Below are 57,671 nucleotides of genomic sequence, written 5' to 3'. Positions count from 1 at the left end.
GTGGTCAAAAACTTCAAGGCCTTGCAGGTGCCCTTGCCGAAACCTATGGATTGTAATCCTATGGACATTAGAGAGAGGGATCAGTCCGTGAGAGCCCCTCGCGCTTTCTTTGTGACGACCGATCCTCCAACGGCCTACTGGCATTGGAACTGGAAGAAGGTAAGGATTATCGATGGAAAGTCTCATGTGACTTACGAACGTCAGAAAACATTCTCTCAACCGAATGAAGACCTGAGTGGGGTTGTTGAAGAGAGTGGGCATACTAATGTTCCACTTTTCCAGAAGAGCCGAACGGGAGGTCCTTACGGAAATGGAGAGTATGAATATGGGCGATATGCTTTTGTGGCCGGAAAAGGTTTCAATGGTGAATGGACGGCCTACTATCCCGATGGAAAGGTGTCTCCGGTGAATGGGTTTGACCTCCATGATGGTACGCATAGTGTGGAACTCACCGATGCCTGCGGTAAGGTCTATAACTTCACCTACCAAACCGAACCCGACATGTGGATTGACCATGCCACGATAGATTGGACTGAAGATGCACAGTGCGATGGTAGTGTGAGGATGACACCCGGCACTACCGTTACCTATCAAGAGCATAAGTACAAAGCACCCTATACCGTGACGACCACGAAGACTGTCCCCATCAAACGATGGTCGCAACGAAACCAGTGGTGGAATGAAACGTATTACACTCCGGGAGAGAGCATAGACTATCCAAGTGGCTACAACTGGAATAATCCCCACTATGGGGGAGGCTATGATCCCGGCTGGAATTATAACAACCATGGAGGTTATCTTGGTCCCGACAGTTTGTACCATCCTTACTATCCCGAGACAACGGTCTACTTCGACTTCAACGACGGAGAAAAGACGTGCGAAAAGTCGCTCCGTGTGGAAGGCTTCTATCGTCGAGCCGGATGGCCCACACTCTTCTCCATCGACGACTACAACACCACTTCCTTCTTCTGTGATCAAGATAAGAAGGGCTACGCCTATGTCTTTGTGCGTGGCGGCATGGCGCCTTATACCGTGTCGATGAATGGGCAGACGCAGACCGCGACGGATAACACGCCCGCCAGCTTTGTCATCACCCCGGCTAATGAAGGGCAGACGCTCGACTATACCGTCACGGACAAGTGTGGGCAGTACACCCTGCGAGGCACACTCACCCTCTACTCCTTTGCCGAAATGGGGCGCAAAATCAAAGCGAAACAGGAAATCTGTGAAGGAGAGACGGTGAAACTCTCCGTGCCGTACTACCACAACGGCACCTACAAGTGGCGGCGACCGAATGGGACCTACGCCAACACTCGTGAGATTGATGTCTTTGGCAATGCTGCCGGAGCCGGTAAGTATCAAATCACCATCACCATCCCTCCGTGTGGCGGACAGCTCTATCGCGAGATTATGGTGTCGCTCTCCAAGGTGAATGAAACCACCGTGCACAAGGAAATCACCCTTTGTGCCGGCGAACGGGCCAAAATCGACCTGCCTGCTGCCACGGTGACCTCGGGTGGAACGACCACAACGCCGCGCTACAGTTGGGAGTACTCCTACGACAAAACCAACTGGCAGACGATAGCGTCGGCCAACGGCGAAGACCTCGACTATGTGCCGACCAATGCTGGAACCCTCTACATCCGCCGCAAGTCGTCCTCCGACCGTTGCGCCGGCTACAGCGCCATCTCTACGCTCAACGTGACGCCTGGATTTGTGCAAAACATCAGTACCGACGAACTCACACTCACAATCAAGGGCAAGAATCCTTACACCGTGACGGCCGGTGTGCTGACGGGCAGCGGGACGCGCACCTACAAGTGGTATCGCAGCACGGACAAAAACACGTGGACCGAGGTGGGCAACGAGGCCACCTATCGCGAGACCAACCGCCCGAAGGGCAAACGCGTGCTCTACTACTACCGCACCGTCGATGGCGGGGGCTGCCACGTGGAAAGCCCCATCATCACCGTCTACCTGAAAGGTGGACATGCCGCCCGTGTCAATCCGCACCTGCGTCTGCGTGTCTCTCAATAGTCGCTTCCATCGGAGGGCTGCCCAGCGCATCACGGCTCTTGGGCTGCTCCTGCCGAGGGAAACTCATTTCACTCCATCTCTCATCATCCTCTCAAATCTCTCATCACAACAATGAAACGTTATCTATTCGGCCTCTTGACCGGCCTGCTTCTCCCTCTGACTGCTTTGGCGCAAACCGAACGTGTCGGTGTCAACACCCGAACGCCCACCGAAGACATGGACGTGAAGGGAAGTCTACGCATCCAAACCCTCCCCAAGAAGGGCGAGGGCATCACCACCAACTCCTCCGGCAACTATGATTCCGGGAAGGGAAACCTCTATGCTCCCGACCGTGTGCTCGTGGCCAACCAGCACGGGGTGGTGGGTATGATGAACGCTGTCTGGCCGCTCTTCTTCTACATGCCCAGCATCGTTCTGCCCACCGACACGAGCGACCCGGCCTATCTGGGCACGGCCTTCGAAATCGACTTGTATCAGAAGTACTATGACCAATTCACTCCTTCTCCCATTCCATCCGCCTATACGGCTCGGAATCCTAGTGCTACAACTCCTTTACCCGTTGTTGCAAGAGGGGATTTGGACTACTTCGTGACCTACTATGACAATGCTGTCTTCAGCAATGTTCAGGTGGACGACACGGGCAGACTGCGCTACTCTTTGGTCAATCCCTCTTCGCCGGATGTGACGGAAAAGACATTTATGAACGTTGTGTTCCGCCGTAAATAAGTCGGAAATTAGGAAATCCGATCTTTCAGTCATGGCTGTTGCTGACGTATTGATGCTGTCGTCTGAGAAGCGACATTAGTGTGAGAGGCATCAAGAGCGTGGCCGGCCATGGCTTTTTGTGGGGAATAAATGGAGCCACCCTCACAGCGGTAAAGCTGTGAGGGTGGTCTCTTGTTATAGAATGACTCGTTCTGAAAACTTTCACAAATGCAGACGAATTAAATCCGTAGAGTCAACCGGCAAGTGCAAAATTAAGCTATTCTTTTGAAGAACTCTGCTTTTGGTGTCTCAAACTTTAATTTTTTCCTGGGTCTGCTGTTGATTTTCTTTTGTATGCTCGCAATCTTTTTATCTGTAACTTCATCGAAGTTGGTGTGCTTTGGAATATACTGTCTGATGAGTTTATTTGTATTTTCTATCGCCCCCTTTTGCCATGAGGCATAAGGATCGGCGAAATAGACGCCCGCTCCCAAATATTTCGTAATCAGCTTGTGTGCCGCAAATTCAGGACCATTGTCAGTGGTAATGGTCTTGATGTGTTTCTTGTAGGGCAGAAGCAGACGTCTGACCTCCTTGGCCAATGGCTCTGCTTTCTTCTCATGAGCAAGTTTGGTCATGAAGAGCATGTTTGTGGAACGCTCCACGATCGTGAGTATGGCGTGGTTGTCTCCATCCACAATCAAATCCATCTCAAAATCCCCAAAGCGTTTTCCGTCCGCCTGCTCGGGACGCGAGTGAATGCTCGTTCTATCAGCTATGGAGAAAGGCTTGCGTTTGGGGCGGCGCCTATATTTGAGCTTGTGACGGGTGTGGCGCGTCAATTCTCCGCTTGCATCAGCATGAATCATGTTGTAGATGCTTTGATGTGATACTTCCTAATGCCACCTACACTAACTCCCTCTCTTGTTAAATGAGAGAAAGAGCGCAGATATGCCAATGGATATTTCTTTCCGAAATGAGAGGCAACCATTTGTATGCATGCTGGACCACAGTCCATCTGATCAAATTGTCGGGAAAACTTCATTATTGTTTCTTCTTGGGCATAATGTGAAAGCGATATTGCATCCCGAGCATCACGTAGTGAGGCAGGGCGTTAATCCACGTTTCGGTGCGGCCTTGGCCATTGATGCTGTATTGCAGGTTGCTGATTTGCGAGAGCATATCAATGGCGGTGAGCTTGACTACCAAGTTGCCACGCATCAATAGTTTGGAGAGCGAGGCGTTCCACACCCAGTGGGTCGTGTTGAGCGTAGCATCATTGTAGCCACGACGAGCGTAGAAGTTCATATCGGTGCCAACCTCCCAATCGTGAGGCAAACGGACGAGGGCGTTGGTCTTGACGCTGTAGTCGATGGCATCAGTGGATGGGAAGTTGCGCAGTTCCGAGCGGCTGCGCAGCCAAGCGACGCGGCCTTCCAGTCCTACGCGGTTTTTGCCAAACTGGTAAGTCAAGCCTAAATGCTGCGAGAGGGTGAGGTTGCGCACCACAGAGCGTTCCATAGTCTCTGTATCCGTAGAGAAGTCTGCAGAATTGAGGTAGTAGGCTGCACTCGTGCCTTGCAGCTGGAAGGCCTCCTTCTTGCCCAAAGGCGTGGAGTACTGCAGCGAGGCATTGGCATTCCAGTTTCCATCAATGTTCTGCGGCGTCCACTTGGTTATGCCCGTGTTGCGTTGGTATTGACGTGCGTAGGCAATGGCGCGATCCGTGCGTCCGTATCCCGTGCTGAAAGAGATATTGCTGTGCGTGCTGTGGTGTTGATAGGAGTAATATCCATTGACGCTGTGCGATAGTGAGCGGCGCAGGTTGGGATTGTTGGCGTAGATGTTGGTCGGGTCGCTATCGTTCACTGTCGGCAGCAGATAGTAGATGCTAGGGATGCCCTCGGAGAAAGCATAACTTACCTTGGCTTCCTTCGTACTAATATCAGTCTTGTAGCTATATCGGAGCGAGAGCGCAGGAGAGAACTCATGTGCCCATCGAATGAGAGTGGTGTCTAACTGGTGCTTCAGATAGTGCAATGACTCACGACGTACATTGCTCGCCAATTTGAGATTGACATCGTATCGTCTTTCTACGTTGATGTCGGGCTGATACACATAATCCATTTCCACTCCTGGGGAATAGGTGTCTCGTGTATAAACGGAATGTACACTATTATTCAAATCTTGTTGCAATACCTCAGGACGAATGGCAGAAGGAGGTAAGAGCGCGGTCATCGCTCCATTGGCAAGTTGTTCGCGTAACTTCCAATAGTTGTCGTCTTGCTTATTGTATTGGCGACCATAAGTGGCACGGAATTGTACGATTCCATAGTGTCCATTTTGAGGATTATAAGGCATAAAAGAGAGAGAGTATGCAGCTCCTCCATTGATGTTGTAGGAGGTGGATGCCCCATCCTGACGTTGGCTGAGACGATCGCCCGTGCCATTGGCATGCGTCTGAAAGTCAGAAAAACGATGCGTTGCCATGAGTGGTCGGTCTGTGTTGTGTCTGTACTCTCCGTTCACTCCAACCTCGAGGTTATCACCCCAGTCGGGGAACGAAATAGTAGCCCCACCATTCAGCCTTCCAATGAACCATCCTGAGCGACCTTCTTTCTCTTGATTAGTACTATTGAGCAGATGTTGTGCCAGTGAAGAGCGTAGGCCAAGGGGAGAGTAGAGGGAGTCAAGGGATGCCAATCGGTAGTTTTCATGGATATTAGCCTTGAAGCTTGCTGTGCGCAAGAGAGAAGTGTAGTCATTGCGCAGATAGTCAATGGAGGGAGCAAGCTGAAGATACATCTGTTCTCCAAAGTGTTGCAGCGTGTGCGAAGAAATCAAGTGAAATTTCTTGTCAGTCTGCTGTGAGAGTGTACGTCCAAACACGTTGCCACTGGTATAGTAGTTCACACTACTTGTATGTTTTTCGGTGTGCACATCTTCGTGGGTGAGCATCACGTTGCCAAACATCTTGGTCTTCCTCACCTTATAGAGATAGTCAAGACCACCCATCTTGAGGTTGAGCAAACCGTCTTGAGGCCATCCTCCTCCCCATTGTCCAGAGGCATTGCCAGCCTGCGTATCTTTGATATTATTGATGTTGACAAAAGCCGCCAGCCGCAGGCGGTCGGAGTATCCCAAACCGAAAGCCTTGCCCAAATAGCGATCGGAGGGTACACCATAGTGAGCTTCAGCATTGCCCATCCAGCCTGTGGAGAAGGCTTTCTTGAGTTGAACGTCCATCACCATATGTTCGTCTTCGTTCGGTAGCTTCTTTCCACTTGTTGCGCGACGGCGAAGGTAGGCATCATTGGCTGCGCGGTCGTAGACCTTGATATTCTTCACGGTGTAAGCAGGTAGATTTTCCAAAGCTACCTTTGGTGTACCAGCGAAGAAGTCCTCTCCATTGATCATTAGGCTCTCAATATGCTTGCCGTTCACTTTGATTTGTCCGTTTTTGAGTTCTGCACCAGGGAGCTGTGCCACCAGCGCATCAAGCATCGAACCATTGGCCAACTCAAAAGCCGCAGCGTCGTAGACCAATGTATCGCCACGCATCACCATTTTAATGTGCGTAGCTTTCACTAGAGCCTCTCCCAGCTTGTAATCTTTGGCTTTGCTCATGTGGATTGTACCGATGCCCAAAGCTGAATAGCGGCGTGTGCGCACCAGAAATTGTTTCTCTGTATTTTGAAAGCCCTCTTTACTTATTCGCAGTGTATACCGCCCTGGTTTATATTCAAACTCCAAAGAGTGCACACCGCTATTGGCTTCGTGAATAGCAAACTCTTGAAATGGCACCGCAATGCTGTCTTGGAAGAAAAGCGCGAACTTGGGTTGCATAATCACTTCCTCTGTTACCACCTGTCTGAGTTCAAAAGTAACGAGTGCTTTCTGCTGTGCATAACTGCTGCTAACGATGAGCCACATCAACAAAAGAATGATGGGAGCTGCAAAAAGTCTTTTATGTTCCATTGTTTATGATTGTATTATTAAGGTTGTAAGAGGAATTACACTTCTTGATCGATGTTTTCAATTTAAGGAGTTTGAGATTGCACTTATCTTTGGTCAAGTTCATTGAAAAATTCCCTACCAATCAGGTTCCGCGCACTAACAATGCTATAGAGTCTCTCAATTCTGTATTGAAGATGAGATTGCGTATTCATCGTGGACTTTCGATAGAAAAGAGAGAACTGCTTATCGGAAACATATTAGGGGCTTTCAACCCCGATAAACACTAAGGATTTGAGCTATTCTAGGAGTACATTTGACCATTAAATGAAAAAGAGAGCATTTATGACCTCTTTCAGGAGTACATTTGACCATTAAGCCAAGTTTTCAGAATGGGTTATTCTATACAAAACCTTACCCTCACAGCAAGTAAGGCTGTGAGGGTGGAGGGCTTGATCATATGAGTTTTTAGCGCATGTGCACATCAACTTGCGGGAAGGGGATTTCGACGTCATGCTGGTTCAGCGTATTGTAGATAATCTCACGAGCACGAGCGAGGAAGGCTGCACGTTGCTCAACGAGCACCCAGCATACAACGATAAGGTCGACGCTGCTGGCACCAAAATCGGAGAAGGAAACACCGATAGAGGTACCCGGTTTGAAGAGGGTACGACCATCGGGCAGAATTTCGTTGAGCGGAGTGAGAGCGTTGATCACCAAGGAGCGGACTTGCTGCACATCGCTACCGTAGCCTACGCCAAGAGGAATCTTTGCCAACTCATAGGCATTGTCACGAGTGAGGTTTTTGAAGTTTTTGTTGAAGAGTTGAGTGTTGAGGAAGGCAATGACGGAACCATCAAAGGTGCTGATTTGGGTGCTTTGATAGGAAATGCTTTCCACGCGACCACGGATGCCGTCGCACTCGATAAAGTCACCCACGCGCACACGACCTGCCATCAGAGAAATACCATAGAAGAAGTTTTCCAAAAGATCCTTCATCGCAAAACCCATACCCGTGGCCAATCCTGCCGTAACGACTCCGATGCCCGATTTCGGCACTTGCAGCAGAAAGAGTGCGTAGAGGATGTAGGCGCCCCAAACGAGGATGGCAATGACGTTGTTGGCAAGGGTAAAGTTGTATTGATAGGAAGGGAGTTTACCCCGCATCCGCGTGACGTGCTGATAGAAAGAACGAAGGGCGTAGTTGAGATAAGAGAATACGAACCAGAAAGCAATGACAAAACTGATTTTATGGAGGGAGAGCTGTAGGACTCCGGGCTGGTCGATGAAGTTGTAGGAGAAGGACATACGCACCACATCGGTCATTTCAAACACTCCTGCGGCATACCATACGCTGAGGAAAACCGAGCCTACAGCGAGAACAGGAATAATGGTACGATTGACAAAATCATAGGCCCAGGTGCGGGTGATGTAGCCGCCTTGTTTAGCCCATTGCAGGAGGGAGGCTTCGTCCATTCCTTCACGTTCTTCGGGGGTCAGGGATTGGAGGAGCTTGGGCAGTACTTTCGAATGTTCGTAGCGGGAAAGGAGATGGTAGAGGGCGTTGATGGTTTGCAGGGCGGCGAGTTGGAACATCCACCACACCATGAGTTGGACGGCCATAAGAACAAAGCCGACCCATGCCATCACAGTGGCTGCACACATGGCCAACATTGAGGCCGAGGCATAGAGAATATCGCTTGTGGGTACACTGCCTTTGGGCAACCGCAGGGTGCGCACCTGCCAAAAGGCGAAGAGCAGGAGGAGAGGTGGGTAGATGAGGTTGATGACCACATTGGGGATGAACAGTACACGAAAGGCCACCACGATGAAGGCCATCAGCACAAAGGGCAGATAGAGATGCAACCCCTTTCCGATTTGTGCCCCATTGAGGCGTACCAACAACGAAGCCACGATGGCCAAAGCCAGCCAAGCGATGTTGGTCATCAAGGTCATGGCCATCAGTGTGAAACCTTGGTCGGTGAAAAGGCGTACCACAAAGATGGAGAGGGCAAAGAAGAGGAGACCGAGGGCGGTGAAATAGGTGCGTCGTTTGTCGGTAAAATCGTGTGGCAACCACCGCCGTGGTGCAAAGCGAAGCAGGGCCGCGGCCAGTCCGATGGAGAGAAGCACGTAGGCCAGAACAAAGAGGAGCATAAACACCACCACAGGGCCGCGCCATTCGCTGTAAGTCGAGGGTAGATGATCGAGGGCGGAGTACTTTTGTTTGAGATCGGCACGGGCGATGGAAACCACCTCGGGCAGGTTGCGCAAGATGTTCAGATAGTTGTCGCCGCCGTTGAGGAAAATGTTGTGCTGAAGGTTGCGATAGCGCGCCATGGCATAGGCGTTGAGGGATTCGACTTTCGCTTTGACAGCCAAATAATAGACACGGTCGCTTTTAAGGCTGCTCTGTACACGCGCCAAACTGGTATGTAGGTCGCGCACCAACCGCAGACAAACTGCACGATCGCGCTGTTGTTCCGGTGTGAGGGTGTAGGCTTCGGAGAGGGCATTGATGTCGCGTTTGAGACGGCGTGTTTGTGCCGCAGTCAAGCTGAGACTGTCTACCGCCTCCTTTACTGTCTCGGCCGATTGAGTTGCCTGACGTCGGTTGAGCGTCGGGGGTAGTTCCTCAAGCGAACGAATGAGCTGTGCATATCGTTGGGTTTCGGTGGTGAGTTGCGCCTGCACCTGGTCGAAAGGTAAAAGATTATCGTTGAGCAGTCGATAGAGGTCGGTGGCCTGCCGGCAGGCGTAGGAGAGGTCGAAAGTGTGGTCGTCCTTTTGCGAATAGAGCATCAAGGCGATTTGTTCGGAGCGCTGCATATAGCCGACTAGTGCTTTGTGCTGGGAGCGGCTTTGTGCTTTGAGGCGCGCTACATAGGCTTTCTTTTCGGGATAGTTCTGTTCGAGCTCGGCACGAAGCACACCAAGGGTGCGTGCCAAATCGCGCTCACGGAGCACAGCCGATGTGGGCAGAGCAAACAAGAGGACGAGTAGGAGAGAAAGGAGTTTACGTGGGGACATATCAATACCAATTACCGGCTTCTTGAGTAAATCAAGGTGAGATTCGAGAAAAGTTTTATGCGAATTTGTCGTATTCTGTGTGATGATGAGTGCTTTGTTTTAGTCCTCGCCTTGAAGGGGCATTACCATCAAGTTAATTGCCCTAAGAGTTACGAAAATTTACCTCAGAGGTAAAAAAAATTATCTCTGAGGTAGAAAATTTTATCTCTGAGGTAGAAATTTCTATCTCAGAGATAAATTTTCGGGCTTCAAGTCTACTTATACCGCATCCATTTCAGCATCTCTTTGAGGGTGGGCTTTTTGCCGTACATCAAGATGCCGACGCGGTAGATCTTTGCGGCTGCCCAAACCATACCGAGGGAGGTAGCATAGAGTAAAACAAGGCTCAACACTTCCTGCCAAAGCGGTACGGAGAAGGGGATGCGCACCATCATGACGATGGGGGAGGTGAGAGGGAAGAGGGAGGCCCAGAAAGCCAGCGGCCCGTTGGTGTTCTCAACGCTGCCCATAGCGGCATAGAGACCGAACATCATGAGGAGTATTACGGGCAGAGTGAATTGCGAAGAATCTTCTTGAGCATTGACCGAAGCTCCAACAGCGGCGAAGAAAGAGGCAAAGAGAAGATAGCCTCCGATGAAATAGAGGACGAACATCACCCCGAGTTCAAGCAGAGGGAGGTTCATCAGCGCTGTGAACATTTCGTTGTTGTCTCCGGAGGCTGCTTGTGCCAGCGCTTGTGGGTCGGCACCGGTTATTGCGGTGAGTTCGGCACCGGGGGCTGCTCCCATACCAGTATCGGCTCCAAGTAAACTACCCACTACGGTGGTGATGATGCCTATCATGATGCCCCAAATGAGGAGTTGGGTGAAGCCGACGAGGGCAACTCCGATGATTTTTCCCATCATCAGTTGGAAGGGTTTTACACTCGACACCATAATTTCCATGATACGGTTGGTCTTTTCTTCCATCACGCTTTGCATCACCATACCGCCGTAGGTGAGTACGAAGATGTAGATGAGCATTGTGAAAACGAAACCTGCACCGATGGCCAAGTCGGAGGAGGAGAACGTTTCCTCACCGTCTTTGCCCCACTTGACCGTGGTGACGGAAAACTCCTGCTGGACATCGTCGATAATGTTGTCGAGCTGTGGGATGTTGTAGGCTTTGAGTTTTTCCTTGCGTAGTTGTGTGGTGAGGACATCTTCGATGGTGCGCTGCAAGTCGGTTTGGATTTCGCGCTTCCCATAGATAGTCACCGCTTTGGGATTGCGGCTGACAAGGTCGCTGATTAGCACCACGGCCTCCACATCGGTGGTGTCGCTCTTGAACTCGGGACGTAGGGCTTTTTCGGCAGAAAAGAGGTAGTGTTCGTCGGAATGAAAGAGAGGGAAATACTGCCCAGTCTTGTCGATGATGACCACTTTCTGTTGCTCGTCGCTTTTGATTTTTCCTAAGAGAAACGGTACGGTGGCGATGGCGGCAAAAAGGAAGGGCATGAGGAGGGTGAGCAGAATGAACGACTTTTTGCTCACGCGCGTGGTGTATTCGCGCAAAATGATGATGAGGGTCTTATTCATGGTTGGCTTCGCTTACGGTTTGAACAAAAATATCGTGCATGCTGGGCATGGTCTCTGAGAAACTGCGGATGGCTGCATCGCCCGCCACCTGTGCCATAAGTTGTGAGGCGTTCACATCAGTGGCTGCCCGAAGTTGGTAGGTGGTGAGGCCGCGGAGGGTGTTCACGCTTTCGATGGTGTAGAGTTCGGGGCGTTCTTGCACAGCACCGTTTTCCACCACGACTTGGAAGGTGCCGTTGCGGAAGCGGTTGCGCACCTCGTCCACACCGCCGCTCAGCACCACTTGCGAACGGTTGATCAGCGCGATGTCGTCGCAGATTTCTTCAACACTGCTCATGTTGTGGGTGGAGAAGATGATGGTGTGCCCTTTGTCACGGAGTTCGAGGATTTCTCGCTTCAACAGATCGGCGTTCAAGGGGTCGAAGCCAGAGAACGGTTCGTCGAAAATGAGAAGTTCGGGAGCGTGGAGGACAGTGATGATAAACTGCACTTTCTGCGCCATACCCTTAGAGAGTTCCTCAAGTTTCTTGTTCCACCAAGGCATGATGTCGAGGCGTTCGAACCATTCGGTAAGGCGCAGTTTGGCCTCTTTGCGCGACAAACCTTTGAGCTGTGCCAGATAGATGGCCTGTTCTCCTACTTTCATCTTTTTGTAGAGACCGCGCTCTTCGGGTAGATAACCGATGTTGAACACGTCGTTGGGGGCAAGTGGATGACCACAGAACATCACCTCTCCACTATCGGGAGCGGTGATGCGGTTGATGATGCGGATGAGGGTCGTTTTTCCGGCACCATTGGGCCCGAGCAGACCGAAAATCTTTCCACGCTCTACGTTGATGGAAACGTCGTTGAGAGCGGTGTGTTGTGCGAAGCGTTTGCAAACGTGGCTCGCAGTGAGGAGGTATTCTTTCATAAAATGAGGTTGTCTTAGGAGGTTTAGCAACAAGTCTTGTCGGCACACTCGGTTCCGGCTTCTTCGATTTCGAAGGTGGTGTGCCCGATGTGGTGATGGGCAAGGGCGTGTTTCAACTCTGCTTTTTGAAAGTCGTGAAGCGCCATGCCTTCTTTCAGCACCAAGTGGACGGTGAGCGCATTTTGTGCGCTGCTCAACGCCCACACATGGAGATGGTGCACCGAGGCTACGCCGGGGAAGGTGCGGATGAGGGTTTCAATCTCCTCTTTATGGATTTGCTTGGGGACACCATCGAGAAGCAACTTGGTGCTTTCGGAGAGCAGCGACCAAGTGGACAGTAGAATGACACCTGCAATGACAAGGCTGATGATGGGGTCGGTGAGCGTCCAGCCCGTAAGGGCGATGATACCGCCGGAGACCACTACTCCTACTGAAACGAGTGCGTCGACCAAGAGATGAAGAAAGGCTCCTCGAACGTTGATGTCGTCCTTCTGCCCCTGATGGAAAAGATAGGCCGAAAGTCCGTTGATGACAATGCCGATACCGGCTGTAATCATAATGACACCGCCAGGCAATTCCGGAGCGGAGATAAGGCGTTCGATACTTTCGATGACAATTTTGATGACAATGCTCACCAAAAGTACGGCATTGATGAGAGAGGCAAAGATGGAGGCTTTTTTGTAGCCATAGGTGTAGAGGGCAGTTGCTGCCCGTTGTGCCAATTTCAGTCCGATGAGTGAAATTACCAAACTGGCCACATCGCTTAGGTTGTGGCTGGCATCGGAAATCAGCGCCAAAGAGTCGGTGTGAAACCCCACTCCATATTCCAGCACGGTGTAGAGTAGATTCACCCCAATGCCGATGTAGAAGGCGCGGTTTAAGCTGCTGAGGTTGTCCACCGAATGATGGTGATGATGGTGGTCGTGATGGTGATGTTCGTGTGCCATGGTTTCTTGTGGGTTTAAGGTTCGGTTTCTCCTTCGATATATTCCTCCAAGAAAAGGTGTTCGCCATCGAACACAGCATAAGTGAAAAGCGTGATCCAATCGCCGAGAATAATGACGCGTGCCGTGCGGGAAAGCATGAGGTCATAGTCGATGTGGCGGTGTCCGAAGAGGAAGAAATTGATGTCGGGATGGTCTTTTAGGTATTCCTTGGCAAAGACGATGAGCGGCTCTTTGTCTTCACCCTTAAAAGGTTCTTCCCGTCCGTCTTCTCGCTTGAGACGGCTGTGCTTTGCCCATTCTAAACCGAAATCCATGGCCCAACGTGGGTGGATGGCGGCAAATAGTTTTTGGGCAAAACGATTGTGGAAGAGCGCACGGAGGAAACGGAAGCCTCGGTCCTGCACGCCCACGCCGTCTCCGTGGGCCAGGTAGAACATTTTGCCGTAGAGCTCCACGGTGCAGGCGGTCTCCTTGTGGAGCACAACGCCGCATTCCTCCACGAGATAGTCGGTCATCCACAGGTCGTGGTTGCCCGTGAAGTAGTGTACTTCTACACCGAGGTCGGTGAGCTCGGAGATCTTGCCCAAAAAGCGGGTGAAGCCACGGGGTACCACGGTCTTGTACTCGTGCCAGAAGTCGAACATATCGCCCAGCATATATATGGCACCGGCTTTATGCTTGATGCTGTCGAGGAAGCGCACCAAACGGCGCTCTTGCATACGGCGGCTTTCGATGGCACGGCTGCCGAGATGGGCGTCCGATAGGAAGTAGATGGGTTTCATAATCTAATCAAGTTGTTCTCTGAAATGTCAAAGAGGGGGGGCAGCCGATGGAGGATTACGGCTTGTGATATTTCCGCACCACGTGGTTTTGCGCATCGGCTGTGGCATCGGAGAGATGCAGATCGTCGGGCGAAAGCCGCCCCACATGATAGCGTCCGGCAGCGCAAAGCGCCAGCAGACTCACCCGCAGGTGGGGGACCGGACGGAGGGTTTGCAGCAGACTGAGCAGGGTGGCGCCCACCGTGATGACATCGTCGATGACGACAATGTGTCGGCCGGCGAGGGCGTCTGCATCGACCACAGCAAAGATGTCCCTGACGTTGTCTCGGCGCTGCGAAGGGTCGAGGGTGGTCTGCGAGGGATTGTCGACCACACGAGCGATGGCGGTCGTGAGGAGAGGCAACCCCGTCGCCTGCGCCACACCCTTGGCCAGGTGCTCGCTCTGATTGTAGCCGCGCTTGCGTAAACGTTGTGCCGAGAGGGGGACGGGCACCAAGGCGTTCACTCCCTCAAAGAAATCGCTGTCCAGCAGTTCGCGCCCCATCGCCTCGCCCATGAGTTGTGCCAAATCCTTGCGCCCGTAGTATTTGAACTCGTGCACCACCTTGGAGATGGCGTATTCGGGTTTGTACCAAGCATAGGCGCTGACACGCTGCACCATCGGTTCGCTCCAGAATAGCCGTTCCAGCATATTGCCCGAAGCTCCACGCAGATGGGTGTAGGGGATGTTGAACCAGCAGCTTGGGCAGATTTCGCCTTTGAACTCCGACCGGCCACACATGGGACAGCGCTCGTCAATCAGTACGCTCAGTGCTGCACGGAGGGCGGTGAGTAGCGAGGGCCACCAGCGATGAAGGAAAGAGGGGAGGGGCATAGAAGAGTAGAGAGAGCCGTGGAGCGAAGAGGGTTTAGAGAAAACCGAGGTCGAGTTTGGCCTCTTCGCTCATCATGTCGCGATCCCATTCGGGTTCAAACACGAGGTTGAGGCGCACGTCTTTCACGCCTTCCACACCTTCGGTTTTCATGCGCACATCTTCCATGATGAAGTCGGCCGCCGGGCAGTTGGGGGCGGTGAGGGTCATGTCGATTTCGAGCAGACCATCATCGGCCAGGTCGATGTTGTAAATCAGTCCGAGGTTGTATATGTCTACGGGAATTTCAGGGTCATAGACGGTTTTGAGCACTTCGACAATGCGCTCTTCGATTTGTAGTTTTTCGTTGGGAGTCATGTGGTTGTTGTCTTAAAGGGGTTATAACTTTCCTGCATCGGCGTAACTGTAATAGTCGCCATCGATGAGGACAATGTGGTCAATCAATTTGAGTTGCATCGTGCGGCACGCCTGTGCCAATCGTTGGGTCAGTTCGTCATCGGCATGCGAGGGCTTCTTGTTGCCCGAGGGGTGGTTGTGGCAGAGGGCGACATGGACGGCATCGCACACCAAGGCTTCGCGCAGCACCACGCGCAAATCGCAGAGCGAAGCATCAATGCCGCCGCGAGAAATCATCACGCTGCGGATGAAGCCCAACTGCTGATTGAGAAAGAGAGCGTGTACCTCCTCGGTGGAACGTCCGCGCAGTCGTGGATAGAAGTGGTGGTAGATGTCTTCGGAGGAGCGAAATAATTGTGGGCGAAACTCCTCTCGCTCATGCCGTACGCCCAGTTCGCACGCGGCCAAAATGGTGATGGCTTTGGCCGGACCGATGCCGTTGTAAGCACAGAGTTCCTCGATGGACTTTCGTCCGAGGAGGCGCAAACTGCCGTTGCAGTCGTTGAGCACGCGGCGCATTAGGGCAACGGCATCTTCCTTCGCCGAACCGCTGCCCACCAATATGGCCAACAGTTCGGCCGGCGACAAGTCATCACGCCCACCGGCCATGAAACGTTCGCGTGGGCGTTCGTCCACTGCCCAATGCTTGATGGGCTCTTTTTGCGGATGGGCGATGGGAGTGGAGGGTTCGAGCAGCTTCATAAAGGAGAAGTTACTTGTAGAAGTTTTTCTTGAACGCCTCAAACTCACCGCGTTTCAGAATCAAGCGTTCCCACACCGCCCGCAGAAAGCCTGTGCCGTAGCCCATGAGCTGAACGAAAGCAGCAGGGACAGCCAAGATGCCCACGATGAAAGAACGAGAAGAAAGGGTGGCCGAAAGCAAAATGAGCACAATGTAGACACCCAGCGGAGCGAGAAACAGGCCGGGCAGGTCGTGCACAAAATCCTTGCCCCCGACCATGGCATAGGCCACAGCTGACACCAAAGCGCCCAGCACGCAAAAGAGGACACCGAGGGTGAATACGGCCGGCAACAGATGCACCAACTTCAACGTGCCGGGATGACGTTTGGTCAGGTTGATGCGCGCAATACCGCTGTTGTGCACTTGCTTGAAAAACTTCCGTAAGTCGGTGCGGCGCTTGTGGAACACCCATGCTTCTGGAAACAGACGGCAGCGGTAGCCTCCTTTGAATATGCGTGTTGAGAAGTCGATGTCTTCGCCAAACCGCATGGCCGAAAAGCCGCCTAAGGCTTCGTAGACCTCACGCTTCACCCCCATATTAAAAGAGCGTGGGTAGAACTTATCCATTTTGGCCTTACCACCGCGAATGCCGCCCGTGGTGAAAAAGGAGGTCATCGCAAAGTTGATGGCCTTCTGCATCGGAGTGAAGGACGCATGCGCGCGGTCGGGGCCACCAAACGCATCGCAAGGTTCAGCAGCAAGTTCGGCATCAATGGCTGCCAGATAGCCCTCCGGCACCAGGACGTCGCTGTCGAGAATCAGCACATAGTCGCCCACAGCACGTGCCACACCATAGTTGCGTGTTTGTCCCGGCCCGCTGTTGGGCTTGTTGAAATAGCGTACGTTGAGCCGTGAGGCATAGCGCTCCACGATTTCACCACAGGGCACCGAACTGCCATCTTCTACAATGATGACTTCAAAATCTTTGACCGTCTGATTGAGCAAACTCTCCAGTAGTTCATCGCATTCCTCCGGACGGTTGTACACGGGGACGATAATAGAATATCTCATAAACTGAAAAATAAAGCTGAAAAGGGAGAAAATCTCCAGTGCAAATATACGATTTTGTGTGCAAGTTGCCAAGAAAACAAGTGGGAATGAATATCACCTTCTTCTTTTTAGGGAGGCTAAATTTCCTTTTGCTGGATATCAATAAAAATCCGCAATGCTTAACAGAAGACATTGCGGATTTTTTTTGAGTTGGTTGTTAATCCATTAGGACAGCGTAAAATCCATTTTTTAAGTAGGCATTCAAAATTAATTGATAATAGAGAAGTAGAAAACTACCTACGACTAAAATAGCTACGATTAATTTTGAAGACCTACTTATCCACATTGTTCCCAGAACGCGATTAGCTCCACTACTATAAGTCCAATCTGCACCCTCGGCCTACCATTTATAATGAAATGCAACAGACATGGTTGTTAGGATGAATATGGTTTACTTTTCTTTGATTAGGAAGACTGCGCCTGCTCCAACGAAGAGGAAGAGGCCGGCAAGCACCAGCATATTGACTTCAGGCGCTAAATGGCCGGGCGTAGTGAAGAGGTGGAGGATAAGTCCGCCCAACGATGCGGCCACAATCTGTGGCAGGCAGATGGTGCCGTTGAACAACCCGAGGTAAGTGCCCATGTGCCCACCCTTCAAGGAGTTGGTGAGGATGGTGAAAGGCAGTGCCAACATTGCCGCCCAAGCACAACCGATGAGGGCGAAGCTCACAAAGAGGAGGTACTGGTCGTGGATGAAGAAGGTGGACACAAAACCGATGCCGCCCAAGACGAGGCTGAGGGCGTAGATGAAGCGGCGGTTTTTGAACTGGGGAATGACCACGGCCCACAGCACAGAACCGACCGCTTGAACGGCAAAGAGAATGCCCACCCAGTTGCCGGCGTTGTTGTACTGCTCGCTGGTAGTGTCGAGCACAACCGCCGTCCCTTTTAGGAGGGTGGGAGCGTCGAAAGCATTGGCAGCAACCGTTCCATTGGTGTAGGTCCACATGAACATAAACGCTGCCCAGCAGAAGAACTGTACCAAGCCTACCGTCCAAAACGTCGTGGGAGCTTTGCGTAGGAGCGTGATGATGTCGGCCTTCTCCGGCTTTTGGGTCGGTTGTGCTTCTGCCACGCCATGATATTCGTTGTAGAGGGAAGGTGGATATTCTTTGACCTTGATGGTCGTGTAGAGCACACACAAAATCAAGATGGCTGCACCGCCGTAGAAAGAGTAAATCACAGTGTCGGGCACTTGCCCTTTCTTGGCTGTGTTGCTAACTTCAAGCCAAGCGAGTACAAACGGGAAGAGGAACCCCACAAGGCTGCCGGCATTACAGAGGAACGACTGGATGGAGTAGGCTTTGGTCTTCTGCTCTTCGTTGACCATGTCGCCCACCATCATCTTGAAAGGTTGCATGGCGATGTTGATGCTCGTGTCGAGAAACATCAGCGCGATGAGGCCAAACATCATGGCGGTGCTCACTGCCATACCGAAACTACCGGCGTTTGGCAGAAGCACCATAACTGCAACGGCAATGAGTGCTCCGACGAATAGGTAGGGGATGCGACGGCCGAATCGTGTCCATGTTTTGTCGGAAAGCACACCGATGATGGGCTGTACAATGATGCCCATCAAGGGAGGGAGAATCCAGAAGTAGGACAGGCTGTGCGGGTCGGCACCGAGGGTGGAGAAGATGCGCGAGATGTTGGCACTTTGGAGGGCATAAGCGATTTGCACTCCGAAGAATCCAAAACTCAGATTCCAAAGACTCCAAAAGGATTGATTGGGGATTTGTTTCATGGCAGGAGGAAAGAAAAGGGAAACCATGTGGGGGGGACGCCCTTAGGCGCGCCCACTTTGTTCGACAAGTTGTGTGATGCGGCTGTTGAACGCTGCTTGTTTCATCAGGCTTTCGAGACTGATGTGCATGCGGTAGCGCCAATAGTGCTGCGCATTGGCCGGTACATTGATGCGCTCGGCATCTGCATTGGGCAGGCGCAACTGTTCGTCGATGGCGAGCCAATCCTGCAAGGCCAGTATGCAGAGCAAGGAGGGGCTTTCGAGGTGACGCCGCACGATCTCTTCACAAATCCAGCCGAGGGCTTCGGCCGGCACATCGCCTCCACGACCCAGTACGTTATAATAGTAGCGTGCCGTGACTTGACTGTCCTCCTTCCACCAGCCGCGCATCGTGGCCATATCGTGCGTGCCGATGGTGCAAACCGAGCGGAAGGGATATTCGGAAAGTTGGCCGAACTCGTGGTGTGGGTTCTTGGGCATGCGTTCAATCTCCAAGGAGAGGACTTGGAGTTCGTTCATCACCCAAGGCACACAGTCGGGCACCATTCCGAGGTCTTCTCCACAGGGCAGCATAGAGGTGGCCGCACAGATTTCGGGGAGTTTCTGCATCGCGCAGTCATACCAGAAGTGGGTGTGCCGCTCGTAGAAGTAGTGGTTGTAAAGGCGGTTGAAAGCCTCCTTCTCGTGCCCTTGCAGCCGCTCGAAGAGGAGCGTTTGCTGGGCAGCGATGCGCGGATGATAAAGGCCGCGTTGCTTGCTGTCCTCCACAAACAAAACATTGTTGATGAGCGCAAAGAGGCCATCGCGCAGATGAGCTGCATTGTGGATGCGGTCGCCTTCTTTGTGGAAGTAGGCCTCTACGGCACGCTGAGTGGCAAACTCGGGGCGCAGGCACCAAACATCGTAGTGCGAGTGGGTGAGGAAAGTGCGCTTCACCCACTCCTCCTGTTCGCCGAAGATGCGCCGCAGGATGTCGTCACAAATGAAAGGCTGCGTCATGAAGTCGCGCTGGAAGCGCAAACCAAAGCCGTTGATCTCGTCTTCGCTCATGGGCAAAGCCGGAGAGAATTGCCCCAACAAGCCCTGCACACTGTGGGTGGGGATTTCCCAAATGCGGAAGAAACCGAGAATGTGGTCGATGCGGTAGGCCGTGAAGTACTGCGCCATGTTGGAGAAACGACGCTTCCACCACAGATAGCCATCTTGGCGCATGGCCTCCCAGTTGTAGGTGGGGAAGCCCCAGTTTTGCCCATTGGCCGAGAAGGCATCGGGTGGCGCACCGGCCTGTCCGTTCAGATTGAAATAGAAAGGTTCTACCCATGCTTCCACCGAGTTGCGAGAAATGCCGATGGGGATGTCGCCCTTCAAGATGACGCTGTGCTCGCGGGCATAGCGACTCACAGCTAAGAACTGTACATGGAGGAGATATTGGACATAGAAATAGTAGGCAATCTTCTCGTACTCCGGGCTTTCAGGACGGCAAAGAGCATCAATGGCCTGCGCATTGTAGACCGCGTGTTCGGGCCACTCACCGAAGTTGGCCGTCCCGAACTTGTCGCGCAAATAGGAGAAAGCGGCATAGGGGCGTAACCAATGGGCAGCGTGCGCCATAAAAGCCTTGAAGGACTCGCTCTTCAGCACTTCTTTTCCACTTTCGCGGAACACGAGTCGGAGGAAGTCGCGTTTGAGTTTGTTGACGCGCTCATAGTCTATCTCTGGCAGCGCATTGAGCTGGCGGAACTGCTTTGCAAACTCTGCCTGTTTGGCAGCCTCCTTGAGTTGCGGGACTTGCCTCAAGTCCACATACATCGGGTGGAGCGCATAGTTTGAAATGGGGTTGTAAGGATAAGAGTCCGTCCACGTTCCCGTGATGGTCGTGTCGTTGATGGGAAGCACTTGCAGCGCACGCTGATGCGTGAGCACTGCCCAGTCTACCATCTGCTTCAAGTCGCCAAAATCGCCTACGCCCTGGCTGTGCTCGCTTCGTAGAGCAAAGATAGGCACGGCCGTTCCGGCTACTTTCTGTGCCGTGGAGGGAAAATAAAGTTCCTGTTCGGGGAGCATATAGTGAACGCCCAAATCCAATTCGGGGACGTAGAGTCGGTGATTGTCGCCACCTTCCCACTCGGCCAAAGCGTGCGTTTGCGCATCGAGCGCTACAAATTTATACTCGCTGCAGCCGGTGAGTTGGAACACATCGAGCGTCAAATGCCAGACATTGGGCTTCACCTCTTCGAAACAAATGGCATTTTCCACCTTCCAGTTTCCCAACGCTTCGCCGGCGCCCACGATGGCCAATACTTGCCCCTTCTGGTGGAGGGTGGGGCAAAGCACACGCAGCGTGATGGATGACTTGGCGATGGAGGGTGTGGCATAATCGGCAGAGGGGAAGTCGCCGGAGAAAGCCGATGAGAAAAGATAGCCGGCCCAAGGCTGGTCGCGCCAATAGTCCGTCATCATGTAGAGGGCGTTGGTGGGACTCTCTAGGTGCATTGTATGCAGGCAGGTACCGCGTTCGCGGCGCACGCACACATCCTCGCGCCAAACGCTGTAGCGATAGGCCACCACTTCACCGGCATGATGTCCGGCACCGTCTAAACAGCCCTCCCACACTTCGCCATCGGTTGTGGTCAAGGCCAAGGCAACGCCTTCCTGCCCGTCTATCTCAACGGCGAGGTGCTCTCCCCATTGTGCTTTGTAGGTAATTCTGAATGTCAGCATCATAGTGTTTATTGTTTGTTGTATACGAAAAAAGGGGGCGGCATCACCTCCATTACTCGCACTGTGTGCACAAAATTACGATTTTCTTTTGATTTGCCAAATCAAGGTGGCAGAAAATTCATACCCTTTTGCAGCATCATTCCTGTATCTCTCTGTTTTACAGCGCAATCTGTCGCCAGAAAAAATCCGCTTTGTGGCGACAAAACGCCAAGGCGTGGCGTTTTGTCGCCACAAGGGTGGCGTTTCATCGCCACGGCGCGGAGAAAGCACTCCAAGGGTATGGAAATAAAAGCCCAACAGCATGAAAGTAAAAAGAGAAAGGTTCTGTAGCTTCTTTCCTGAGAATAGCCCCAGAATTCTTGGGGAAAGCTTCTCAGGCTTGACGGAGATTTGCCACCACCTTGCACCATACGCAATCAGGGTCGAATGCCCGAAGAAAGCATTCAACCCTGATGAGAGGAGTGGGGGAAAAGGTTTATTCCTTGATGTTGGGTTCTTCCAGCCCGAGGCCTTTGGCACGATCCACTTGCTTGAGCACAAAGCCGAGGATGAGGGCTGCCACCCCAAGAGAGGCGAGCATGAGGAGCGGGTTGGTGTAGTTGAGTTGCGTGGGGTCGGTCACACCGGGGTTGCTCTTGTCGAGTACCTTACCGATGAGCATGGGGAAGAGCCACAAACCGATGTTTTGAATCCAGAAGATGAGGGCGTAGGCCGAACCGATGATTTTGGCATCCACCAATTTGGGCACACTCGGCCAGAGTGAGGCGGGGACGAGCGAGAAGGAAGCACCCAGCACGAGGATGGTGGTGTAGGCAATGATGATGCCACCCACTTCGTTGCCCTTGAAGGCGGGCAGGACAAAGGCGAAAGTGAGGTGGCAAGCGATGAGGAGGATGGAGCCGAGTACGAGCATCGAAGCGGCCTTGCCCTTGTGGTCGACGTAGTTGCCAAGGATGGGGGTGATGCCGACGGCCAAGAGGGGGAACACGGAGAAGACTGTGGCGGCCGACTGGCGCATGTAGCCCATATAGCAGAAAGCCACGAGGGCAATCACGGTGATGCAGAGGAAGGGTGCTTTGAGGCTTTTCTTCACGAAATTGCTGGCGAAAGAAGTGCCGGCCACAACGAGCATGATGAGATATTGCACGATGGTGACGGTGTTGCCGGCCCAGAAGCTGCCGGGGTTGAGTTCGTGGAAGGTGAGGTTGCATTGGAGCATGTTGACGGCATACTTCTGGAACGGGAAGATAGCAGAGTAGTAAAGCACGCACAAGAGAGCAACCAACCAGAAACCGCTGCTGGTGAGGATAGCGCCGAGGTCGGACACCTTGAAGGGGTCGTCCTTCTCTTCAGCTTCACCAGTCTGAGCATCAAGTTTGCGGTCCATGAAGAAATAGACGATGAACATCATCATGGCAATCATCAGCAGGACAACACCGAAGGCCACGGAGCGCGACACATCGATGACGCCGCTAAGGCGCGCAAACATCGGGGAGAAAATCATACATGTGGCCACGCCTAAGCGAGCCAAGGCCATCTCGGAGCCCATGGCAAGCGCCATCTCACGGCCTTTGAACCACTTCACGATGCCGCGAGACACCATGATGCCGGCCATTTCGACACCGCAACCGAAAATCATGAAACCGACCGCGGCAAACTTGGCCGAGGCGGGCATGCCTTCATAGAACGGGGCGATGCCGAGCTCTTGAAAGCCGGGGATGTAATTGAGGTGGTTGGTGAACCACACATCGAGCGCGCTGCCTTGGAAGGCTTCAGTCACGGCATACCAGTTGATGCAGGCGCCGACGAGCATCACTGCCCCCGAGAGTAGGGCGGTGAAGCGGACGCCCATTTTGTCGAGGATGATGCCGGCGAAGATGAGGAAGAAGACGAAGACGTTGAGGAAGGTTTCGCTGCCTTGCATCGTGCCGAAGGCGGTGGAGTCCCATCCACGGGTGGATTGCATCAAGTCTTTGATGGGAGAGAGGATGTCCATGAAGATGTAGGAACAGAACATCGCGAAGGCCAGCAGCAGGAGGGCGGTCCAGCGCATGGCTTCGGAATCTCTCAGTGTTTTGAGGTTGTTGCTCATAATGGTGTTGTTTTGTTGTTAGGTTTGTTTCGTTGTCGTGGAGGCTTTTAAGTAGGTGTTCAGAATGAATTGATACTATATTTGTTCCATTTTTTCGTCAGGTCGTCTTTGTCAAGAAGGAGTGTAGCGGGCTACACGACTGATGAACAAAGACGAGATGGCGGAAAAGGGAGACAAAGAGGGTATCAAAGTAGAGAACAGCCTATAAGTAAGATAACTACGATTAATTTTGAACACTTACTTATTGCTTCAGCCACTTGTCGAGCCAGCGGAAGAAGGTACGCTGCCAGAGGATACCGTTTTGGGGGCGCAGCACCCAGTGGTTTTCTTCGGGGAAGAGGAGCATTTGGGCAGGAATTCCGCGCAGGCGGGCTGCGGTGAAAGCACTTTGCGCTTGGGTGTACTCGATGCGGAAGTCTTTCTGTCCGTGGATGCAAAGGATGGGCGTATCCCAACGATCCACGTAGAGATGGGGCGAGGTTTGGAACACCTTTTGGGTTTGTCCGGCCTCATTGCGGTGCCAGGGTGCGGCGCCCATATCCCAGTTGGCAAACCATAGTTCTTCGGTTTCGAGGTATTGCTGCTGCACATTGAAGATGCCATCGTGGGCAATGAAGGCCTTGAAGCGTTTGTTGTGGTTGCCGGCAAGCCAGTAGACGCTGAAGCCACCAAAGGAAGCACCGACAGCGCCAAGGCGGTCGCGGTCTACGTAGGACTCGCGAGCGATGTCGTCGATGGCACTAAGATAGTCTTGCATGCAGAGCCCGGTGTAGTCACCGCTGATTTCTTCGAGCCACTCTTTGCCGAAACCGGGAAGGCCGCGGCGATTGGGGGCAATGATGATGTAGCCTTGTGCCGCCATGATTTGGAAGTTCCAGCGGTAGCTCCAGAATTGCGAAACGGGACTTTGAGGGCCGCCCTCGCAGAAGAGTAAGGTGGGATATTTCTTCGTCGGGTCGAAGTGTGGAGGATAGACGACCCAGCTCAGCATATCTTTGCCATCCACCGTCTTAGTCCATCGCTCTTTGACTTCACCGAAAGCAAGATGGTCGTAGTAATACTTGTTTTCCTGGGTGAGTTGTGTGGGCGTTCCTTTTTTGACATCTACCAAGAATATTTCGTCGGCAGCAGCCATAGAGTGCCGCTTCGTGAGAAGTTGCTTCCCGTTAGGCAGGACTCCCACCAGGACGTAGTCGGCTTGCTCGTTGGTGATGGGCTTGTGCTCTCCCCGCAGGTTGGTGGAGTAGAGGTTGGTCTTGCCGTGCCAAACACCGGTGAAATAGAGACTTTTGCTGTCAGGCGCCCAGCAGAAAGCATCCACTCCGCTGTCGAAGCGTTCGGTGACGTAAGTCTTGCTGCCGGTGGTCAGGTTGTAGACACAAAGGCGGGTGCGGTCGCTCTCGTAGCCATCACGCTCCATGCTGCTCCATGCGATGTATTTGCCATCAGGGGAAAACTGTGGATTTTGGTCGTAACCCACATTGCAATCTTGCGTTTGGCGGTTGATGGACTGATGTTGCAGGCTGCGCGTATAGTCAGTGTCGGTGGGCGCTTGCCAACCTTCGGGCTTGCAGAGGTTGCGCGTTTTGCCGGTGGCGAGGTCATAGAGGAAGATGTCGCTGTCGGTAGAGATGGCGTAGTCGCGCCCTGTCTTCTTTCGGCAGGTGTAGGCTACTTGGTCCGAGTTGGGCGACCATGCCAACTGTTCGTTGCCCCCAAAAGGCATCATGGGCGATTCAAAGGGTTCGCCTTCGAGAATGTCTTTGACATTGCTCACACGCTGCCCATCGAAATCCGCCACGAAGGGATGAGGGGCCGTCGTCACGTATTGGTCCCAATGCTTGTACATCAAATCGTTGATGACCATTCCGGTGGCTTTGGGGAGGTCGGCATCGTTTTCTTGGATGGAAGTGCGTTGCGCCACTTCTTTGACCAAGATGACGTGGCGTCCGTTGGGAGAGAAGAGAAAGTCGACGACATCGGTCGGCTCAAAAGAGATTTGGCGACGGTCGGTGCTCTCGGCGGTCATGGTCCACAGTTGGCTGCTGCCGCTTTCGCTCGTGAGGAAAGCAATGCGTTCGCTACCTTGGGCATCGACCACCCAGACCGGTCCGTTCTCGCTCTTAGCCGAGGTGGTGAGTTGTTGGGATTGCCGAGTCTTAAGGTCAAGTAGGTAAAGCACAGAGTGCGACTTGTTTTCTTTCACGCTGTAATAGCTGACACTATACACCGCTTTTGTGCCGGCCTGATTGATGCTCACCGAACCTATGCGCCCCATAGCCCAAAGTGCTTCAGGGGTCATAAGGTCGGATTTGAGTTCGATGTTTTGCCGACCGATGAAAGTTTGTGCTTCGGCTTCATTGGGCACGCTCACGCCGAGTGACGCCAGTGAGAGTGCAGTCATGGTAACCATGGTTTTGAAGGACATCGTTTGAGGGAATTAAAAACAAATAGAGACGCACCCCATGAGCACGTCTCTATCCATAGGGATTTTAGTTATCAGAATATGTGTGCCCCAAGTTAATGTTTTTGCCGGGTTTTGCGCTGTTGCTCCAAAGCTGCAGCTTGCTGTTCCTGCAAGGCTTGAAGGCGGGCTGCCAACCCACCAGGCTTTTTGTTGGGGTTGTTCTTGTTCTTCTCGAAGTAAGCTTCAAGTTTTGCCAAGAGTTGGGCATCATCGGTGGTGCGGCGGAGATACCACATGGTGAGGGCCGAAGCACCCAACGAGATGAAGTAATAGAAGTTCAAGCCGGCGCTATACTTGTTGAACATGAAGAAGAACATGAGGGGCATGAAGTACATCATATATTGCATCATCTTCATTTGCGCTGCTTGTTCGGAAGAAGAAGCGGCCATCGACTCACGTTGCTGGCGCATACTCATCACGGAGTAAAGAAGATTGGCCAGACAGAAGAGGATGCAGAAGAGAGAGAGATGGTTGCCCAAGCCCCAAACACTGGTACTCCAAGAGATGAGGTCGTCGTAGGCTGAGAGATCATCCGCCCAAAGGAAACTCTGCTGGCGCAATTCGATGGCGTTCGGCACGAAATTGAACATCGCAATCCAGATGGGCATTTGGATGAGCATCGGGAGGCAGCCTCCCATAGGGCTTGCTCCATATTGTGAATAGAGCGACATCACCTCTTGTTGCTTCTTGAGTGCATCTTCCTTGTTGGGATACTTCGCATTGATGGCGTCAATTTTAGGTTTGAGTACGCGCATCTTGGCAGAGCTCATGAAACTCTTGCGGGTGGGACTGTAGACAATGACGCGCAGCAAGAGGGTAATCAAAACCAGTACAAGCCACATCGGCAGGTTGAGGTCGGTGAGAAAGTCAAATACATAGACCGTGAAGAAGCGATTGATGAGGCGAACGATAGGCCAGCCGAGGTAAACGAGTTTTTGGAGATCAAGGTCGTTGTCGGAGAGTTTGTGTTTCTCCATTGACTGGAGGAGACGGAACTTGTTCGGGCCGAAATACCATTGGAATTGTGCCGCATGTTGGCCTGTGGGGTCAAACTGTGCGTCCATGGAAGCCGTGTAGTGCTTCAGATAGCCACTACCTTCTTCGAGTTGTTCGCTCTTGAAGTGAGCATTGCCCATCGGTTCTTTGGCAATGAAGCAACTGCTGAAATACTGGTTTTTGAAAGCAATCCACTCAACTGTCCCTTCGGCCTTCTCGTCGGCATCGCCTTGTTCTTTGAGCTTTTCGGTGTCACCGTTGCCCAATTTGTAGGTGAGCGTGGAGTACATGTTCTCAAAGTAGTACCCCTTTTCAAACTGCCGAACGCGGTCGTTCCACTCTATGCCGAAGGTCTTGTTTCTGGGTGAAAACAACTGCTGCATGCCCTCGGTGCGCACAGCCATATTGAGCATATAGTCTTCGGTGAGTTGATAGTCAAAAGCAATCTTCTCACCATTCTTGCCCGTGATGACCATGCTCACGGCATTGGGCTTTTGCTGTTCGGCCGTAAAATAATAGTCGGAGGTTGAGATGTTTTCTCCTTTGGTCTCAAAGTTGAAATTCATCGCCGCGTCTTTCTCATTGTAGAGCAATAGAGCCGCGTCTTTCTCTTGCTTGTAGTCCGCGTACGAGCGATATTCGTGGAGGGTTACTCCGGCTACCTGCCCGCCTCGTGGGTTGATGAGCACCGTCATCTTTTTGTTCTTGAGGACAATGGGCGCTTGCTGTGTGGGTTGAGCAGCCGTGAAGAAGATAGACGTGCTGTCTGCAACGTGTGCCGACGCTGTCGCTGGTGACGTAGTAGACTTTGAGGAATTCCTATCGGCCTGGGTGGGGGTCGGTTGTTCCTCATTGGCCGCGGGCTCAGGTTTTTGCTGGGAAGACCAATAGGTGAAGCCAAACAGCACAAGTGCCATCAAGGCAAACCCTATGATATTGTTTTTGTTCATTTACTGTTTTCTATTGCTGTTTTGATAAAATCAAGGAAGAGGGGGTGGGGGTGCAGTACCGTCGAAGAGTATTCGGGGTGGAATTGCGTGCCAATGAACCAGGTCAGTTCCGGAATTTCGACAATTTCCACCAAACCGCTTTCCGGATTTGTGCCCACGCATTTCATACCTTTTGCTTCATATTGCTCCACATAGTCATTGTTGAACTCATAGCGGTGGCGGTGGCGCTCACGGATGGTCGGGCTGTCGTAGATGGCACGAACGCGCGAACCTTCGCGCAAGTCGCATTCGTAACCACCGAGACGCATGGTGCCTCCCATGTTGGTGATGTTCTTCTGCTCCTCCATGATGTCGATGACATTGTGAGCCGTCTTGTTGTTGAGTTCGGTCGAATGGGCATCAGCATAACCTAAGACATTGCGTCCAAACTCCACGACCATCATCTGCATGCCTAAGCAAATGCCGAAGGTCGGCAGGTTGTGTTCGCGGCAGTAGCGTGTAGCAATGATTTTGCCTTCTGTGCCGCGTTCTCCAAATCCAGGGCAGATGATGTAGCCACTCATGCCTTTCAGCATCTCGGCCACATTGTCGGAATGAATGTTTTCTGAGTTGATGAAGTGGCAACGCACTTTGCGGTCGTTGTAGACACCGGCTTGTTGGAGCGCTTCCGTGATGGACTTGTAGGCATCTTGCAGGTCGTACTTTCCGACAAGACCGATGTTAAGTTCTTCGGTGGCATTGGCTCTGCGCTCAATGAAAGCACGCCAAGGGCCTAATCCCGGTGTTTCGCCAATGGGCATTCCGAGTTTTTCGAGGATGACCCGGTCTAAGCCTTGGTCTTGCATACCCACTGGAACCTGATAGATGGAAGGCATATCGGGGCTTTGGAACACGGCATCGGGGCTTACATTGCAGAAGTTGGCTACCTTCTTGCAGAGGGCCGGGGTGAGAGGATGTTCAGTACGGAGCACAAGAATGTCCGGCTGTATACCTTCGCTTTGCAGTTCTTTGACGGAGTGTTGTGTCGGTTTGGTCTTCAACTCGCCTGCGGCTGCCAAGTAGGGCACATAAGTGAGGTGGATGCACACGGCATTCCGTCCGAGTTCCCATTTGAGTTGGCGAATGGCTTCCACGAAAGGCAGACTTTCTATGTCGCCGATGGTGCCACCGATTTCGGTGATGACGAAATCATATCCTCCTTTTTTGCCCAGGAAGAGCATGTCGCGCTTAATCTCATCGGTGATGTGCGGCACCACTTGAATGGTTTTGCCGAGGTAGTCGCCACGACGTTCCTTGTCGATGACGCTTTGGTAGATGCGTCCTGTGGTGAAGTTGTTGTAGCGCGTGGTCTTGATGCCCGTGAAGCGCTCGTAGTGTCCGAGGTCGAGGTCCGTCTCCTGTCCATCGTCTGTCACATAGCATTCACCATGTTCGTAGGGGTTGAGCGTGCCCGGGTCGATGTTGATGTAGGGGTCGAACTTCTGAATCGTGATGTTGAAACCTCTTGCTTGCAGAAGTTTACCGATGGAACTGGCAATGATGCCTTTTCCGAGCGATGAAGCAACACCACCCGTGACGAAGATATATTTTGTTTCAGCCATGATGAAATGAGTTTTATGCGATAACAGCGATGTTAATCAGCTCGTTTAAGAGAGCTTGCACATCTTTCTCCAGATCAGCTTTGGGTACGTCGGGATAGTTCTTCTCTAAGAAATCAACCACTTCTGCCGTGGTGAAATCTTTTCCCACAAAATGGGTGTAGATTTCGGCAGCTGTTTCATTCAGATTGATGAGGTGATCAAAGTTGATGCTTTCGATACCCATGGCGATGAGAATCTTTTCACCACAGATGTCGCGGAGTTCAAATGAATCTTTGAATTTCATATAGGGGCATTGATAAGAATGGACGGAGATAATGGAAGAAAGCTTAGTGGAACAAGCGGTAGAATGCCAATAGATAACGGCGGAAGGGCTTGAAGAACAACCAGATGGAGGAGTACGTTCGCCATTTCCAACCGCTGACGGAATCCAACTCGGTGCGCCCTTTGCGGTAGAAGCCTTGTGCTATCCCCACAACGTCTTTTCGATAGGTGTGCTCTATGATTCCGACATTGCCATCGCCTTGCAGCGTGAGCATTTTCCCATCAACCCGAACGATGCGGTGGAGGACATATTCCCCTTCGGTGGTGAGTGCTAAGACCACATCACCTCGCTTCAACTGTTCCGCGCGGCAGGGAGCCAGCAACACTTCGTCGCGCTCGTGCTCCACAAAGATGCGCATGCTCCAACCGCGTACGCGGAAGCGTGCCGTGTGCCCGGCGTTGATGAGTCGCTGCACTTCTTCCACAAACAGCTGTTTGGGAATGTTCAGCTTATGCTTTTCCATGCGCTTGGGTCATTGTGGCATGGCTGAGGTGTGCAGCTGCTGCATTGGGGAGGCACTCCAAATCAAAACTCGGCACTTGGGCAATCACCGCATTCACGGTGTCGCAAATGACGGTGTAGGAGGACTTGTCCCACACCATGGTCGAAGTAGAAGAGAGTAGGGAAGCAAAGGCTTCTATCTTAGAGAGGGGACGAATGGCGTTGTGCGGAGCTTGGTGCAGGCGCAGAAAACCACCTGCCGCAGCACGTTCTTGCTTGTAGCAATGCGTCTTTCCACTCCAAGGCGACCCGTAGATACCCACGCTTCCATCGGGTTCTAAGCGCACCACGGGGTTGTCGTCGTTGAGCAAAGTCGCACCGGCAATGTTGTCCAGCCACAGTCGGCAATGCGTGCTTTTTCCCGTGCCGCTCTTACCTTGAAACAGATAGGCACGCCCTTCCATAACGGGCACAGAGGCATGGATGAGCAAAAGGCGGTGATAGGCTCCCGCAAAAGCAAAGGCTATCATGATGGCATTGTCCAGCCCGAAAGCCTGCTGTGTCGTGTCGCCTATCAATGTGACTCGGCAGTGGGAAAAATCGGCATCGGTTTCGAGACGACAGAACGTCCGCTCCTGAAGGTCGGCGATGTGGATGTGGTAGCCGCCTGTCGGCATGCGCCAAACGTGATGCCACAAGTCGCCATTGTCGAAATGCCCAACCTCTTCAAAGCCCTCGGTGTTGCTATCCACCAGCGTGTCTCCCACCAGAAGATGAAAAATAAGTTCACCGCGATACTCTTTCACAAAGAAGGGAGCGCTCGAGGGAAGCAGTTGCTGATAGGGTGCAGTTTCTTCTTGGAACTCCACGCAATAAACTTCCTGGGCTACGGAAAAATGCAATTTCATAGACTAAGTCAGAAAGAGCAGGATTACTGCACACTTGCTGCTACGCTTGCAGCGGTACGGAATTGAAACTCTTGCGCTGCAATTTCTTTGACTTCTAAACGCAAGGGCTGGTGCTTTCGCTGGGTTAGCTTCTTGTTGAGTTGCAGGCGTTTGCTTTGTGCCTTGTTCTTTGAAAGGGCAAAGAACACAGCTGCCGTCTGATGCTTAGTGCCGAACTTGTCGGCCAAAAATCCTGCGAATTGCGAGGAGTAGGCTTCGCGATGCAGGAGGAAATGCTTCTTGTCCAACAAATCGGCAGCAGTCAGTTCGGTGATGTCGCTCACGTAGATGATGCTGTCACTGAGGTTCTGAGAAACTCCGAAGACGTAGATGGTCTGTAACTTCGGAGCAGGCTGTGTTGTTGGGACGGTGGCTTCTTGAGCCGAAAGGGAGAGCGGCAACACGGCCAGCGCGATGAGCAAGAGAAAGAAGACTTTACGCATCATGAAGGAAAACTGAAATATAAAAAAACTTGCTGCAAAGTTAATCATTTATCGCAACACTGCAAAGTCTACGCTTTCTTTTCCTACCGCCTACTCCTCGTAGACGTGGAAGATGCGCTCCATAGGCTGCCACTTTTCTTGGCTGGCAGCACCGGCGGCCGCTTTCTGAAATTGGGCTACAAAATCTTCCCATTCGGCTTGTCGGGGCACATTGCCCATGCGCTGCATCACCTCGTCCCATTCGGCATCAGCAGCCAGTTCCACAATCATCACCAGACGCGTGCCGAGGAGAAAGATTTCCATCTCCAGGATGCCGCTGTCTTTGATGCCTTGTAGGATTTCTGGCCAAATGCCTTGGCGGGAGTGATAATAGCGATACTGCTTGATGAGATCGGGACTGTCTTTCAAGTCGAGGGTTTGCACGTAGCGCTTGCAGGCCGTGCTGTGTTGTCGGAGGGGATAGCCGATGATGGACATGATAAAAAAGGTGTTGAGGGTTGAAAGAAAAAAACGTTCCGGACATTCTGTTCAGGTGAAGCCGGAAAGACAAGGGTCAAGGCTGAGCCGCGATGTTGGTGCGGATTTTCGCGAGAAACTCTGAAAGCGCGGCTTCATCGCGTTGCTCAATGATGCGGATGAGGTCGGTGAGACGGTCGCGAATTTGCGTGACCTGTGCACCGGTGAGGGGATTGAACAAGATTTCGCGCAGCAGACCTTCGTCTTCGTTTAGGACGCCGCGGGCGATTTTGAGGTGCCGCTTGAAGGTGGTGCCGGGAGCCGCCTGCGGCTGCATAACGGCAGCGAAGACGAAGGTGGAAACGAAGGGTACGGAGAGGGAATAGGCCACCGTTTGGTCATGCTCTTCAAAGGTGTAGTGGGAGATGTTGAGCCCCAGCCGCTGGTAGATGTCGCTGAAGAACAGTCGCCCCATGTGGTCGCCTTCACTGATGATGATGGCGTTTTCGTGCGAGAGACTGCCGAGGTTGGCAAAGGTGGGACCGAACATCGGATGGGTGGAAACGTAGCGGTGACCGCAGTGCTCATAGAAGTCCTTGAAGTCGGTCTTCACCGAAGCGATGTCGGAGAGGATGCACTCCTCCGGCAGATGGGGGAGCAGCGCCTCGAAGGTGGAGAGGGTGTGTTTGAGGCTGACGGCGTTGATGAGGAGTTCGGGGGCAAAGGCCTCGATTTCTTCAAGGGTGGTGAGTCGCTGGGTGTTGTAGAGAAAGCGCAGGCGGTGTGGGTCGATGTCGTAGACGGCGGTTTCGTGCTCGAAACTAAGGAGGTCGGTGAAGAACGACCCCATCTTTCCAGCGCCGGCAATGAGAATCTTCATGATGTTGTGCTTGAATGTGAGGGGGAGAATAGGGGAGTTGTAAGGGCTTTCATAGGGAAACAACCGCTGTCTTCGCGAGGGGAGAGCGTGGGGTGCAGCTCTTTCTTGAGAACTTTCCCTACACGCAAGGAGGAACTTCCGTACGTGCAAGGGGGGGACTTTCCGTAGAGGTAGGGGTGTTTTCTACATGTAGAAAATGAGCTTTCAACGTGTAGAAAAATCTTTTTCAACGTGTTGAGAGTTTTCTTTCAACACGTTGGAAGTTTAATTAGGTCAAGGCGCGATGACAACCGAAAACACGCTGGAACGCCCATCCTCCTTGGCCCGACTACGATGTCACCCCGCCGTCTTGACGAAAGCACGCACGAGAGGGCGGCTGTGCTGAGGTAGCGGTGAGGCGACAGACGTAAGGAAAGTGGGACAGAGTGTGCGAACTATTTGTTCATCACCTCGCCTTGTTGGGCAATGCTTTCCTCGTGAATGAGTTCGAGAAGGTCGCGCACAAAACTCTGGCTCATGCCGCAGAGCGAACCCTGAGCACCACGCTTGTCGAGGATTTCGGAATAGCGCGTGGTCTGGACGATGGTCATATTGTGCTCCTTCTTGTAGGTGCCGATTTCACGGCTGATGCGCATGCGCTTGTTGAGAATTTCGAGCAAGCGGTCATCGCATTCATCGATTTGCTTGCGCAGGCTCTCCAGACTTTCGGTCGGTTCGCTCACCTTGCGGATGGTGAGTTTGTCGAGAATGAAGTCGAACACTTCGGGTGTGACTTGCTGAGCCGCATCACTCCAAGCGGCATCGGGGGTGAAGTGACTCTCCACGATGAGACCGTCGAAGCCCAAATCCATGGCTTGCTGGCAGAGAGGGGCGATGAGTTCTCGACGACCACCGATGTGGGAAGGATCGCCGAAGATGGGGAGGTTGGGGATGCGACGACGGAGCTCGATGGGGATGTGCCACATGGGGCTGTTGCGGTAGATGCGCTTGTCGTAGCTTGAGAATCCGCGGTGGATGACGGCCAGGCGCTTGATACCGGCATCGTTGAGGCGTTGAAGACCGCCAATCCAGAGTTCGAGGTCGGGATTGACGGGATTTTTCACCAACACGGGGACGTCCTTGCCGCGCAACGCATCGGCCAGGTCCTGCATGGCAAAGGGATTGACCACGGTGCGAGCACCAATCCAGAGGATGTCGATGCTGTGGGCGAGGGCCGCCTCAACGTGTGCGGGAGTGGCCACTTCGGTGGCAGTGAGCATGTGGTACTCCTCTTTGACGCGTTGCAACCAAGGGAGGCCCACCTCGCCCACACCTTCAAAGCCACCGGGCTTGGTGCGGGGTTTCCAGATGCCGGCGCGGAAGATTTTGATGCCTTTGGCAGCGAGTTGACCAGCGGTGCGTAACACTTGTTCTTCGGTCTCGGCCGAACAAGGGCCGGCAATGACGATGGGACGTTTGGGCTCAATGCCCGGGAGTTGGAGGGGGAGAATTTCGAGTTCCATGAGGGGGATTTTAGCGAGGTTGGAAGACGGATTGAATGCGCGTGAGGGCTTCTTGGAGTTTTTCCTCATCGGCGCAAAGGGAAATGCGGATGTGGCGGCTGCCGTTGCTGCCGAAGATGAAGCCGGGGGTGATGAAGACGCGGGCTTCGTGGAGTACGCGTTCGGTGAGGGTTTCTACCTGGTCGATGGAGTCGGGGATGCGCCCCCAAAGGAACATCCCCACTTGATGGGCTGCGTAGGTGCAGCCGAGGGCGTGCATGATGGCTTCGGCGAGCTTGCGCCGACGGGCGTAGAGGGTGCGATTGTGGAGTTCATGCCAGGCATCGTCGTTGTCGAAGGCGGTCACGGCAGCCAGTTGGAGGGCGCGGAACGTGCCGGAGTCGATATTGGATTTCACTTTGAGTATCCACTCGACAAAGCGGGCATTGGTGGCGAGCATTCCCACGCGCCAGCCAGGCATATTGTGGCTTTTCGACATCGAGTTGAGTTCGATGCAACAGTCTTTGGCGTCTGGAATTTGAAGGAGGGAGAGACGCTCGTCGTTGAGGATGAAGGAATAGGGGTTGTCGTTGACCACAACGATGCCGCGCTCCCGAGCGAAGCACGCCAAGCGCTCGAAAGTGCGGTGCTGTGCTGGTGCACCGGTGGGCATGTTGGGATAGTTGACCCAAAGGAGCCGGACATCGGTGGTGTCCATCGCTTCAAGGGCGGCAAAGTCGGGTTGCCAGTCGTCTTCGGGAAGCAGATTGTAATGGACCACTTCGGCACCGAGCATCCGGGAGAGCGCTGTGTAGGCGGGGTAGCCGGGATTGGGCACAAGCACTTTTTCGCCGGGATTGACGAAGGTGAGTGTGATGTGAAGGATGCCTTCTTTAGAACCGATGAGAGGCTGGATTTCTTGAGCCGGATCGAGGTCTACTTGAAACCAGCGCTTGTAGAAACGCGCCATGGCTTGGCGAAGCTCGGGAATGCCGCTGGTGGGTTGGTAGCCATGGATGGTGGGTTGCTGTGCCACGGCACACAGTGTTTCGATGGTCCGGGGAGAAGGCGGATAGTCGGGGCTGCCGATGGCAAGATTGATGATGTCTCGGCCTTGGGCATTGAGTCGGGCCACTTCTTTGAGTTTGCGCGAGAAGTAGTATTCTTGCACCAACTGGAGTCGCTGAGCGGGTTGGATGGTGGGAGTGTTCATGGTGGTAAGGAGTAGATGGGTCAGTCGACAGCTCTGTATTCACCCAAAACGCGGAGCTCTTTGATGAGCGGCAGTACGGCATCGATACTTTGGCGATAGCGCAGATAGTCGGAATAGGTGACGTCTACATAAAAGAGGTATTGCCACTCGCGACCGATGATGGGTAGAGATTGTATTTTGGTCAGATTGATTTTGTAGAAACTGAAGATGCTCAGTACTTGTGAAAGGGAACCCTCTTCATGCGGCAGGGTGAAAACGATGCTGGCCTTGTTGGTCTGATAAGGTTCTCTGAGGCGGTCGGCGTTCCAACTATCGGTGAGCACGAGAAATCGTGTGAAGTTGTGCTTGTTGTCCTCGATGTCGGTTTCGATGACTTTGAGTCCATAGCGTGGAGCGGCTTGGGCGTGACAGATGGCAGCGTGCCCGTGGAGTTGCAGGCGAGCTATTCGCTCTGCCGAACCGGCGGTGTCGTCGGCTTCGACGATTTTGAGTTGCGGATGTTGCGCCAAGTAGTGGCGGCACTGCATCAAGGCAACAGGGTGTGAGTTGACCTCGACGATATCTTGCATCTTATCGCTCGGTAGGCACATGATGGAGTGCTCGATGTGCAACTTGTGCTCTCCAACAATCGTCACACCGCTCTCGCGCAGCAGTTCGTAGTTGTGCAGCAGGCTACCGGCAATGGTGTTTTCGATGGCGATGAGCCCGGTGCAGGTGTCATCAGCTTTCATAGTATCAAACACTTGCTCGAAACTGTTGCAGCACACAAGTTCGATGTCGGTGTCAGAGAAGTACTGGTGGGCGGCAATGTCGTGGAACGAACCGCGAATGCCCTGAATGGCTACTTTCATAGGAATGTGTAGGAAGAGCGTGGTGAAAGAGGGAAGAAGGCGAAGGATGCGTATTGCCCGCCTCAGAATAGCGCGCCAAAAGGCAAACTCAAAAAAAATCCCGCCTCAGAGAGCGGGATATCGTGACAAAGGTTTCAAACCTTGATGTTTTATTGGCATACAACGTCCCGCTTCACTTGCTGAGTAAAGTAAAAGAAGTAAAAGTAGGAGGCGTTAAAGCTAAACATAAGTTGTGACAATTGAGATTACACCGACAAAAGTACAGCATTCTTTTGATATAACCAACTTAAAGTAAAAGAAACTTACGAAATTGTAGCACTTTGTCGGAAAACTGAGGTACTAAGAAGCTATCAGCGCCAGATAAAAACAGCAAGGAGTTGTTTCGGTCAAGAAACAACTCCTTGCGATAGGGTAGGGCCGTGTAATCTTTTATTTGAGCACGCCCTTCACTTGGTTGGCGAGTTTGTCAGCAGGATCGATGGCTAAAATCTGATTGACGTATTGCTTGGTGCTGGCATCGTCGTTGTTCTTGAAATAGTAAATCATCAGATATTGGAGAGCCATCTTTTTCTGAGCAGCATAGTCGGCATTATCGCCAATGAGAGCAATGGCCTGCTTGTAGTACTCGTGAGGTTTTTCTTCGGCCTTCTGAGGGTCGGTAATCCAGAGCTGAGCACGATAGAACGGACCTTGATACTTCGTGGGCTGTTCTGCCATATACTCTTCGAAAATCTTATCACCGGCTTGGATGTACTTCATACGGTCGGCTTCGTCTTTGCTCTGATCTTTAGCAGCGATGTAGATAGACGCAAGACCGAACTTCTCTGCCGCATCGGCTTTTGCTCCGAGTAGTTCAAGGTACTTCTCATATACGGGAATGGCTTCAACAGCCTGTCCGTTTTGGCGATAGAGATGAGCCAAACGCTTATAGGCCTCAGCCTTAGTTGCATCCTTCTCGATGGCCTTCTTGTAGTATTCTATGGCTTGTCCCTTGTCTTCGAGAGCGTCTTGAGCAAAGCTGGCGGCATAAACGTAATCCAGATAGAGATAGAGACTGTCGTCGTATTGTTTTTCGGTCAAATACTTGATGCCTTCCACCGCATGTTGATAGTCTTGCGTGTCCATCTGCGAGAAAAAGAGCATACGACGCACTACGAGGTCCTTGGGATCAAGAGGAAGCAATTTTTCAGCCATGTCTTTAATCGTGAAGGGGTCCTTCTGGTTCATCAACGAGAGCAGGTAGTTCTCACCAGCACGCAAGTCGTTGAGGGTGAGGTCGGGGGTGCGGTCGAAGAAGTTCTTGTAGGCCGACACTGCATCTTTATATTCTTCTGCATTATAAGCAATGTCTCCCAATTCCTTATAAGCCTCTTTGTTGTTAGGTTCTTTGGCGATAATCTTTTCGAGCGTTTCTTTGGCTACAAGTGGGTTGACGTACTTGTAAACGCGTGCATTAAGACGGAGTGCCTCGATGTTGTCCGGCTGGTAGTTGAGGATTTCGTCAAACTTCTGGCCGGCACCGCCCCAGTCTTTGCGCAGCATAGCGACATGTCCGCCCAGCATCAAACCTGGAATATAAGCAGGGTCAAGGGTGTAGACTTGCTGTGCGCATTGTTTGGCACAAGGATAAATCTGCTTGTCGAGAAAGAACTTGCCGACGGCGACCAACTGCTCTTTGTCGCTCTTTATCTTCTTCAATAATTTACTGAAGGTCTTATTGGCGGCATCAGGATCGGTCAGTTGATTGGAAATAACTTCATCGGCCATAGCTTGAACATCTGCCTGCATAGCAGGTGCTTCGAAGTGAGTCGTTGTTTGTGCTTGAGCGCTATACACACCACCTAAAGAGAGGGCGGCAAACGCGAGTGAAAGGATGAACGTTTTCTTCATAAGGGTATATCGTTTATTTTCTTGATTTCATTTTTGCCTTTTGTAGACCTCCTTCTATGGTGCGAAGTCTACAAAATCAAGTGCAAATATAGGAAATTCTGCTCAAACGCCCACTATTCGATAGAAAAAAGTCGATGATTAAGGCATTTTTAGTGATTGATTTGTGACTTAGTGGGCAAGAAAGCCATTTGGGTCGTGAAAAAGGTGTATATTTGCACCAGGTAAAATAATGGGTGGCTTTTGATCACCCACCTTTTTAATACTCATCCTTTATGAAGAAAAGTCTTATCCTCCTCACCACAGTACTAATGCTGATGGCTACGAGCTGCACAAAGAAAGGTAATAATGCGGCTAATTCTCTCGAAGAGCAAACAGTAGATACTGCAACTAATGCAGCGGCTTCGGCCAATCCCAAAGCAAATGTAAAAACTGTAGACGCGATGCTCAATGGAGCAGATGCTCTCGAAGCCATCAAGAAAAACTATGCCGGAAAGGTAGTACTTTTGGATTTCTGGGCGACGTGGTGTCCCCCTTGTCGTGAAGCAATGAAAACAGTTGACCTCATTAAGCCTGCATTGATGGATAAAGGGGTTGCCTTTGCTTATATAACTGGTGTTACCTCACCTGAAAGTAATTGGAAAGAGATGGTGCCAACGATTGATGGCGACCACTATCGCCTGACTGAAAAACAATGGGTAGAAATTGGCAAGCTCTTAAATATGCCGGGGATTCCTGCTTATATGCTGATCAATAAAGACGGCAGCGTAGCTTTTTCCAACGTAACAGAAGGGGGATATCCTGGTAATGAAATCATTCAACAGCAGATTGAAGCCGCACTCTCTAAATAGCCGATAATGCTAATTCTTTCCTATTTGGAAGCTCTGGGGCAATATCTTATGCTCATGGGGCGTACCTTTTCTCGACCGGAACGTTTCCGAATGTTTTGGAAACAGTATACCAAAGAAATGTCACAACTCGGTGTTGACTCTATTCCCATAGTACTGCTCATTTCCTTTTTTATCGGGGCTGTCATCTGCATACAGATTAAACTGAACATCGAAAGTGCTTGGATGCCCAAGTGGGTGAGTGGATATGTGACACGTGAGATCATGTTGCTCGAGTTCTCCTCTTCAATTATGTGTTTGATCTTGTCCGGAAAGGTAGGGTCAAACATCGCTTCGGAAATTGGAACTATGCGCGTCACTCAGCAGATTGATGCGCTCGAAATCATGGGAGTCAATCCTGCCTCTTATTTGATTTTGCCCAAAATCGCAGGTATGCTGACCATGATTCCCCTACTCGTGGTCTTTTCAACCACGAGCGGAATTATTGGCGCTTATGCCACGGCCTATATTGGACATATTTTGACACCGGCCCATCTCACAGAGGGTATTCAGTATGATTTTAATCAGTGGTATTTCTGGATGGGAGTCGTTAAGAGCTTTTTCTTTGCGTTTATTATTGCGAGTGTGTCGGCTTATTACGGCTATCGTGTAGAGGGTGGATCAGTAGAGGTGGGTAAGGCATCTACCAATGCTGTGGTAACCTCTTCCATGCTCATACTCTTCTCTGACCTCTTTCTTACGCAACTGCTCTCATGATAAAACTTGTAGAACTCCGAAAATCCTTTGAAGACAAAGAAGTCCTTAAAGGCATAAATACCACATTCGAGGCTGGGAAGACTAATCTTATTATTGGACAATCAGGTTCTGGAAAAACTGTTCTGATGAAGTGTATCGTAGGACTTTTTGAACCCACTTCCGGACATATCTATTATCATGGTAGAGATTTTATGGCCATGAAGAAGAAAGAGCGCATGCTCCTCCGACGAGAGATGGGGATGATTTTCCAAAACGCTGCTCTTTTCGATAGCCTTTCTGTGCTTGAAAACGTGATGTTTCCTCTCGATATGTTCTCAGAGGAAAGTTATAAGCGACGTCGGCGGCGTGCAGAATTTTGTTTGGATCGTGTCAATCTTTCTGAAGCCGGAGATAAGTATCCCGGCGAAATCTCGGGTGGTATGCAAAAACGAGTAGCCATTGCTCGTGCCATTGCGCTCAATCCTAAGTATCTCTTTTGTGATGAGCCTAATTCCGGCCTTGACCCGAAAACATCATTGGTGATAGATGAACTTATTCATTCCATCACGCAAGAATTTGGGACAACAACCATCATCAATACCCACGACATGAATTCTGTTATGGGGATTGGAGAGCATATCCTATATATATATGGAGGTCATCGCGAATGGGAGGGCACGAAGGACGAAGTGATGACAGCTGAAAATGAACGCCTCAATAGCTTTATCTTTGCTTCTGATTTGTTCCGTAAAGTGAAAGAAATCAATGGGTGAATCTTGAAGAATTTTCGAGACTTGAATTGCATCCATAATACTTTTTTACAAATGCCACTTTTAAGCACTAAATGGACTATCGAGACGGTCTTTTTTGCCATTCCGCTTAATTTGCTTCCTTTGCTCCCCACGAATACACGTATGGATATGATAGACCTGTTTGATGCAGGGCAGAAAGCAGAGGTGGTAAATCGCTTGGGAGGAGTGAGCACATTACTTAGCAAAACCCCACAACATCTTGACGTGCAGCTCGCAGAGGGCATCTATTGGAAACTTTCTCTGCTCCCGGATTCAACCATGCAAATCACGCAAACCTACGATGAGGTGGATACAACTATTCTTGTGCGACATTATACACGAGAATGGAAGGAAATACGCACAACCTCTTCACTAAGCGAAAAGTAGAGGTTTCAATGAAAGTACCCAAAATGCACACATGAGAGTAAGAAAGTGCACACATTAGGCCCAACTCTTCCAAAAAGTTTAACAAATCCTTTGCAGAACCAACTTTTGCGATTACATTTGCAGAATACTATTATCTTCTAGTGAATATTTTTCAGAATACCATATGCGACTACACTCTTTATTCGCACTCGGGCTCTCTCTCTTTATGTGGAGTGCTTGCGATTCTTACCAAAAAGTTCCGTATTTTCAAGATCTTGCAGAAACTGGTGAAACCCCTATTTTGAAGGTAAACCCAGAGGTACTTCGTTTAGAACCTGGGGATAAACTCAATATCGTTGTGAGTAGTGCACTCACGCCCGAACAAGCCGCTCAGTTTAATTTACCGCTCCAATCAAGTTATATCGGAGTCACCGGACATGCAGCCACGCAAACCTCAATGCCCTATCAAGTTGACACAAAAGGCGATATAGACTTTCCTGTTGTTGGTAAAATTCGTGTAGCAGGGCTGAGCCGTGAAGAAGTAGAGGAGCAGATAAAGGATATCCTCATCAAGCAAAAACTACTCAACGATGCAATGGTCACTGTCGAAGTCCTTAATCATTATGTCAATGTCTTGGGTGAGGTCAATAAACCCGGACGTATCAATATCACCAAGGACAACTTAACTATTCTCGAAGCAATTAGTATGAGTGGTGATTTGACCATCATGGGGGAACGTCAAAATGTGTTGGTGCTGCGTAAAGAGAATGGAGTGCAGAAGCCTTATCGTGTAGACTTGTCGAGTGCCAAAAACGTTTACTCTTCTCCGGTCTATCAACTTAAGCAAGATGACATCGTCTATGTGCAACCCAATAAGACGCGTCAAAGAGAAAGTACGCCTTGGAGCAATTCTTGGCAAAATCCCGGCATCTACTTGTCTATGACCTCTGTCTTGGTGTCTGTAGCTGTCCTGCTCATCAATGTGTTCAAAAAATAAAGGTAAAAAGAAACGCTTATCATGGAAGATAAAGATAACATTACTCCCTCACAAGAAACAAAAAATGGTGTTGACATCGTTGATGTTCTCTACTTGTGCTTGGATAGATGGTATTGGTTTGTAGTCTCTGTCCTGTTGTTTTTAGGACTAGGCATGTATATGATTTTGCGTACGCCTCCCGTATACAATCGCTATGCTTCTGTCCTTATTAAAGACAATCAAAGTAGTAAGAATACATCAATAGATCAACAACTCGCCCAGATAGGGGTGGGGAAGGCTTCCAATGTCAACAATGAAATGCTGGCTTTCCAATCACCTGCATTGACAGAAAATGTTGTACGTCGCCTAAAGTTGGATGTAAACTATTCTGTGAGTGGCTTCTTTCACGATGAGACGCTCTACGGAAAAACACTCCCCATACAGGTGCAATTTCTTTCGCTGAGCGATGAGCGTAGTGCCATGTTGGACATTACCTATGAGCGTGATGGGCACTTTGAGCTCACGAACTTTGTAACCAACTTGGATCGTAAAATCGAAAAGACTCAAGTGGTTAAAGGGCATTTTGGGCAGATTGTCAACACTCCTGTCGGTCGCGTTCGTGTCACTCCCACCAACCACTTTGATGTGGTCGAGCATCAGCCTATCCACGTGCTACGTACTACCATGCGTAAAGCCATTGAACATTACAATAATGTGGAGATTACCTTAGCAGATAAAGGAGCTGAAATACTCAACATGTCCTTCAACGATGTCTCTCAAGAGCGCGCAGAAGATGTGTTGAGAATGCTTATAGATGCCTATAATGAGGCTTGGCTTGCTGACAAAAATCAAATTGCAGTAAATACCTCGAAGTTCATCAATGAGCGTCTACAAGTTATTGAGAACGAGCTTGGAAATGTAGATAAGAACATATCTTCCTATAAGAGTGCCAATCTCCTTTCTGATACTGATGAAGCCTCGAAGCTTTACATAAAAAAGACGGAGGAGAATACCGATAAAATGATGGATTTGAACAATCAAATCTATATGACGCGCTATGTGAGTCAACTCATTTCCAATGATAAAAAGAAGTACGACTTGCTGCCGGTTAATTCTGGAATCAATTCTACGGCTATTGAGTCTATGATTGGGGACTATAATAGCAACGTTTTGCAGCGTAATCGATTGGTGATGAATAGTTCGACAAGCAGCCCACTGATTGCAGATTTAGAAGACAGAATTTCGAAACAGCGTCAAGTTATCGGCGTTTCAATCAACAACTGGTTGCTCACGCTGCAAAACCAAGTCAAAAGTTTGACCTCTCAAGAGGGGACTTTAACTTCTAAAATGGCACAAGCCCCCAATCAGGCGTCTTATCTACAATCCATCAGTCGCGAGCAGAAAGTCAAAGAGTCGCTCTATATCTTCTTGCTCCAAAAGCGTGAAGAGAATGAGCTTTCGATTGCTTTTACGGCTTATAATACCCGTATCATCACACCGCCTATGGGGAGCAATAAGCCTATTTCACCGGTCAAGCGCAACATTCTGTTGATTGCTTTGGGTTTGGCTCTTGCCCTTCCTTTTGGCATCTTCTATCTGCGTGAGATGCTTGACACTCGCGTTCGAGGACGCCGAGATATGGAGAACCTTGACATTCCGCACATCGGTGAAATTCCTCACATGGACGCCTCCGTGGAAAGTTGGACTTCGAAGCTGTTGGTTAAGTTGGGCTTGAAGAAGTTGCCGCAACGTTTGGATAAGAACGAAGTGGTAGTAAAACCTCAAAATGCCAATATCATCAACGAGGCTTTCCGCGTGCTACGTTCCAACTTTGAGTTCTGCACCAATAAGTTTGGCAAAGGGGCCGTTACGATGGTCGTTTCAGCCAACCCAAATTCAGGAAAGACGTTTGTTACAATGAACTTGGCCATGAGTATGGTCATTAAGAACAAGAAAACCGTTGTCGTCGACCTTGACCTCCGTAAGGCCGCAACTTCGCTCTTTGTCGGACGTCCGAAATATGGTATTGCCAATTACCTCAATGGACAAGGCACGCTCGATGAGATTGTTTGCAAATATCGAGATACCGATTTGGATGTCATTCCGGTGGGCATCATGCCGCCTAATCCCACGGAGTTGCTTTATGCCGAGCGTATGGACCAACTCTTTACTGAACTGAAAGAGCGTTACGACTACATCTTCCTCGACTGTCCGCCGGTGGAAATTGTTGCCGATGCTGCTATCATCAGCCGCCATGCCGACTTGACGCTGTTCGTGGTTCGTGCTCACCTCCTTGAACGTTCCATGCTGCCGGAAATCAACGACTTCTACCGCAGCAACCGATACCCCAACATGGTCACGGTGCTGAACGGTACGCTTGACACTTACAAAAGCTACGGACACCATCGCTATGGCTACAGATACGGCTATCGCTACGGCTACGGCATAGACTACGGAAAGTCCTAAACGCATTTTTGTAAAAGCCAGCACGAGTCTTCACTTGTGCCGGCTTTTGCCTCTTCATACCTTCCTCCTCCTGAATCACCCAGAAAATCATGAGACTGCTTGCCATCGACTATGGAAAAAAGCGGACGGGAATTGCTGTGAGCGACTCCTTGCAGCTGATTGCCAACGGACTGACCACCGTAGAAACGAAAACCTTGTTGCCGTTTTTGCAGGACTATCTCTCGCATGAGCAGGTGGAGCGCTTCATCTTGGGACTCCCGATTCAACCTAATGGCCGACCCTCCGAAAATCAAGCCCGCGTCAGGAGCTTTGCCGGGCAGTTGGCAAAGGCCTTTCCCAATATCCCGATTGAATTTTACGACGAGCGCTTCACCTCCGTTTTGGCTCACCAGACGATGCTCGACAGCGGCATCGGGCGAAAGCGTCGTCGAGACAAGGCCTTGGTCGATGAGATTGCTGCCACCATCATCCTGCAAGGCTACATGGAAAGCCGACGCATACATAGTTTTTAATTCTACAATCAACTCCTACAACAATGATACTCCCCATCTATACTTACGGTCAGAAAGTGCTGCGCGAAGTGGCGCAAGACATCTCGGCCGACTACCCCAACTTAGACGAACTCATCGACAACATGTTTGAGACCATGGTCAACAGCGATGGAGTAGGGCTGGCTGCCCCTCAAATCGGACTTCCCATCCGTCTCCTCGTCGTTGGTTTGGACTCCCTCTCGGAAGACTATCCCGAATACAAGGACTTCAATGAAGCCTACATCAACGCCCACATTGTGGAAGTCGATGAGAGCGAAACGAAACTGATGGAAGAAGGCTGTCTTTCGCTCCCCGGGCTTCACGAGTCGGTGCGTCGCCCCACCCGTGTGCGCGTACAGTGGATGGACCGCAACTTCGTGGCTCACGACGAGTGGGTTGATGGCTTCTTGGCGCGCGTTCTCCAGCACGAGATTGACCATCTCGAAGGCAAAGTCTTCACCGACCGCATCTCTCCGCTCCGCAAGCAACTCATCAAGAAGAAACTTTCGGCCTTGTTGAGTGGCCGCTTCAGCTGTGACTACAAGGTGAAAACTAAGGCTTAGACACATGTGCACTTCGACTTCTTTTCCATTACGAGGATGCGTGCAGCACGCTGTCCTTTTGATTTTCTGCGCTCTATTTGCTTTGGCAAGTAGAGCGCAAACGGATATTGAGAATGTGATGAGGATGGGGCGGAGTGCCTTGTATTACGACGACTATGTCACCGCGCTCAACTATTTCAACCGCGTGCTGGAAGCCCGTCCCACCTCGGCCGATGCCTACTATCTTAGAGCTGTGGCCAAGTTTTCGCTGGAAGACTATGGCGGTGCCGAGCGTGATTTGGACAAAGCCATCGATTGCAATCCTTTCAAAAACGAGTTTTATCAGTTGCGCGGCCTTTGTCGCATCCACAATAAGAAGCTCCGCGAGGCCGTGGAGGACTACACCCATTCCCTTCTCGAAGAGCCCGACAATCAAGGGGTGCGCTACAATCGTACGCTTTGCTACATGGAACTGAAAGATCATTCTGCCGCCTTGGCAGAGGCGAAAACCCTCGTCCATAAGTGGCCGGCCTTTTCCGGTGGCTATCTGTTGGCTGCACAAGCTCACTTGGCGCTCAAAGACACCACTGCTGCTCTCCGCAACATTGACTCCTTGCTCGTGCTCAATGCACGCGATGCCCAAGCGTGGGCTTTCAAAGGCCGATATGCCCTCTCTAAGAACGAAGCCACCTTGGCCGACTCTTTTCTCACGCAAGCCATCAAGTATCAGACACGTGTGGCAGACCACTACCTCTTGCGGGCACAAGCGCGCCACGCGCTCAACAAGTACGGCTTGGCCTTGGCCGACTATGACGAGACCCTCCGCCTCATCCCCGAACATTTCGTAGCCCACTACAATCGAGGACTGCTGCGCTCCTTTGTGGGCGATGACAATCGCGCCATCGAGGACTTCGACTTTGTCATTGCCAAAGAGCCGGACAACACGCTGGCCGTCTACAACCGCGCGCAACTCCACGAGCGGGTGGGCGACTTCAGAAAGGCCGAAGCCGACTACTCCCGCCTGCTGCGCACCTATCCCAACTTCCTCTACGGCTATGCCGCACGGGCACGCTGTCGTCGCCACCTGGGCAACACGAAAGGCGCTTTGGCCGACGAGACTCGGCTGCAACGTTCGGAATTGGACGTCCTTTTTGCCCAGCAAAAGAAGCCCCCCCTCAAAAAGGTGCGGAAGCGCTCGGAACACGCTCTGGAGCAATATCAGCAGCTGATAGAGGACAACGAAGAACCCTCGCGTACCTACATGAGCGAATTTGCCGGAAAGGTGCAAAACCGCAAGACCGAGCGCGTGTTTCTGCCCATGTTCAGCGTGGTGCGCGATGTGACGGACCAGGGCTATCGTGGCGAAATCTTCACACCGCTCTCTTTGCAACTCAAAGCCCGACACTACATCGTGGCGTCCAACGAGACTCTCCCCCTGTCGGCACGGGAGTTGAGCCATCTCCTCAACGTCAAGGAGAGCGAAGGTAAGGCGCTTTGGCTCGCTCAGCAAGCACGAGAATCCACCACACCACAAGCCGCGCTCGACCTGCTCGACACCGCTCTGAAACTGCAACCAGAGGCCGCCTACTTGCATTACAACAAGGGCTGCGTGTGGGTGCAAATGGGCGAGCAGGAACGGGCTCTTTCGGCCTTCGATGAAGCCTTGAAGCTCGACCCGCAGATGCCCGAAGCCTATTACAATCGCGCCGTGGTCTACCTCCTCAAACAAGAAAACCTGAAAGCCATCCCCGACCTCAGCAAAGCCGGCGAACTGGGCATTTTTCGGGCTTACAACCTTTTGAAGCAGGCCAAGGCCTCTCTGGACGAGTGAGTTTTAGGTCTGCTAAAACGTTCGTTAAGCCACTTCTTTCTCTGTATTACTTGCTCATCAATAGGTGCTCCTGCTGCATTTCCGAAAAGCCTCCGTCCTTCTCCCAAAGTGAGTTCGGTAGCTGAAAAAGTTGGTTTCTTCAGAGATAATCTATAAACCAAGGTTTGGTTTATATAATTCAAGGTTTGGTTTATGTAATTCAAAGCTTGGTTTATATAAACCAAAGTTTGGTTTATAGAATTGCTCCCATCCGGTTGACTTTTTCTCAAAGACAGCCAACTTTGAAAGGGACATGGCTGAGTTTGGTTCACCGACCGCATCTCCCTTTGCCAATACCGCCTCCCACCCCCAACATCGACAACCATTTAGAACGCTTACTCTCCCCCTCGCCATGACTCCCATAGAACTCCTCTGCCCGGCCAAAAATCTCGATATAGCCCGCGAAGCCATCAACAACGGTGCTGATGCCGTCTATATCGGTGGTCCTTCCTTTGGCGCCAGAGCGGCTGCCGGCAACAGCGTCGAAGACATCGCATCGTTGTGTCGCTATGCCCACATCTTTGGTGTCCGCGTCTACGTGACGCTCAATACCATCCTCTACAACCACGAACTGCCGGAAGTGGAGCGCCTCATCCATCGGCTCTATGAGGCGGGTGTCGATGCTCTCATCGTCCAAGATTTGGCCCTGTTGAAGCTCGACCTACCGCCCATTGCGCTCCACGCTTCAACACAGATGGACAACTGCACGCCCGAAAAAGCACGCTTCCTCGAAGCGGCCGGATTCTCGCAAATTGTGGTGGCCCGCGAACTTTCGCTCGACCAAATTCGGGCCATCCGCGAGGCCACCACACTCCCCATCGAAGGCTTTGTACACGGGGCGTTGTGCGTGAGCTACAGCGGTCGCTGCTATGTGTCACAGCACTGTTTCGGACGCTCAGCCAATCGAGGAGAGTGCGCGCAGTTTTGCCGCCTCTCGTTCGACCTCGTTGATGCCGACGCCCGGGTCATTTCGACCAAGCACCACCTTTCGCTTCGAGACATGAACCGCAGCAACAGTATTGAGCAAATGCTGGATGCCGGTGTGCAGAGTTTCAAAATCGAAGGGCGATTGAAGGACGCGGGTTATGTGAAGAACGTGACGGCCCACTATCGACAGGCCATCGATAAAATCCTTGCCCGCCGTCCGCAAGAGTTCGTTCGCGCGTCTTATGGGGAAAGCCACATCGGCTTCATTCCGCAACTCAACAAGTCGTTCAATCGCGGCTTCACCGACTATTTCCTTCATGGACGCTCCGCCGGCATTTGGTCCATGCAGACACCCAAAGCCATTGGTGCACCCGTGGGTAGGGTAGGGCGTGTGGGCAAACGCTCGTTTGTGGTTGAGGGCGAGGCGACTTTTGCCAACGGCGACGGCCTCTGCTTCTTCGATGCCGAAGGGCGGCTGCAAGGATTTCGCATCAATCGAGCTGAAGGGGGCGAACTGTTTCCCTTGCAAGTGCCCCCTGGTTTGCGCCCCGGCATCGAACTTTTTCGCAACGAAGACCGAGTTTTTGAGAAAGTGTTGCATCGCTCGGCCACCACGCGGACGCTGAGCATCATCCTGACCCTCTCGGAGTGGGAGGAAGGTTTTCGCTTGGCTGCCGACACCGAACACGGCGTGAGTGTGCTGCTGGAGTTCCGTTGCGAAAGGACAGAGGCGCGCACGCCCCAACAGGAGAACATGACCAAGCAATTGTCCAAGTTTGGCGGCACGCCTTTTGAAGTGAAGTCCATCGATTTTCGTCTTCGTGGGGAGCGCTTCATCCCCTCTTCGCAGCTCGGCGAGTGGCGACGGGATTTGACTTCGGCGCTGACGGAAGCTTGTCTGCAGCACCATGTGCGCGATGTGCGCCGTCCCGTTTCTCCCGAACTTGACTTGTCGGGTTGTTCGTTCGACTATACGGCCAATGTGGCCAACCAACTGGCGGAACAATTCTTGAAAGAGCATGGCGCGGAACATGTGGCTCCGGCCTACGAACTGAAAGAACAGGCCGGAGCCACTTTGATGACTTGCCGCCATTGCCTCCGATATGCCCATGGCGAATGTCCGCGAGAGACGGGGCGTGCACCGCGTTGGAAAGAACCGCTTGCGTTGCGACTGCCCAATGGGCGCACTTTCCCACTGACTTTCGATTGCGCAAAATGTGAAATGAGTGTACACCACGACTGACCCGACATGAAACCTTTGCTTTACCTCCTCTTCCTGCTCTTCTGCGTGGCTTGCGACCACGACAAACCCCAAGTCATCGACCCTTGGAGCACAACGCGGGTCGACTCTGCCGCATTTCGCACCACTCACCACTATTGGAAAGGCGACCACTTCGTCACCACCGATTCGCTCCGACTTTCGGCTGCTGTACCCGGCAGGGTGGGCTCTATTTTCTTGCGAGACAGTACCCACCTCGGCGCAGAAGAACCTCTGGTGGTGGTCAACATCGACAGTGTGGCCGACGGGCGGTCCGACAGTCTTTGGGTGATGGTAGCCGGCAGCGCTGAAAGTCTGGGTTGGGTGAGCGAAAGTGAATTGCTCCAACGGTCGGTGCCCGACAACGTGATTTCGCGATGCATCCACACCTTCTCTTCCGGACGCATGCAGGTCATCCTCTGCTGCCTGGGCGTGGCTTTGCTCTTCTTCTTCATCCAGCGGCTGCGCCACACGCGCTTTCAGATGGTGCACTTCAACGACATCAAGAGTGTCTATCCCACGTTGCTCTGCATCGTGGTGAGCGGTTCGGCGGTGCTCTATGGCGCCTTGCAGCAGTTTGCACCCGATGTTTGGGAGGAGTTCTACTTTCATCCTACGCTCAACATCTTTGCGCCGCTGTCGTCGCCGGTGCGTCTCTTTGTGATGAGTTGTTGGCTGATGCTCATTGTCGGTGTCGCTGTGGTCGACGATTTGCGCAAGCAGCCCGGTGTGGTCAATGCCGTTTCCTATTTGTCGGCCTTGGCCGGTGTTTGCTTGTTGCTCTACTTCTTCTTCACGCAGGCGGTCCACTTCTACATCGGCTATCCGCTCCTCTTCCTCTATTGGGCTTACGCCCTCCGACGACATTTCTATCACAATGCCGCCCGATATCGTTGCGGAGCTTGCGGCAACGCCCTGCATAAGGTGGGGCGCTGCCCCTATTGCGGAGCTCTCAATGAATGATTTTGCCGCCTTAACGTGACAAATCTTCTCCTTCTCCCGAGAAAAACAAACCTCCCCTTGAAAAAAGAGGAGGAAGATTTGGCGCGTAAGGAAAAAGTTCGTACTTTTGCATCGCTGTTGAGAACAAAGGGCGCTTAGCTCAGCTGGTTCAGAGCGTCTGCCTTACAAGCAGAGGGTCGGGGGTTCGAATCCCTCAGCGCCCACTCTCTTCCCTTTTTTGTTCTCAATGCCGATAGTTTACTTATCGGGCGCTTAGCTCAGCTGGTTCAGAGCGTCTGCCTTACAAGCAGAGGGTCGGGGGTTCGAATCCCTCAGCGCCCACATCTTTTCAACGTAAGACTTTCTCGTCTTGCGTTTTTTTATTGTCTAAAACGAAGGGCCGTGCCAAAACAAATGCTTTGGCACGGCCTTATTGTGGAGAGATGGCGTAGAAGAGAGTTTCTAAATTTCGTTGTTGAAACTTAGAGTGCTCAGCACGTAAGTGGGAACGACAAGTCTGCTACATCTGCAGAGAAGCCAAAGAATGGTTGTTCATCAGGCAACTGCGGTCTACTTTTCCTTTAATGCCCGGGACGCGTCCCGTTTGCGTGTATTGCCACATGATGTAGTCGACTTCCTCGCGAAGGATGGGTGGTTCGGCTTGGTATTTGGCAATCATCCAGTGATAGCCCTGAAACTCACCGACAAGGTGCTTGTTGTAGAAATTCTGATAGGTATAAAGCATCGGCTTCACCCCATAGTAAGCCGTAACTTTGTCGATAAAAAGCCGTAAGTCCGCTACAAATTGCGCGGTGGGCACTCCATTGGTGGTCTCGATGTCGATGATGGGCACAAGGTCCTGGTCCACCTTCCGCACAACAGAAGTCAGGTTGGCCAGTTGCTCATCTATGCCGATGTGAGCGCGATAGAAATGGTAGCTGCCCACGCTGAGCCCCACACGGCGGGCTTCGGAAATGTTGGTGTAGTAATAAGGGTCGACAAGTTGAGCGCCTTCAGTGGCTTTGATATAGACGTAACTCACTCCACCCTCTGCCGCCACAGTCTCCCAATCAATCACGCCTTGATAGCGGCTCACATCGATTCCCTCCTTAAAGCTTGTGTTTAGTTTCGAAACCTTGGCATAAGTGATAGGGGCTGTCCGGCTCTCCTGTGTGTTCTTTGATTTCTGCGGAAGCGCATCCGGCAGGTTGGTGCGCTCACGCTCAGCAGGCGAAAGCGCACGATGGGCTTTCACCTTGTCGCCATTCACCGTCTCTGCATGGAGGGCAGTGAAGGGCAGACACAGCAAAATAAAGAAAAGCAACGGAGCGGAACGCAACATAAATCTGAAGAAATTAGTACTGTTCAGAAGCATTGGGGAAATCACCGCTTTTCACATCAGCAACGTAAGCCCCAATAGCATTGGTCATGATGGTGTGCAGGTCGGCATATCGACGCAGAAATTTGGGAGAAAAACCATTGTTCTTGCCCAACATATCATCGACCACCAACACCTGCCCATCTGAACTTCCGGCGCCAATACCGATGATGGGGATGCGCAGGCTTTGACAAACTTGTGCATTCAACGCCGCAGGTATTTTCTCTGTCACCACCGCGAAGCATCCCACCTCTTCTAAGGCTTGGGCATCGCTCAGCAGTTTTTGAGCCTCAGCTTCTTCTTTGGCCCTCACCGCATAGGTGCCAAACTTGTTGATACTTTGTGGAGTGAGCCCAAGGTGTCCCATCACGGGAATGCCGGCTTCAAGGATGGTGCGCACGGTGTCAAGGATTTCCACACCGCCTTCCAGTTTTAAAGCATCAGCACCAGTCTCCTGCATGATACGGATGGCATTGCGCACACCCTCGGTAGGATTTACCTGATAAGTCCCAAACGGCATGTCGCAAACCACCAATGCTCGCTTCACACCACGCACCACAGAGCGTGCATGGTAAATCATCTGATCCAAGGTGATGGGCAGCGTGGTGAGGTTGCCCGCCATCACGTTTGATGCGCTATCGCCCACCAAGATGCAATCTACACCTGCCCCATCAACAATGGAAGCTGTGGTGTAGTCGTAAGCGGTGAGCATGGCAATCTTTTTGCCCTGTTGTTTCATTTCCAAAAGGCGATGCGTCGTGACTTTGCGGGCGTCTTCAACTAAGTATGTGGCCATGATATTCTGATTTTATATACAAATGTAAAGGCTTCAACCGCCTTTACCTCTGCAAAAATACAAAAAACGGAGGATACATCCAAAAGGGCATCCGAAAGAACAACATTATTTAAGCAGATATGGACTCTCTTTGCAAGTAAGTAGGTGCTCAGAATTAATTGATACTATATTTGTTCAATTTTTTAGTCAGCTCGTTTTTGAGAAGAAGGAGTGTAGCGGGCTATATGACTGATGAACAAAGGCGAGATGGCGAGAAAGTGAAACAAAGATGATATCAAAGCAGAGAACATCCTACGACTAAGATAATTACGATTAATTTTGAACACTTACTTATGAAAGGGTAGCAATGTGTGAGAGTACATCGTTGCGGAAAGGAGCAGCCTCGTTTTTTATGGACCTTCGAAAGAAGGACACTACATATAAAGACAGCGCCCCCGAGACTTGTTGAGGACGTGTCGGTGGCGCTGTGGATTTGAACGCGGGGAACAGCGTTGTGATTTGGAAAATGAGAAGTCCGGCAGAAGAGGGCTAGCCATTCATCGTGCTGAGGAACTCTTCGTTGGAGAGGGTGTCACCGATGCGTTTGTGTACGAAGTCCATGGCTTCGAAGCTGCTCATGTCGGCCATGAACTTGCGGAGGATGTGCATGCGGTTGAGCGTGGTCTCGTCTTGCAGAAGGTCATCGCGACGCGTGGAGCTCTGGATGAGATTGATGGCAGGGAAGAGGCGCTTGTTGGCCAGACCGCGGTCAAGTTGCAGCTCCATGTTACCTGTGCCCTTGAATTCTTCGAAAATCACCTCGTCCATCTTCGAGCCAGTGTCGATGAGGGCGGTGGCGATGATGGTGAGTGAACCGCCGTTTTCGATGTTGCGGGCGGCCCCGAAGAAGCGTTTGGGACGTTGTAGGGCGGTGGCATCGACACCACCGGTGAGTATTTTTCCAGAGGTGGGGGCAACAGTGTTGAAAGCCCGAGCAAGGCGGGTGATAGAGTCGAGGAAGATAACCACATCGTGGCCGCATTCGACCATGCGCTTGGCCTTTTCGAGCACCATCTGTGCCACGCGGACATGGCGGGAGGCCGGTTCGTCGAAAGTGGAAGCCACGACCTCGGCCTTGACCGTGCGCTCCATGTCGGTGACCTCCTCGGGACGCTCGTCGATGAGGAGCATCATGAGGTAGGTGTCGGGATAGTTCTCGGCAATGGCATTGGCAATCTGCTTCATCAAGATGGTCTTACCGGTTTTGGGCTGGGCCACGATGAGTGCGCGCTGGCCTTTTCCGATGGGCGCAAAGAGGTCGACCATGCGGCAGGCAAGAGGTGTCTTTCCGCCGGTGGAAAGTTTGAACTGCTCGTTGGGGAAGAGTGGGGTGAGATGCTCAAAAGTGGTGCGATCGCGCAGTTGTTCGGGGGTGAGTCCGTTGATGCGTTCGATACTGAGTAGGACGTAGTATTGTTCACCAGAACGCGGAGCACGCACTTTCCCTTCGACCACATCGCCTGTCTTGAGCATGTAGTTGCGGATTTGGGCAGGGGCGACATAGACATCATCGGGTGAAGGCATATAGTGATAGTCGGCAGTACGGAGGAAACCCACCCCTTGCGAGTCGACCTCGAGCACTCCTATGGCTTCGAGCACAATGTCGGCTTGAGCCGTCGGGGCTTGCGGCAGACTGGCCACTTCGGTGGTGCGGCGCGCCTGCATCACCATGTCGTCCTTGAAGCGGCGGAAGCGAGATAAGGAGGAATCACCGGAGTAGTCGCTCTCTGGAGCTGTGGGAGCGGCGGGGAGAGGGGCGAAACCTGTGCTCACAGCCGGAACATCCTTAACAATGATGAAGTCCGCTCCCTTGGCAGCAAGTTCGGCCGCTTCGGTGCGTCGGCTCTGACTTTCTTGTTCGGAGGAAGCCTTTCGCTCCTCGTTGCGCCGGCGATAGAGCTGGGCAAACTCCTTGAGATCGGGCGTTTCCGTATCGCTTTCGTTGGTGTCGGGCTCGGGGGCAGTGGTGGCTTGCTGCATTTGGGCCAAAATGAAAGCCGGCAGTTCTTCTTGCTGTTCAGGAGTAGCCGCCGCGGTCGAGCTAGTGGAAGGCTCGGTAGCCGCCACCTGTGTTTCGACTTCTGACACAGGGGACGTGGCAGTCTTTTCTGTCGTTGTTTCGCCTTTGGCTTGTGCACCGGCAATGAGCGCTTGTGCGGCTTCGAAAGCCTGGCGAGCAGCGATGTCCTCCTTTGATGGGCGTCCGCGCTTGCGCTTGGGCGGCTCCACGAGGCCTCCCAAATCGAGCAACGTCTGTGTGGCCAACGCATCGGCTTCCTTGGCTTTGGCCACCACGGCACGCTTGGCCGCACGCTCTTCGCGGCTGTTTTCGAAACGCTCGCTTTCGCCCGAGGTCGAGGCCGAATAGACGTGGTCGGAGGTCTTGACGGCAATGCGCCGACGACGTGGCGTCGTCTCGACTGCGGAGGTCGGGGCTGTTGCCGCTTCGGCCTGGGCATCCAAGATGTCGTAGATGAAGTCGTCCTTTGTGGTGCGGGAGCGCTCGGGCAAGTTCATTTCAGCAGCAATGTTACGAAGTTCGTTCTCGTCCTTGCCGAGCAGTTGTTCTTTGGTATACTGATTGGAAATCATCAGAAAAACGTAAAGTTTAGCGTTGCATACCCCCATGCACACACTTTGTGCAAGGAGTGTATCCTCTGTGGTTTAGTCGAAAAAGTGGGGAATTGGAATGCCGTCAAAGGCTCATCGAGGAAAATCGTACTACTTTCTGATTTTCACGTTGCAAATTTAGAACAAATCTCTGGAACGGACGAATTTACTGCTGTTTTTTTTGTAATTTCGCCGCACAAAACGATAAAAATGGCAATTCCGTATTTAGATATTCAGCATTTGACGAAGCGCATCGGCGACTTGGTGCTCTTCGAAGACATCTCGTTCAGTGTGGCCGAAGGGCAGCACGTGGGGCTCATTGCGCGCAACGGTGCTGGAAAGTCCACCCTCCTCAGTCTGATTGCCGGCAAAGACGGGGCAGACAGTGGGGAGATAGTTTTTCAAAAGGGGCTGCGCATCGGGATGTTGGAGCAGACGCCCGACTTCGACCCGACTCTGACGGTGCGACAGGCGGTGAGTACACGCTTGCAGTCGGAGCTCTCGTCGCTGCTCATTTCGGAAGAGGGGACGAACCTGCAAGCTCACACCAACACCTTTGACACCGATGAAGAATGGGCGGAGGTGCAACTGCGGGTCACGCAAATCCTCACGCAGCTCAAGATTGCCAACCTCGACAAACCCATCGGCCTTCTCTCGGGCGGACAACAGAAGCGCGTGGCCTTGGCTTCGGTGCTCATCGCCAACCCCGACCTTCTCATCCTCGACGAGCCCACCAACCACCTCGACCTGGAGATGATTGAGTGGCTGGAGAAATACTTGCAGCGCAACACCAAGGCCCTCCTCCTTGTCACCCACGACCGATACTTCCTTGACCGAGTGTGCGGCACCATTGTCGAACTCGACGACCAAACGGCCTACACCTACCGCGGCAACTACGCCTACTACCTCGAAAAGCGCGACGAGCGTATCGCAGCCACAGCCGCCAACATCGACCGAGCTCGCAACCTCTATCGCAAAGAGCTCGACTGGATGCGCCGACAGCCGCAGGCTCGAGGCCACAAAAGCCGTTCACGCAAGGAAGCCTTCTACGAACTGGAGCAGCAGGCCCGCCGCCGCAGTGAAGAGCGCGCCGCCCGCCTCAACGTCAAGGCGAGTTACATTGGGTCGAAAATCTTCGAAGCCGAATACGTCTCCAAAACTTTCGACGACGGCATCGTCATCCTCAAAGATTTCTACTACAACTTCTCGCGCTTCGAGAAAATGGGCATCGTCGGCAACAACGGCACCGGAAAGAGTACCTTCATCAAAATGCTCCTCGGCCATGTGCCCCCCACCTCCGGCCGATTTGCGGTGGGCGAAACCGTGCGATTCGGCTATTTCTCCCAAGAGGGAATGCCCCTCGACCAGCAGAAAAAGGTCATCGACGTGGTCCGCGACGTGGCCGAAGTAGTCGACCTCGGCGGCGGACGACGCATGACGGCCATGCAGTTTCTCACCCACTTCCTCTTCCCCCCGGCCCGCCAGCAAGACCTCGTCTACAAGCTCTCCGGCGGAGAGCGCCGACGCCTCCAGCTCTGTCTGGTGCTCATGCAGGCCCCCAACTTCCTCATCCTCGACGAGCCCACCAACGACCTCGACATCGCCACCCTCCAGCGATTGGAGGAATACCTGGCCGACTTCCAAGGCTGCGTCATCGTGGTGAGTCACGACCGCTACTTCATGGACAAGGTGGTGGACCACCTGCTCGTGTTCCGTGGACAAGGCGAAGTAGACGACTTCCCCGGTAACTACTCCCAATTCCGCGACTATCAAGCCCTCAAAGACAAGGAGGAAGAGCGCGAGAAAAAAGACGCCCGCCCCACTACCGACACCCGCAAACCCATCCACGAAGGGAGCGACCGCCGGCGCCGACTGACCTTCAAGGAGCGGAAAGAGTTTGAGGTGTTGGAAAAAGACATCGCTGCCCTCGAAGCCGAAAAAGCGCAAATCCACACCGACTTGGCCTCTGGAACGCTCGACGTGGAGCGCATCACGGCCCTCTCCAAGCGCCTGCCCGAGCTTGATGCCGAACTGGACGAAAAGTCGATGCGCTGGCTCGAACTCTCGGAATGGGCCTGAACCCGTCGCCCCTTGGGAAAT

45 protein-coding genes, 2 tRNA genes and 1 pseudogene (1 of these 48 running past the window's edge) are annotated in these 57,671 nt (G+C 52.1%); 16 read left to right on the top strand and 32 right to left on the bottom strand.

All coding sequences use genetic code 11. The features are described from left to right. Both H8527_RS07690 and H8527_RS07685 read left to right on the top strand, forming a co-directional pair. Positions 1 to 2,037, top strand: partial view of a collagen binding domain-containing protein gene (locus H8527_RS07690; protein WP_187547067.1) — the end only. 5,175 nt of this gene lie to the left of the window's left edge; the window shows 2,037 of its 7,212 coding nt (coding positions 5,176-7,212); its start codon lies off the left edge, out of view; its stop codon occupies positions 2,035 to 2,037. A gap of 111 nt (positions 2,038 to 2,148) precedes the next feature. Beyond that, entirely contained in the window at positions 2,149 to 2,763 is a 615-nt protein-coding gene (locus tag H8527_RS07685; RefSeq protein WP_187547066.1) for a hypothetical protein, read from the top strand. Positions 2,764 to 3,014: 251 nt separating this feature from the next. Here the strand turns inward: H8527_RS07685 and H8527_RS07680 are convergent. The 29 genes and pseudogenes from H8527_RS07680 to H8527_RS07540 form a co-directional block, all read right to left on the bottom strand. Beyond that, positions 3,015 to 3,638 (bottom strand): annotated as a pseudogene (locus H8527_RS07680) (IS30 family transposase); the annotation flags it as partial. Further along, positions 3,608 to 3,733, bottom strand: coding sequence for a hypothetical protein (locus H8527_RS07675; protein ID WP_255498551.1), 126 nt, complete (start codon positions 3,731 to 3,733; stop codon positions 3,608 to 3,610). The pseudogene H8527_RS07680 and the gene H8527_RS07675, both read right to left, overlap by 31 nt. A 53-nt stretch (positions 3,734 to 3,786) precedes the next feature. Beyond that, complete coding sequence (locus tag H8527_RS07670; RefSeq protein ID WP_187547063.1) at positions 3,787 to 6,720, bottom strand: outer membrane beta-barrel protein; 2,934 nt, start codon at positions 6,718 to 6,720, stop codon at positions 3,787 to 3,789. Positions 6,721 to 7,164: 444 nt separating this feature from the next. Further along, entirely contained in the window at positions 7,165 to 9,726 is a 2,562-nt protein-coding gene (locus H8527_RS07665) for a mechanosensitive ion channel domain-containing protein (RefSeq protein ID WP_187547061.1), read from the bottom strand. A gap of 254 nt (positions 9,727 to 9,980) precedes the next feature. Beyond that, positions 9,981 to 11,303 carry an ABC transporter permease gene (locus H8527_RS07660; protein WP_187547059.1) on the bottom strand — a complete coding sequence of 441 codons (1,323 nt, stop codon included), beginning with the start codon at positions 11,301 to 11,303 and terminating at the stop codon, positions 9,981 to 9,983. Continuing rightward, a complete protein-coding gene (locus tag H8527_RS07655; protein ID WP_187547057.1) occupies positions 11,296 to 12,216 on the bottom strand; it encodes an ABC transporter ATP-binding protein in 921 nt (306 codons plus the stop codon). Before H8527_RS07655 ends, H8527_RS07660 begins: the two co-directional genes overlap by 8 nt. 23 nt (positions 12,217 to 12,239) lie before the next feature. After that, entirely contained in the window at positions 12,240 to 13,163 is a 924-nt protein-coding gene (locus tag H8527_RS07650) for a cation diffusion facilitator family transporter (protein WP_187547056.1), read from the bottom strand. Between the two features lie 14 nt (positions 13,164 to 13,177). After that, the gene (locus H8527_RS07645) at positions 13,178 to 13,945 is read right to left on the bottom strand and encodes a UDP-2,3-diacylglucosamine diphosphatase (RefSeq protein WP_187547054.1); all 768 of its coding nucleotides are present in this window, start codon (positions 13,943 to 13,945) and stop codon (positions 13,178 to 13,180) included. 55 nt (positions 13,946 to 14,000) lie between these two features. After that, positions 14,001 to 14,819 carry a ComF family protein gene (locus H8527_RS07640; RefSeq protein ID WP_187547052.1) on the bottom strand — a complete coding sequence of 273 codons (819 nt, stop codon included), beginning with the start codon at positions 14,817 to 14,819 and terminating at the stop codon, positions 14,001 to 14,003. 34 nt (positions 14,820 to 14,853) lie between these two features. Further along, on the bottom strand, positions 14,854 to 15,174 hold the full coding sequence (locus H8527_RS07635) for a metal-sulfur cluster assembly factor (protein WP_187547050.1): 321 nt from the start codon (positions 15,172 to 15,174) through the stop codon (positions 14,854 to 14,856). 21 nt (positions 15,175 to 15,195) lie between these two features. After that, entirely contained in the window at positions 15,196 to 15,915 is a 720-nt protein-coding gene (gene radC, locus H8527_RS07630; RefSeq protein WP_187547048.1) for a DNA repair protein RadC, read from the bottom strand. Positions 15,916 to 15,925: 10 nt separating this feature from the next. Beyond that, on the bottom strand, positions 15,926 to 16,966 hold the full coding sequence (locus H8527_RS07625; RefSeq protein WP_187547046.1) for a glycosyltransferase: 1,041 nt from the start codon (positions 16,964 to 16,966) through the stop codon (positions 15,926 to 15,928). A gap of 430 nt (positions 16,967 to 17,396) precedes the next feature. Further along, on the bottom strand, positions 17,397 to 18,749 hold the full coding sequence (locus H8527_RS07620) for an MFS transporter (protein ID WP_187547044.1): 1,353 nt from the start codon (positions 18,747 to 18,749) through the stop codon (positions 17,397 to 17,399). Positions 18,750 to 18,791: 42 nt separating this feature from the next. Further along, on the bottom strand, positions 18,792 to 21,473 hold the full coding sequence (locus tag H8527_RS07615) for a 4-alpha-glucanotransferase (protein ID WP_187547042.1): 2,682 nt from the start codon (positions 21,471 to 21,473) through the stop codon (positions 18,792 to 18,794). 72 nt (positions 21,474 to 21,545) lie between these two features. After that, positions 21,546 to 21,917, bottom strand: coding sequence for a hypothetical protein (locus tag H8527_RS07610; protein WP_187547040.1), 372 nt, complete (start codon positions 21,915 to 21,917; stop codon positions 21,546 to 21,548). A gap of 28 nt (positions 21,918 to 21,945) precedes the next feature. After that, entirely contained in the window at positions 21,946 to 23,562 is a 1,617-nt protein-coding gene (locus H8527_RS07605) for an MFS transporter (RefSeq protein ID WP_187547039.1), read from the bottom strand. 241 nt (positions 23,563 to 23,803) lie between these two features. Next, a complete protein-coding gene (locus tag H8527_RS07600) occupies positions 23,804 to 25,975 on the bottom strand; it encodes a S9 family peptidase (RefSeq protein ID WP_255498550.1) in 2,172 nt (723 codons plus the stop codon). A gap of 107 nt (positions 25,976 to 26,082) precedes the next feature. Beyond that, complete coding sequence (gene yidC / locus H8527_RS07595) at positions 26,083 to 27,975, bottom strand: membrane protein insertase YidC (protein ID WP_187547037.1); 1,893 nt, start codon at positions 27,973 to 27,975, stop codon at positions 26,083 to 26,085. Continuing rightward, on the bottom strand, positions 27,972 to 29,576 hold the full coding sequence (locus H8527_RS07590; protein WP_187547036.1) for a CTP synthase: 1,605 nt from the start codon (positions 29,574 to 29,576) through the stop codon (positions 27,972 to 27,974). Before H8527_RS07590 ends, yidC begins: the two co-directional genes overlap by 4 nt. A gap of 13 nt (positions 29,577 to 29,589) precedes the next feature. Then, positions 29,590 to 29,859 (bottom strand): PqqD family protein, encoded by a 270-nt coding sequence (locus H8527_RS07585; protein WP_187547035.1) that lies wholly within the window; start codon positions 29,857 to 29,859, stop codon positions 29,590 to 29,592. A gap of 43 nt (positions 29,860 to 29,902) precedes the next feature. Beyond that, on the bottom strand, positions 29,903 to 30,361 hold the full coding sequence (locus H8527_RS07580) for a S24/S26 family peptidase (RefSeq protein WP_187547033.1): 459 nt from the start codon (positions 30,359 to 30,361) through the stop codon (positions 29,903 to 29,905). Next, positions 30,348 to 31,247 (bottom strand): hypothetical protein, encoded by a 900-nt coding sequence (locus H8527_RS07575; RefSeq protein ID WP_187547031.1) that lies wholly within the window; start codon positions 31,245 to 31,247, stop codon positions 30,348 to 30,350. Before H8527_RS07575 ends, H8527_RS07580 begins: the two co-directional genes overlap by 14 nt. 23 nt (positions 31,248 to 31,270) lie before the next feature. Further along, positions 31,271 to 31,732: a hypothetical protein gene (locus H8527_RS07570; RefSeq protein WP_187547030.1), complete on the bottom strand. Its 462-nt coding sequence runs from the start codon at positions 31,730 to 31,732 to the stop codon at positions 31,271 to 31,273. An 87-nt stretch (positions 31,733 to 31,819) separates the two neighbouring features. Continuing rightward, a complete protein-coding gene (locus H8527_RS07565) occupies positions 31,820 to 32,206 on the bottom strand; it encodes an L-rhamnose mutarotase (RefSeq protein ID WP_187547029.1) in 387 nt (128 codons plus the stop codon). Positions 32,207 to 32,282: 76 nt separating this feature from the next. Further along, positions 32,283 to 33,065 (bottom strand): prephenate dehydrogenase/arogenate dehydrogenase family protein, encoded by a 783-nt coding sequence (locus H8527_RS07560; RefSeq protein ID WP_187547027.1) that lies wholly within the window; start codon positions 33,063 to 33,065, stop codon positions 32,283 to 32,285. Positions 33,066 to 33,499: 434 nt separating this feature from the next. Next, positions 33,500 to 34,567: a bifunctional 3-deoxy-7-phosphoheptulonate synthase/chorismate mutase type II gene (locus H8527_RS07555; RefSeq protein WP_187547026.1), complete on the bottom strand. Its 1,068-nt coding sequence runs from the start codon at positions 34,565 to 34,567 to the stop codon at positions 33,500 to 33,502. 10 nt (positions 34,568 to 34,577) lie between these two features. Next, the gene (locus H8527_RS07550; RefSeq protein ID WP_187547024.1) at positions 34,578 to 35,759 is read right to left on the bottom strand and encodes a pyridoxal phosphate-dependent aminotransferase; all 1,182 of its coding nucleotides are present in this window, start codon (positions 35,757 to 35,759) and stop codon (positions 34,578 to 34,580) included. A 20-nt stretch (positions 35,760 to 35,779) separates the two neighbouring features. Further along, a complete protein-coding gene (locus H8527_RS07545) occupies positions 35,780 to 36,610 on the bottom strand; it encodes a prephenate dehydratase (protein ID WP_187547022.1) in 831 nt (276 codons plus the stop codon). Between the two features lie 429 nt (positions 36,611 to 37,039). Continuing rightward, a complete protein-coding gene (locus tag H8527_RS07540; protein ID WP_187547020.1) occupies positions 37,040 to 38,500 on the bottom strand; it encodes a tetratricopeptide repeat protein in 1,461 nt (486 codons plus the stop codon). A 272-nt stretch (positions 38,501 to 38,772) separates the two neighbouring features. Between H8527_RS07540 and H8527_RS07535 the strand changes: the two genes are divergently transcribed. The 13 genes from H8527_RS07535 (at position 38,773) to H8527_RS07475 (ending at position 51,090) form a co-directional block, all read left to right on the top strand. Further along, positions 38,773 to 39,348, top strand: coding sequence for a TlpA disulfide reductase family protein (locus H8527_RS07535; RefSeq protein WP_187547018.1), 576 nt, complete (start codon positions 38,773 to 38,775; stop codon positions 39,346 to 39,348). A gap of 6 nt (positions 39,349 to 39,354) precedes the next feature. Continuing rightward, entirely contained in the window at positions 39,355 to 40,101 is a 747-nt protein-coding gene (locus H8527_RS07530; RefSeq protein ID WP_187547016.1) for an ABC transporter permease, read from the top strand. Further along, positions 40,098 to 40,853 (top strand): ABC transporter ATP-binding protein, encoded by a 756-nt coding sequence (locus H8527_RS07525; protein ID WP_187547014.1) that lies wholly within the window; start codon positions 40,098 to 40,100, stop codon positions 40,851 to 40,853. The genes H8527_RS07530 and H8527_RS07525 overlap by 4 nt, the downstream gene beginning before the upstream one ends. A gap of 51 nt (positions 40,854 to 40,904) precedes the next feature. Further along, entirely contained in the window at positions 40,905 to 41,258 is a 354-nt protein-coding gene (locus H8527_RS07520) for a DUF3256 family protein (protein WP_187547013.1), read from the top strand. 163 nt (positions 41,259 to 41,421) lie between these two features. Then, positions 41,422 to 42,234 (top strand): polysaccharide biosynthesis/export family protein, encoded by an 813-nt coding sequence (locus H8527_RS07515; protein ID WP_187547011.1) that lies wholly within the window; start codon positions 41,422 to 41,424, stop codon positions 42,232 to 42,234. 351 nt (positions 42,235 to 42,585) lie between these two features. Next, positions 42,586 to 44,679, top strand: coding sequence for an exopolysaccharide transport family protein (locus H8527_RS07510; RefSeq protein ID WP_222935134.1), 2,094 nt, complete (start codon positions 42,586 to 42,588; stop codon positions 44,677 to 44,679). Between the two features lie 89 nt (positions 44,680 to 44,768). Continuing rightward, positions 44,769 to 45,191 carry a Holliday junction resolvase RuvX gene (gene ruvX, locus H8527_RS07505; RefSeq protein ID WP_187547007.1) on the top strand — a complete coding sequence of 141 codons (423 nt, stop codon included), beginning with the start codon at positions 44,769 to 44,771 and terminating at the stop codon, positions 45,189 to 45,191. 23 nt (positions 45,192 to 45,214) lie between these two features. After that, on the top strand, positions 45,215 to 45,772 hold the full coding sequence (def, locus tag H8527_RS07500) for a peptide deformylase (protein WP_187547005.1): 558 nt from the start codon (positions 45,215 to 45,217) through the stop codon (positions 45,770 to 45,772). Between the two features lie 82 nt (positions 45,773 to 45,854). Then, positions 45,855 to 47,582 carry a tetratricopeptide repeat protein gene (locus H8527_RS07495; RefSeq protein ID WP_187547004.1) on the top strand — a complete coding sequence of 576 codons (1,728 nt, stop codon included), beginning with the start codon at positions 45,855 to 45,857 and terminating at the stop codon, positions 47,580 to 47,582. Positions 47,583 to 47,973: 391 nt separating this feature from the next. Continuing rightward, positions 47,974 to 49,791, top strand: coding sequence for a U32 family peptidase (locus tag H8527_RS07490; RefSeq protein ID WP_187547002.1), 1,818 nt, complete (start codon positions 47,974 to 47,976; stop codon positions 49,789 to 49,791). Positions 49,792 to 49,797: 6 nt separating this feature from the next. Then, positions 49,798 to 50,769, top strand: a complete 972-nt coding sequence (locus H8527_RS07485; RefSeq protein WP_187547000.1) for a zinc ribbon domain-containing protein — start codon at positions 49,798 to 49,800, stop codon at positions 50,767 to 50,769. Positions 50,770 to 50,897: 128 nt separating this feature from the next. Continuing rightward, positions 50,898 to 50,972: transfer RNA gene (locus tag H8527_RS07480), tRNA-Val, on the top strand. Between the two features lie 43 nt (positions 50,973 to 51,015). After that, positions 51,016 to 51,090, top strand: a tRNA-Val gene (locus H8527_RS07475). A gap of 178 nt (positions 51,091 to 51,268) precedes the next feature. Here H8527_RS07475 and H8527_RS07470 read toward each other — a convergent pair. From H8527_RS07470 to rho, 3 genes are all read right to left on the bottom strand, one after another. After that, on the bottom strand, positions 51,269 to 52,090 hold the full coding sequence (locus H8527_RS07470; protein ID WP_187546998.1) for a glycoside hydrolase family 25 protein: 822 nt from the start codon (positions 52,088 to 52,090) through the stop codon (positions 51,269 to 51,271). A gap of 13 nt (positions 52,091 to 52,103) precedes the next feature. Beyond that, entirely contained in the window at positions 52,104 to 52,922 is an 819-nt protein-coding gene (gene panB / locus H8527_RS07465) for a 3-methyl-2-oxobutanoate hydroxymethyltransferase (protein WP_187546997.1), read from the bottom strand. A 528-nt stretch (positions 52,923 to 53,450) separates the two neighbouring features. Continuing rightward, a complete protein-coding gene (gene rho, locus H8527_RS07460; protein WP_187546995.1) occupies positions 53,451 to 55,553 on the bottom strand; it encodes a transcription termination factor Rho in 2,103 nt (700 codons plus the stop codon). Between the two features lie 228 nt (positions 55,554 to 55,781). Here rho and H8527_RS07455 point away from each other — a divergent pair, with 228 nt between their 5' ends. Continuing rightward, a complete protein-coding gene (locus tag H8527_RS07455; protein ID WP_187546994.1) occupies positions 55,782 to 57,650 on the top strand; it encodes an ABC-F family ATP-binding cassette domain-containing protein in 1,869 nt (622 codons plus the stop codon). The last annotated feature ends 21 nt before the right edge of the window (positions 57,651 to 57,671 follow it).

The sequence above is a fragment of the Alloprevotella sp. Lung230 genome (genome assembly GCF_014385435.1).
GTDB lineage: Bacteria > Bacteroidota > Bacteroidia > Bacteroidales > Bacteroidaceae > Alloprevotella.
This window is presented reverse-complemented; position numbering and strand designations above follow the sequence as displayed.

Bases quoted from the DNA above. Each gene is read 5' to 3' on its own strand.
- H8527_RS07540 (WP_187547020.1), bottom strand. From the start codon at position 38,500: ATGAAGAAAACGTTCATCCTTTCACTCGCGTTTGCCGCCCTCTCTTTA.
- H8527_RS07570 (WP_187547030.1), bottom strand. From the start codon at position 31,732: ATGATGCGTAAAGTCTTCTTTCTCTTGCTCATCGCGCTGGCCGTGTTG.
- def (WP_187547005.1), top strand. From the start codon at position 45,215: ATGATACTCCCCATCTATACTTACGGTCAGAAAGTGCTGCGCGAAGTG.
- H8527_RS07455 (WP_187546994.1), top strand. From the start codon at position 55,782: ATGGCAATTCCGTATTTAGATATTCAGCATTTGACGAAGCGCATCGGC.
- H8527_RS07585 (WP_187547035.1), bottom strand. From the start codon at position 29,859: ATGAAATTCAAAGATTCATTTGAACTCCGCGACATCTGTGGTGAAAAG.
- H8527_RS07655 (WP_187547057.1), bottom strand. From the start codon at position 12,216: ATGAAAGAATACCTCCTCACTGCGAGCCACGTTTGCAAACGCTTCGCA.
- radC (WP_187547048.1), bottom strand. From the start codon at position 15,915: ATGAAGCTGCTCGAACCCTCCACTCCCATCGCCCATCCGCAAAAAGAG.
- H8527_RS07605 (WP_187547039.1), bottom strand. From the start codon at position 23,562: ATGAGCAACAACCTCAAAACACTGAGAGATTCCGAAGCCATGCGCTGG.
- H8527_RS07675 (WP_255498551.1), bottom strand. From the start codon at position 3,733: ATGGTTGCCTCTCATTTCGGAAAGAAATATCCATTGGCATATCTGCGC.
- H8527_RS07535 (WP_187547018.1), top strand. From the start codon at position 38,773: ATGAAGAAAAGTCTTATCCTCCTCACCACAGTACTAATGCTGATGGCT.
- H8527_RS07650 (WP_187547056.1), bottom strand. From the start codon at position 13,163: ATGGCACACGAACATCACCATCACGACCACCATCATCACCATCATTCG.
- H8527_RS07685 (WP_187547066.1), top strand. From the start codon at position 2,149: ATGAAACGTTATCTATTCGGCCTCTTGACCGGCCTGCTTCTCCCTCTG.
- H8527_RS07620 (WP_187547044.1), bottom strand. From the start codon at position 18,749: ATGAAACAAATCCCCAATCAATCCTTTTGGAGTCTTTGGAATCTGAGT.
- H8527_RS07560 (WP_187547027.1), bottom strand. From the start codon at position 33,065: ATGAAGATTCTCATTGCCGGCGCTGGAAAGATGGGGTCGTTCTTCACC.
- ruvX (WP_187547007.1), top strand. From the start codon at position 44,769: ATGAGACTGCTTGCCATCGACTATGGAAAAAAGCGGACGGGAATTGCT.
- H8527_RS07645 (WP_187547054.1), bottom strand. From the start codon at position 13,945: ATGAAACCCATCTACTTCCTATCGGACGCCCATCTCGGCAGCCGTGCC.
- H8527_RS07520 (WP_187547013.1), top strand. From the start codon at position 40,905: ATGCCACTTTTAAGCACTAAATGGACTATCGAGACGGTCTTTTTTGCC.
- rho (WP_187546995.1), bottom strand. From the start codon at position 55,553: ATGATTTCCAATCAGTATACCAAAGAACAACTGCTCGGCAAGGACGAG.
- H8527_RS07530 (WP_187547016.1), top strand. From the start codon at position 39,355: ATGCTAATTCTTTCCTATTTGGAAGCTCTGGGGCAATATCTTATGCTC.
- H8527_RS07590 (WP_187547036.1), bottom strand. From the start codon at position 29,576: ATGGCTGAAACAAAATATATCTTCGTCACGGGTGGTGTTGCTTCATCG.
- H8527_RS07625 (WP_187547046.1), bottom strand. From the start codon at position 16,966: ATGAGATATTCTATTATCGTCCCCGTGTACAACCGTCCGGAGGAATGC.
- H8527_RS07580 (WP_187547033.1), bottom strand. From the start codon at position 30,361: ATGGAAAAGCATAAGCTGAACATTCCCAAACAGCTGTTTGTGGAAGAA.
- H8527_RS07660 (WP_187547059.1), bottom strand. From the start codon at position 11,303: ATGAATAAGACCCTCATCATCATTTTGCGCGAATACACCACGCGCGTG.
- H8527_RS07665 (WP_187547061.1), bottom strand. From the start codon at position 9,726: ATGTCCCCACGTAAACTCCTTTCTCTCCTACTCGTCCTCTTGTTTGCT.
- H8527_RS07670 (WP_187547063.1), bottom strand. From the start codon at position 6,720: ATGGAACATAAAAGACTTTTTGCAGCTCCCATCATTCTTTTGTTGATG.
- H8527_RS07485 (WP_187547000.1), top strand. From the start codon at position 49,798: ATGAAACCTTTGCTTTACCTCCTCTTCCTGCTCTTCTGCGTGGCTTGC.
- H8527_RS07575 (WP_187547031.1), bottom strand. From the start codon at position 31,247: ATGAAATTGCATTTTTCCGTAGCCCAGGAAGTTTATTGCGTGGAGTTC.
- H8527_RS07545 (WP_187547022.1), bottom strand. From the start codon at position 36,610: ATGAAAGTAGCCATTCAGGGCATTCGCGGTTCGTTCCACGACATTGCC.
- panB (WP_187546997.1), bottom strand. From the start codon at position 52,922: ATGGCCACATACTTAGTTGAAGACGCCCGCAAAGTCACGACGCATCGC.
- yidC (WP_187547037.1), bottom strand. From the start codon at position 27,975: ATGAACAAAAACAATATCATAGGGTTTGCCTTGATGGCACTTGTGCTG.
- H8527_RS07555 (WP_187547026.1), bottom strand. From the start codon at position 34,567: ATGGAACTCGAAATTCTCCCCCTCCAACTCCCGGGCATTGAGCCCAAA.
- H8527_RS07640 (WP_187547052.1), bottom strand. From the start codon at position 14,819: ATGCCCCTCCCCTCTTTCCTTCATCGCTGGTGGCCCTCGCTACTCACC.
- H8527_RS07565 (WP_187547029.1), bottom strand. From the start codon at position 32,206: ATGTCCATCATCGGCTATCCCCTCCGACAACACAGCACGGCCTGCAAG.
- H8527_RS07550 (WP_187547024.1), bottom strand. From the start codon at position 35,759: ATGAACACTCCCACCATCCAACCCGCTCAGCGACTCCAGTTGGTGCAA.
- H8527_RS07525 (WP_187547014.1), top strand. From the start codon at position 40,098: ATGATAAAACTTGTAGAACTCCGAAAATCCTTTGAAGACAAAGAAGTC.
- H8527_RS07470 (WP_187546998.1), bottom strand. From the start codon at position 52,090: ATGTTGCGTTCCGCTCCGTTGCTTTTCTTTATTTTGCTGTGTCTGCCC.
- H8527_RS07515 (WP_187547011.1), top strand. From the start codon at position 41,422: ATGCGACTACACTCTTTATTCGCACTCGGGCTCTCTCTCTTTATGTGG.
- H8527_RS07490 (WP_187547002.1), top strand. From the start codon at position 47,974: ATGACTCCCATAGAACTCCTCTGCCCGGCCAAAAATCTCGATATAGCC.
- H8527_RS07600 (WP_255498550.1), bottom strand. From the start codon at position 25,975: ATGGTTACCATGACTGCACTCTCACTGGCGTCACTCGGCGTGAGCGTG.
- H8527_RS07635 (WP_187547050.1), bottom strand. From the start codon at position 15,174: ATGACTCCCAACGAAAAACTACAAATCGAAGAGCGCATTGTCGAAGTG.
- H8527_RS07615 (WP_187547042.1), bottom strand. From the start codon at position 21,473: ATGATGCTGACATTCAGAATTACCTACAAAGCACAATGGGGAGAGCAC.